The organism is Micromonospora sp. NPDC005161 (assembly GCF_053599855.1).
Genome location: NZ_JBSFYQ010000019.1, coordinates 1 through 57,671, shown reverse-complemented (window position 1 = coordinate 57,671; position 57,671 = coordinate 1). Strand labels below are relative to the sequence as shown.

Genomic DNA, 57,671 nt, shown 5'->3' with positions numbered 1-57,671 from the left:
AGAAGATGTCAGCATGAGCGATCCCACACTTCCCAGGCGCGTCGTCGTCACCGGGGCCACCGGCAAACTCGGTCGCGCCGTGGTCGCGCACCTGCGCGCCATAGGCGTCGACGTGCTCGCCGTCGACCGCGCGGGCGGACGCGACCCCCGCGACGTCAACGGCGAGTTCCTCCTCGTCGACCTCACCGACTACGGGCAGGTGGTGGAGGCGTTCACCGGCGGCGCCGACGAGCACGCCGGCGGCGTCGACGCGATCGTGCACCTGGCAGCGGTCCCGGCCCCCGGCCTGATGTCGAACGCGACCACCTTCGCGAACAACTCGGCGGCGACGTACAACGTGTTCGCCGCAGCCAGGGCTGCAGGGATCAAGCGGGTGGTGTGGGCGTCGAGCGAGACGGTGCTGGGGCTGCCGTTCGACACCCCGCCGCCGTACGCGCCGGTCGACGAGGAGTACGCGCCGCGACCGGAGTCCACGTACTCGCTGAACAAGGCGCTCGAGGAGGAGATGGCCCGGCACTTCTGCCGGTGGGACCCCGAGCTGGTTATGGTGGGCCTGCGGTTCTCCAACGTCATGGACGTCGAGGACTACGCGCCGTTCCCCTCGTTCGACGCGGACCCGGCGCTGCGCCGGTGGAACCTGTGGGGCTACATCGACGCCCGCGACGGCGCCCAGGCGGTCGAGCGGGCCCTCGCCCACGACCAGCCGGGCGCCGAGGTCTTCATCATCGCCAACGCCGACACGGTCATGAGCAGGTCCAGCGCCAGCCTGATGGCCGAGGTCTACCCGGGTGTCGAGATCCGCAAGGAGCTCGGCGAGCACGAGACGCTGCTCAGCATCGACAAGGCGCGACGGGTGCTGGGCTACGAGCCGCGGCACTCATGGCGAGACCACGTGGACACCGCGGGCCGCTGACGCCTCTACCTCGGCGTAGGCCTGGGTCATCCGGGAGAAGTCGTCGGCGCCGTGCCCGGCGCTGATCGCCCGCAGGGCCGCCGCGCGGGCCGCCCGTAGCACGTCCGCGTCGATTCGGTGCTCCTCGGCGGCGTCGATGATGTGGGCCATGCTGGCGGCGGTGGAGGCGATGGCGGAGACGTCGGCGGCATGGTCGTCGGCGCCCAGCCGGCGGGCCATGTCGTCGATGAGGTCCGGCAGCAGGCCCCCGATGCCCTTGGCGTACGGGGCGAGCGCGGTCGGGCTGATCTGTTCGGCCCGGGCCAGTGCGAAGGCGTGGGCGACGCCGCTCATCAGGATCGCGGCGTGGAAACCCGGCCGTTTAGGGCCGGGAGGTAACGCCGCTCCCTCCCCTCGATGCTCGTCTTGCATGATGGGTGGATAGAATGTGAGGCGTGGGTGAGGTGGTGAAGCGGGCATACAAGTACCGCTTCTATCCGACCCCCGAGCAGGCCGATCAGCTCAACCGCACCTTCGGGTGCGTGCGCAAGGTTTACAACCTCGCCTTGGAGGCGCGCACCCGTGCGTGGGCCGTTGACCGGCAGCGCAGCACCTATGTGCAGTCCTCGGCGTGGCTGACCGAGTGGAAGCGCACCGAGGAGCTGGCGTTCCTTAACGAGGTCAGCTCGGTGCCGTTGCAGCAGACGCTGCGGCACCTGCAAGCCGCGTTCGCCGCGTTTTGGGGCAAGCGGTCGCGCTACCCGCGTTTCAAGGCCAAGCGCAAGTCCCGGGCGTCGGCGGAATACACCCGCTCGGCGTTTCGCTGGCGTCACGGGCAACTCACCCTGGCCAAGATGGACGCCCCGCTGGGCATCGTGTGGTCGCGGCCCCTGCCCGAAGGGGCCGAACCGTCGACGGTCACGGTGTCCCGCGACGCGGCCGGTCGGTGGTTCGTCTCTCTGCTGGTCGATGACCCCACCGTCAAGGCACTGCCGCCGCTGTCCACGGCGGTCGGGGTGGACGCGGGCATCACCAGTCTGCTCACCTTGTCCACCGGGGAGAAGATCACCAACCCGCGCCACGAGCGCGCCGACCGGCGCAAGCTGGCCAAGGCGCAACGCAACCTGTCCCGTAAGGGCAAGGACACCAAGAACCGGGCGAAAGCCCGGCTTGCGGTGGCCCGCATCCATGCCCGCATCGCCGACCGGCGGCGGGATCACCTGCACAAGCTGTCGACTCGACTCGTCCGTGAGAACCAAACGGTCGTGATCGAAGACCTCAGCGTGCGCAACATGCTGCGCAACCACTCGCTGGCCCGCGCCATCTCCGACGCGGCGTGGACACAACTGCGCAGCATGATCGAGTACAAGGCCGCCTGGTACGGGCGGCAGGTTATCGCCGTCGACCGCTGGCATCCGAGCACGAAGACCTGCTCGGCGTGCGGTCGGATCAACACCGCCATGACCCTCGGCGTTCGCGTCTGGACGTGCCCCGGCTGCGATGCCGTGCACGACCGGGACGTCAACGCCGCCAGGAACCTTCTCGCCGCCGGGCTGGCGGAGAGGTGAAACGCCTGTGGAGGGCCGGTGAGACCCGACCCGCGAAAGCGGTGAAGGCGCGGCCCGGTGAAACAGGAACCCCCTCGGGTGACCGAGGGAATCCCCGCCCTTCAGGGCGGTGGAGGATGTCAACGCGGTCCAGAACATGTCGAGCAGTGCGATGTCGTGGGCGGCGGCGCGGCCGGGCTCCGGTCCGAGCCAGTCGGCGGCTCCGCCGATGCTGGCCAGGGTCGCCCGGTGGGTCTGCCAGATGTCCTCCGGGCCGCTGTACAGCACGAGCGCGGCAGGTCCGCCGATGGTGAGGGCCGGGGTCATGATCGCGCCGTCGAGGTAGTCCACGCCGCGCGAGCCCGCCCACTCGCTCATGTCGCGAGTGCTACGTGGCGTGTCGGCGGTGAGGTTCACCAGGGTGTGGCCCTTCAACGCGGCAGCGGCCGGTTCGACGATCGCGCGAACCGCCGCATTGTCGATGACGCAGGCGAGCGTCAGTGGGCTGGCGCGTACCGCCTCGTCCACGGTGGTCGCTCGTCGCGCGCCTCGGGCGACGAGTGGGTCGGCCCGGGCGGCGGTCCGGTTCCAGACGGTGGTGGGGTGCCCGGCGGCCAGCATGGCGCCGGCCAGCGCCTGACCCATCGGCCCGAGTCCGAGATCGTGACGGGGGGACGGACGTGCTCGGACATGGAGGTGCTCCTCAAAGAGACGGGATGGCGCCGCAACGTGTGTGGACCGTTCGGCAGGGCCGGTCCCATCCTGCGTCCGTCAGGTTCGGGGCATCAAGTACGCACTATTTCCTCAGGTACTTACCTTTTGGTGGGTGGCACACCCTGGAAGGTTTCAGCGTGCGGCCTGGTAGGCGCGGCCGACGGCGGTCGCCGTGCTGCCGGTACGGAAGAGCCCGGTCTGGTCCTTGTCGGTAGCGGGCAGGCCGAACCAGGCGTACCGGTGCAGCCAGCTCAGCCAGCTGAGCATCCGGGTCGCCGCGGTGAGGAACGCGGCCTGCTGGGCCTGGCTGGGGAAGCGGACGCCGTTGGAGAAGTCGATCAGGGCGAACTCGGTGAGCCAGATCGGCAGCTTGTAGCGGTCGTGGACCGCCTGGAGGTACGACTTGAGCTGGTTGACCGCGTTGGCGGTGGTGAAGTCGCCGCCGTACCAGTGCAGGGCGATGAAGTCGACCCGGTAGCCGCGCTCCTTCGCGCCGGTCATGAAGCGGTCGAGCCATTCGCCCGGTCGGTCCCCGCCCCAGGCTACGGCAGGGCTGCCCAGTGGGAGGCCGGTTGACTCCAGTTGCGGCCACAGGTCCAGCGCCTGTTCCACGCTCATGTTCGCCTGACCGCCCATGTCCGGCTCGTTGAAGCCGAGCAGCTGTCGCCCGTTCTTCTTGGCCTGTTGCAGGCTATTGGCGGTGACGCTTTTCGCGCCCCAGATCATGGGGACGAACTCGCTGCCCTTCGGGCTGGTGACGCCCGGGTGGCCCACGTTCCAGGTGTAGTACCAACGAGCCGTGGAGTTGGCCAGCGCCTCGCTGACGCCGTTGAAGGTCCAGACGCCGACGCCCTTCTTCTTCGAGGTCACCGCGGGCGCCGGCGCGGCCGGGCGGGCCGTCGTCGGCTTCGGCTTCGGGGTCGCCGCTGAGGGCGTGGTGGTGGCTGGCGTGGTCGCGGCGGGCGCGCTGGCCGGTGGGGTGGTGGCCGGCAGCGCCTCGACCGCCGGGGCCGCCGCGGGGGCGGGGGTTGATCCGGTCGGTTGTGCCACGACGATCGCCCCGATCACCAGTGCGGCGACCGCGGCGGCTGCGGAGATCGGCCCCAGTACGCCCTTCGACCCGAACGAGAAGCGGTTGCGCAGCCCGCCGGTGCCCCGGAGCGCACCGCCGGCAAGGGGCTCGGCGGGCGTGGGCAGGGCGGTCGCCGCCGGGATGCCGGCCGCGAGGTTCTCGGCCATTCCGGGTGGGATCGGCAGTAGCGGAAGCTCGGCGAGCAGGCGTTCGACCGGGAGCAGGTCGCGGGCCCAGGAGCCGCAGGCACCGCATTCCCGTACGTGGCGGGCAAGGCGCTTGCGCCACAGCGGGCTCGGTCGGCCGTCCCACGTCTGGGTCACGTCGCGCAGGGCGGGGCAGGCGGCGGTGGCGCGCAGCGCGCGGACCACGCTCCGGGACACCTCCAGCTGTTCTTTCATTCGCTGGATCCGTACCGCCGCGTGGCCCTCGGTCAGGCCGAGTGCCGAGGCGAGGTCGGCTCGGTCGAGGTTGCCGGTGGCCTCCAGCCACCAGAGGGCGAGCAGCGTCTGGTCGTCGTCGTCGAGCCAGCGGGTCGCCTCGGCCACCTCGCGGCGCTGGTCGGTCAGGCCGAGCCGGAGGATCGTGATCCCGGCGAAGTCCGCGGCCGGGTCGGGCACCCCGTACGCGGTGTCGAGGTCGGCGGTGTGGGTCAGCGCGTCGCGGCGCTGCTGCTCGCGGTCGCGCACCTGCCGCACGGTGATGGCGATCAGCCAGGACCGGTACGCGGTCGGATCTCGCAGGTCGGGCAGGTGCCGGACGACGCGTAGCAGGGTCTCCTGGACCACGTCGTCGACGTCGGCGTGCCCCCGCAGCGCCCGGCCGACCACGTTGTAGACGAGGGGGAGCGACGCTGCCACCAGGGCGTCGAGCGCCTGCGGATCGCCGTTGCGGGCGGCCACCACCAGGTCGGTGTCGGCTTCACCTCGACCGGTTCCGCGCATCGTTTCCACTCCTTCGTGTGGTCGCATCGCTACCCAGTGGAAGACCGTGGTGGTTCACCACCAATGCCTCCCCTCAGGAGACCGGCGGGCCGCAGCGGGATAACAGTTTCCACGGCCGGGCCGGACGGAACCAGGCGCGGCGGTCGCTCTCCCGCCCGTCCGTCGATTTCGGATCCATCACAGTGAACGTCTTCACTTGGCCACAACGAGCGCGTAGCCTGCCTGAAACGATTCATAGAGCGGAGGCCCGCGTGACTCGTCGTACTCTCGGATTCTGGCCGGCTGCCCGGCGGCGCCGGACAGCGGTGCTCCTGGCGGCGACGACCGTCGTCGCGGTGGTCCTCGGCGGGGCGCCGCCGGCGCTCGCCGCACGGGGGCACGCGCCGGGCGCACCGGCCTCGCTGACGGTCGGCGACCGGAGTCGCCCGCTCAACGTCGAGGGCGTCCCGCGGTTCGGTTGGCTGCCCCGCGACGCCGACCCCGGTGAGGCGCAGACCGCCTACCGGATCACCGTCACCGCGACCGGCGGCGACCGGGTCTGGGACTCCGGCAAGGTCGCCTCCGGCCAGCAGTCCTACGTGCCGTACGTCGGACCGGCCCTGCGTGCGGGCACGGCGTACGAGTGGACGGTCCGCACCTGGGACCGCACCGGCCGGCAGTCCCCGCCCGCCGCTGGCGCGTTCGAGACCGGCATCGACGACAGCCAGTGGGAGGGCGCCAGCTGGATCCGGCGCGCCACCACCGAGGCCGACGACTACACCCTGGCCCGCACCGAGGTACGCCCCAACGCCAGCCGCGTGGTCCGGGCCCGCGCCTACACCGCCGCCGACCACACCTACGAGCTCTACCTCAACGGCACCCGCGCCGACCGGGGCACCTCCTTCGGCTACCCGGGGGAGGACTACTACCAGGCTGCCGACGTCACCAGGCTGGTGAAAGCCGGTGCGCCGCTGGTCATCGGAGTGCGTTACCACTGGTACGGCAGCGGTCAGGGCCGCCCCGCCGGTGCCCGGGGCCTGCTGGTGAAGCTGGTCGTCGAGCACGCCGACGGCTCCCGGGAGGTGTACGGCACGGACGGCTCCTGGCGGGTCGCCCGGGACACCCAGTTCGTCGCGAACGCCGAGCGCCGCAACGGCGAGGGCGACCGGGTCGAGCGGCAGGACGCCCGCGCCGAGGTCGCCGGCTGGATGCGGCCCGGCTACGACGACAGCGCCGCCGGGTTCGCCGCCGCCGAGGTGCTCGGCGCGCATCCGACCGCGTCGTCTCCGCATCTGATCGGGCAGGAGACCCGGCTGGTCGAGACCTCCGTCGAGCCGGTCGCGCTGCGTACCGCCGCCGACGGCACGGTCGTCGCCGACTTCGGCGTGGTCATCCCCGCGCGCCCGGTCGTCCGGTTCGACGCCGGCGTCGCCGGGCGCACGGTCGATCTGCGGGCCGGATACACCCTCACCGACACCGGCCGGGTCGACACGTCCACCCTCCAGTCGCAGGGCACCACCATGAGCTTCCCGTACCTGCAGAAGGACGGGCCGCAGGAGTTCCACGCCTTCACCCACCTCGGCTTCCGCTACCTGGAGATCCCCGGCGCCGGCGAGCAGATCTCGGCGCACGACGTCTCCGCCGTCGTGGTGCACACCGACGTCCCGTCCGGCCGGGAGGCGAGCTTCACCAGCTCGAACGCCACCCTCGACGCGGTGTGGACGATGATGAAACGGTCCGCGATCTACTCCGTCCAGGAGGCGTTCGTCGACACTCCCACCCGGGAGAAGGGCCAGTTCCTCGGCGACGCCGCGAACATCTCGTACGCCACGATGGCCGCCTTCGGCGAGCGCGACGCCACTCAGCAGGCCATCCGCGAGTTCCTCCGCTCGGCCGCCCGCTACTGGACCGCCGAGGGCGACCGTGGTCGCTACAACGCCGTCTATCCCAACGGCGACGGCAAGCGGGACATCCCCGACTACTCGCTGATGTTCGTCGACTGGGTGTGGCGGTACTGGACCGAGACCGGCGACCGGGAGCTGCTGGCGGAGGCGTACCCGGCGATCCGGGACACCGCCGAGTACGTGTTGCGCCACATTCCGGCCACCGGCCCCACCGCCGGCCTGGTCACCGATCTGTCCGGCGGCAGCGGCGCCTACCGCTTCGGCATCATCGACTGGCCCGAGCCGGGCCGCTTCGGCTACGACATGACCGCCGCCGCGCGGACCACCATCAACGCCCAGAGCGTCGACGTGCTGCGGACCACCGCCCGGATGGCCGAGGCAGTCGGTCGGCCCGCCGCCGAGGTGACCGCGTACGACGGGCGGGCCGCCGACCTCACCGACGCGGTCAACGCCACGCTGCGCGCCGCCGATGGCAGCTACGTCGACGGGCTGTCGGCCACCGGTGCGCGCAGTGCCCACGCCGGGCAGCACGCCACGTCGTACGCCATCGCGCACGGGCTGGCCCCGCGGGCCGACCTGCCCGCGCTGGCCGACCACGTCGCGTCCATGGGGATGAAGCAGGGGCCGATGACCGCCCACTGGCTGCTGCGGGCGCTCGCCGACGCCGACCGGCCCGAGGCGGTGCTGCGGCTGCTGACCAACCCGGATGACCTGGGCTGGGCGAACATCCTCGCCCAGGGCGGCACCTTCACCTGGGAGGCCTGGACACTCGATCCCGGCAGCAACTTCAGCCAGTCGCACGGCTGGGGAGCGCAGGCGGTGGTCGACGTGCAGGAGACCCTGCTCGGCGTCCGCACCGCCAGCCCTGGGGCCGCCGTGGTCGACGTCGTGCCGCCCGCCGCCGGGCTCGACCGGGCGAGCGGCACGGTGTCCACCCAGCGCGGACCGGTCCGCCTGGACTGGCGGCGTACCGAGGGCGGCCTGCGCGTCGACCTCGACGTGCCGGTCAACGTCACCGCCCGGGTTGCCCTGCCGGTCATCCCCGGAAAGTCCTACCGGGCGGCCGGTCCGAGCAAGGCGACCTTCGTCGGGATCGAGGACGGCCGGGCCGTCTTCCAGGTCGGCTCCGGTCGGTCCAGCTTCCACCCGGTCGCCGGTCCGGCGGCCCAGCCCCGCTGACGTCCCGTTCGGGGCCGGTCACCGGCCCGCCACCACCGGAAGGATGAGGACCAGGAATGATGCGCATGACGCGGCGCCGCGCCGCACCCTCCGCGCTTCTCGTGCTGCTGCTCGGCCTGACGCCGACGGTGGTGCCGGGCCCGGCCGCGGCCGCCGCGCCGGCGGCCCCCGCGCCGACGGTGACCGGCCTGACCACCGAACGGGCCATCGAGCCGATCGGGCTGGACGTGGAGAAGCCCCGCCTCGGCTGGCGCATCGAGGCCACCACCCGGGGCGTGCTCCAGGAGTCGTACCAGGTGCGCGTCGCCACCAGTCCGGACCGGCTGGGCGACGCGGACGTCTGGGACAGCGGCCGGGTCCGGTCGCGACAGAGCACCCTCGTCCCGTACGCGGGCCCGCAACTGCAGCCGCGCACCCGGTACGCCTGGCAGGTCCGCGTCTGGGACACCGCGGGCCGCGACTCGGGGTGGAGCGCGCCGGCGTCCTGGGAGACCGGCGTACGGGGTGGTGACGGCTGGCAGGCCGACTGGGTCGGCATGCCGTCGCCCACCGAGTCCTGGGCCGACTACACGGTGCAGACGACGGTCCGGCTCGAACGCGACGCGGCGGGGATCTTCCTGCGGGCCCGTGGCGCGGGCAACGCGTACATGTGGCAGTTCTCCAGCACCGGCGGCAGCGCGAAACTGCGCCCGCACGTACGGGTCGACGGCGCCTGGACCCTGCTCAAGGAGGTGCCGCTCGGTGCGGTCGTACCGGCCGACAAGCTGACCGCGCCGCACATCCTGCGCATCACCGCGGCCGGCGACACCATCACCACCTGGGTCGACGGCACCCAGGTCGACGTCACCCGCAGCACCGCCCACCGGGCCGGGTCGGTGGGCCTGCGCACCAACGGGGTGGAGAGCGGGGTTTTCTCCGACTTCTCGGTGACCAGCGGCAGCGACACCCTTTACGCGGCCCCGCTCACCGACGGCGCGAACCCGTTCGGGGCGGGCACGGCCACCCCGGGCGGCCTGCGGGTCAGCGGCGACGCCGAGGCCATGCTCACCGCGCTGGACGCGAACCCGCTGCTGCGCCGGGGCTTCCGGGTCGACGGTACGGTCTCCCGGGCCCGGGTCTACGCCACCGCACTCGGGGTCTACCAGCTGTCACTCAACGGCCAGCGGGTCGGCGACCACGAGTTGGCACCCGGCTGGACGGACTACGACAAGCGGGTGCAGTACCAGACGTACGACGTCACCCGCCAGCTCCGCGCGGGCGACAACGCGCTCGGCGCGCTGCTCGGCGACGGCTGGTACGCCGGCAGCATCGCCTGGTTCGGCACCGACAACTACGGCTCCCGGCCGCACCTCAGCGCGCAGCTGGTCATCGACTACACCGACGGGCGCAGCGAGACGATCGGCACCGACGGCTCGTGGCGCGCCACCGCCGGGCCCTTCCTGCAGAGCGACCTCATCCATGGTGAGACCTACGACGCGCGGCGACTACCGGCCGGCTGGGACCGGCCCGGGTTCGACGACTCCGCCTGGTCGCCCGCCACCGTCGACGACGTCGACGCCACCGACCGGATCGTCGCCCAGGTCGACCCGCCGGTGCGGGTCACGCAGGAGCTGCCGGCCAAGGCGCTGACCCAGCCCACCCCCGGCACCTGGATCGTCGACCTCGGCCAGAACATGGTGGGCAAGGTCCGGCTGAAGGTCGACGGCCCGGCCGGCGCGACGGTCCGCATCCGGCACGCCGAGGTGCTCAACCCGGACGGCACCGCCTACACCGCCAACCTGCGCACGGCCAGGGCCACCGACCATTACACGCTGCGCGGCGGCGGGGCCGAGGTCTACCAGCCCACGTTCACCTTCCACGGCTTCCGCTACGTCGAGCTGACCGGCTATCCGGGCACGCCCGATCTGTCCACCGTCACCGGCCTGGTCATGCACACCGACGGGGAGCTCACCAGCGAGTTCGAGACCTCCAACGCGATGGTGAACAAGCTGCACAGCAACATCACCTGGGGGCAGCGCGGCAACTTCCTGTCCATCCCGACCGACACCCCGGCCCGGGACGAGCGGCTCGGCTGGACCGGCGACATCAACGTCTTCGCCAACACCGCCACGTTCAACATGGACAGCCTGACGTTCCTCACCAAGTGGTTGCAGGACCTGCGGGACGCGCAGTCGGCCAACGGCGCTTACCCCGACGTCGCGCCCCGGGCCTGCTGCGGGGACGGCGCGACCGGATGGGCCGACGCCGGGATCACCGTGCCGTACGCCCTCTGGCAGCGCTACGGCGACACCCGGGTCGTCGAGGAGCACTACGCGTCGATGGTGCGGTACGCGTCCTGGCTGGAGAGCACCAGCTCGGGTCACCTGCGTACCAACGCCGGCCCGTACCTCGACTGGCTCAACCTCGACGATCCGACGCCCGCCGGCGTCGTCGGAACGGCCTACTACGCCTACAGCATCCGGCTGTTGGGCCAGCTGGCCGGCGCCATCGGCAAGGACGCCGACGCGGCCCGCTACGCGGCGCTGTCCAAGGACATCGCGCAGGCGTTCGTCGACGCGTACGTCTCCGCCGACGGCACGGTGCAGGGCGACAGCCAGACCGGGTACGTGCTGGCCATCGGCATGGGCCTGCTGCCCGACACGCTGCGGGCCAAGGCCGCCGACCGGCTGGTCGCCAACGTGCAACGGCACGACTGGCACCTCTCCACCGGCTTCCTCGGCACCCCGGACCTGCTGCCGGCGCTCAGTGAGACCGGGCATCTGGACGTCGCGTACCGGCTGCTGCTCAACGACACGTATCCGTCGTGGGGTTACGAGATCGCCAAGGGCGCGACCACGATCTGGGAGCGCTGGGACTCGATCAAACCCGACGGCAGCTTCGGCGACGTGGGAATGAACTCCTTCAACCACTACGCGTACGGCGCGGTGGGCGACTGGATGTACCGGACCGTGGCCGGCATCCAACCCGACGCCGGCAATCCCGGGTACGCGCACCTCACGTTCGCCCCGCAGCCGGGTGGAGACCTCACCTCGGCCAGGGCGTCGTACCGCTCGGCGTACGGGACGATCGGCAGCGACTGGGATCTCGACGCGCGCGGGGACATGCGGCTGCGGCTCACCGTGCCGGCGAACACCACCGCGACCGTACGCCTGCCGGCACCGGGGCGGAACGCGGTCACCGAGGGCGGCCGGCCGGCGGATCAGGCCGACGGCGTGCGGTTCGTCCGGATGGACGGCACGGTCGCCGTCTACGAGATCGGCTCCGGTTCGTACTCCTTCGCGATCGACCGGGTGCTCGGCGACCTGGGCGACGCCGGCGACACGGTGCGGGAGCTGGTGACGCTCACCGACCAGCTCGCCGCTGAGCTGGGCCGACCGGTGGCCGAGTACCTGCGCGGCCGGTTCAGCCGACTCGCCGCGGAGACGACGGCGGCGCGCACGGCGTACCTGGCGGGCAATTCCCGTTCCGCCGCCGGTGACGTGCACCGAGCCCTGGCGAGCGCCGCCGACACGGCCCGGTGGCTGCGCACCCAGGTCGCCGCGGGTCGCCTCGACCAGGCCCACGCGGACCGGTTCACCGTGCTGCTCACCCGGGTCGATCAGCGGCTCTCCGCGGCGTCGTCGACCCTGGTCGGCGCCGTGGTCAGACTCGACCTGCCGGTGGGGGAGCGGCTGCCCGGCGCGGTCGTACGCGCCACCGTCACGGTGACCAACGGCGGGCGGGACCCGCTGACCGGCGTGACCTCCGATCTGCGGGCACCCGACGGCTGGACGGTCACGCCGGTCGGCAGGCGGGCCACCACGGTCGCACCGGGCGGCACCGTCAGCCACGGCTACGACCTGCGGATCCCCGCCGGTCAGGCGCCGGTGAGCGGGGCCATCGACGGCTCCGCCAGCTACCGCCACCGGGGTGGCGCCGCCACACTGCCCGTCGCGGGAACGGTCACCGTCGCGCCGGCGGTGCAGGTCGTGTCGGCGGTCCCGGTCCCGGCCGACGTCGCGCCGGGCGTCGCGACGACGGTCGGCACGGTGCTGCGCAACCGGGCCGCCGTGCGGGTGACGGGGCAGCTGACCGTCATCGCGCCGGACGGCTGGCGGGTGGCGCCGGCCACCGCCGGGTACGACCTCGCCCCCGGCGCGCAGACCACCGTGTCGACCGTCCTCACCGCGCCGGTGTCCGTGACGCAGGGGCCGGTGGAAATCACGGTGGCCACCGGCGACACGGCGGCCGAACGGCGTACGCTCGCGATCCCGGTCCGGTTCGACAATCCGCCGCCGGGCGCGTACGACCACGTCGACCTCGGCGATCCGGCCTCCGAGCAGGCCCACGGCCTCACCGCCTCGACCTACTCGGCCACCAGCACCGAGGCCGGCCTGACCCGCCGGTACACCGACACGACCCGCCCCGGTGGCTGGTTCGAGTTCGACCTCGCCGTCGAGCCCGGCGAGCCGTTCGTGTTGCGCTCGATCGAGACCTACGACGGGCCGCAGCTGAAGGACTACGAGGTGGTCGTGGACGGGGTGGTGGCGTACAGCCGCTCGTGGCGACGGACGGTGGGTGGAGCCGGCACGGTCAGCTACCAGTTCGTGGTCGACCTGCCGGACGCGACCCGCGACGGGGCGGTGCGGGTGCGCTTCCGGGACACGGGTGACGGCTACGACCCGTCGGTCGCCGACGTCTGGGCTACGCCGGTCCCGGCGGCCTGACGCACCCGCGCCGCTGTCGTCCTCCCGACGCCAGACCCGTTGCCTCTCGCCGTCCCCATGCCCGGGTTGGCCCAGCCGCCCTTTGCTCTGCTTCAATCGGCGCAACACCGGCGGTGCCTTTTCGTTGCGCCCGTTGAAGCAGAGCAAAGGGCGGTCAGCTCGGCCACCCCGGTCAGCTCGGCCACCCCGGTCAGCTCGGCCACCCCGGTCAGCTCGGCCACCCCGGCCACCCGGTCAGCTCGGTCAGCCCGGCCACCGGAGGCCGCCGCTCCAGCCACTGGTGCGGTTCGGGCGGTCAGCGCCGGGTGCGCCGGGGGTGGTCGCTGGAGCGGCGGACGACCAGCTCCGGCTGGAAGACCACGTGCCGGTGCCGGTGCGTGTCGCCGGGCTCGGCCTCCTCCAGCAGCAGCTGAGCCGCGGTGCGGCCGAGCTGGTCGCGGGGCTGGCGTACCGATGACAGCGGCACCGCCGCCGCGTCGGCGAACTCGATGTCGTCGTAGCCGACGATGGCCACGTCGGCCGGCACCCGCAGGCCGCGCGCGGTCAGCTCCTGGAGTACGCCGAGTGCGATCAGATCGTTGGCGCAGAAGACGGCGGTGGGGCGCTGCCGGGCCGGCAGCGTCAGCAACTCCTCGGCGGCGCGCCGGCCGGCGGCGACGGTCAGGCTGGTGGTCACCGCCACCCGGAGTTCGGCGCCGTTGCCGCGTTCCTCCAGGGCCGCTGCGGCACCGGCGTGCCGGTCGGCGACCTGGGCGAGGGAGAGCGGGCCGCCGAGGTAGGCGATGCGGTGGTGGCCCTGGTCCAGCAGGTGGTCCATGGCGAGCCGGCCGCCGAGGACGTCGTCGACCGCCACCGAGCAACGGTTCGCCCGGCCCGTGCCCCGGTCCACCAGCACCACCGGGATGCCCCGGTCGATGAGCTTGTCCAGGTTGGGCTGGGGGCCGTGGCCGACCGGGGTGATGAGGACGCCGCGGACCCGCTGTTCCTCCAGCAGCTCCAGGTGGCGGCGCTCGCGGGCGCTGTCCTCGCCGCTGTTGCAGACGACGAGCATGGCGTCGGCCTCCTCGACCACCTGTTCGGCGCCGCGCACGACGTCGGTGAAGAACGGGTTGGCCACGTCCAGGACGACGATGGCGACGGTGCGGCTGTGCCCGGCGCGTAGTTGGCGCGCGGAGTCGTTGCGGACGTAGCCGAGCGTGCTGATGGCGTCGAGCACCCGCTGTCGGGTGGCGGGGGCGACCGTGTCGGGCCGGTTGAGCACGTTGCTCACCGTGCCGAGGGAGACGCCGGCGTGCCGGGCGACCTCCTTGATGTTCGCCGTTGCCATGACTCCCTCGACGTTCCGTGCGGTGGTCGCGGCCCCGAGCCCGGCGCGGGTCGCGGTCGCGGTGATCCCCGGAAAGCCCGTCGCGGGGACGGCTGGACCGGGTAGTTCCGGCAGTGTATAGCGGCTAAAACGTTTCATCCAGCCGCCCGGCGGCCCCGCGCGTCGCGTCGCCGAACGACGGCACGGGTCGGATGGGGCCTGGAGCCCGCATCAGCAACAGGGAGGAAATCATGGCGAAACCCTTGACGCTCGCGAATGCCTCCCCCTACGGTCCATGCACGACTCATGAAACGATTCAGGAGGGATCGGATGACCGCCGACGCACCGGGCACGGACGGCGTTCCGCTGCTGGTACTCGACGGCGTGACGAAGTCCTTCGGGGCCGTCGCCGCGCTGCGTGGGGTGCACCTGGCGCTGCACGCCGGCGAGGCCCACGCCCTGGTCGGCGAGAACGGGGCGGGCAAGTCCACCCTGGTGAAGATCCTGGCCGGTGCGCACCCGCCGGACGCCGGCGAGATGACCCTGGACGGGCAACCACTGCGGCTGCGCGGTCCCGCCGACGCCCGGGCCGCCGGCATCGCCGTCATCTACCAGGAGCCGACGCTCTTTCCGGATCTGTCCGTGGCGGAGAACATCTTCATGGGCCGGCAACCGCTTCGCGGCCTGCGCCGCATCGACAGCGCGGCGATGCACCGCGACGCCGAGCGGCTGTTCCAGCGGCTCGGGGTCCGGATCGACCCGACCCGCCCCGCCCGCGGGCTCTCCATCGCCGACCAGCAGCTCGTCGAGATCGCCAAGGCGATCTCCTTCGACGCCCGCGTCCTGGTCATGGACGAACCCACCGCCGCGCTCTCCGGTGTGGAGGTCGAGCGGCTCTTCGCGGTCGCCCGGTCGCTCTGCGAACGCGGCGCGGCGGTGCTGTTCATCTCGCACCGCTTCGACGAGGTGTTCGACCTCTGCCACCGCGTCACCGTGCTGCGCGACGGCGCCTGGGTCTCCAGCGACCGGGCCGCCGACCTCACCGTCGACGAGGTGGTGCGGCGCATGGTCGGCCGGGACGTCTCCTCGCTCTACCCCAAGCAGGTCGCGGAGCTGCGGGACACGCTTCTCGAGGTCCGTGGGCTGACCCGGGCCGGCGTCTTCACCGACGTGTCGTTCTCCGTCCGGGGTGGGGAGATCGTCGCGCTCGCCGGCCTGGTCGGCGCCGGCCGCAGCGAGGTCGCCCGCGCCGTCTTCGGCGTCGACCGCTACGACGCGGGCGAGGTGCTGGTGGCCGGGCGAGGTGTCCCGGCGGGCAGGCCGGGCCGGGCGATCGCCGCCGGCATGGCGCTGGTCCCCGAGGACCGGCGGCAGCAGGGCCTGGTCATGGAGCTGTCGGTGGAGCGCAACGCGACGCTGGCCCGCCGCCGGGCGCTGAGCCGCCTCGGCCTCCTGCTCGGCGGCGCGGAGCGCGCCGAGGCCCGCAGCTGGACGCGGCGGCTGCAGGTGAAGGCCGCCCGGCTCGGCGCCCCGGTGGCGACCCTCTCCGGCGGCAACCAGCAGAAGGTCGTGCTCGCCAAGTGGCTGGCCACCGAACCACGGATCCTGATCGTCGACGAGCCCACCCGTGGCATCGACGTCGGCACCAAGGCCGAGGTGCACCGGCTGCTCTCGGAGCTGGCCGGCGAGGGCCTGGCCATCCTCATGATCAGCAGCGAACTGCCCGAGGTGCTCGGCATGGCCGACCGGGTCCTGGTCATGCACGAGGGGCGACTGGTCCGTGAGCTGTCCCGGGCCGAGGCGGACGAGACCTCCATCATGTTCGCCGCCACCGGTCAAGGAGTGCCCGCATGAGCCGCACCGACGCCGCCGCGCCCGAGCAGGTCGCCGGGAACGCCCCGACCGACCGCGGTCGGCAGCGCCGCGGCCTCGCCGAGCGGCTGCTCGCCGTACGCGAGCTGAGTCTCCTGATCGCGCTCGGGTTGCTGATCCTGGTGACCACCGTGCGCAACGACCGGTTCCTGAGCGGCCAGAGCGTCAAGGACCTGCTGCTGGGCTGCGCGATCCTGGTGATCCTGGCGGTCGGGCAGACCCTGGTCATCGTCACCCGCAACGTCGACCTCTCCGTCAGCTCGATCCTCGGTCTGGTCGCCTTCGCCACCGGCTCGCTGTTCCTCTCCGCGCCCGGCACCCCGTGGCCGGTGGCGCTCGTCCTGGGTGTCGCGCTGGGCGCGTTCTGCGGCGTGGTCAACGGCGGCCTGATCGCGGTGGCCCGGGTGCCCGCCCTGGTCATCACCCTGGGCACCCTCTACGCCTTCCGCGGCGTCGACTACTACTGGGCGTCCGGGCGGCAGATCAACGCCGCCGACATGCCCTCGTCGTTCCTGCAGCTGGGCAACCAGACCGTGCTCGGCGTACCCGTGCTGTTCCTCATCGCGTTGGTCGTCGTCGCCGTCGTCGGGTTCTACCTGCGCTCCTACCGCAGCGGCCGCGAGCTCTACGCGATCGGCTCGGAACCGGCCGCCGCGCGGCTCTCCGGCATCCCGGTGGGCCGCCGGGTGTTCGCCGTCTTCGTCGCCAACGGCGCGCTCGCCGGCCTCGCCGGCGTGCTGTACGCGGCCCGGTTCGGCACCCTCGACGCGGCCGCCGGCACCGGCCTGGAACTCCAGGTCGTCGCCGCCGCCGTGGTCGGCGGGGTGGCGATCTTCGGCGGCAGCGGCAGCGCCTACGGCGCGGCGCTCGGCGCCGTGCTGCTGACCACGATCGGCAGCTCGCTCGCCGTCCTGCGCATCGACCCGTTCTGGCAGCAGGCCGTGGTCGGCGCGCTCATCCTCGCCGCCATCGGGCTGGACCGGCTCCTGGCCCTGCGGGTGGCGGCCCGCCTCCGAGGGAGAAGTGCCCATGGCGCATGACAGCCTGTACGCCGCACCACCCACCGTCGAGGCCGAGCCCGGCGCGGGCCGACTCGCCACCCTGCGCGGGCTGTTCGGCTCCTGGGACGCGGTGATCGTCGGCGCCCTCGTGGTGGCAGTGCTGGTCGCCGGGTTGACCGTGGAGAACTTCGCCACCGGCCGCAACGCCCAGTTCCTGCTGCTCGACCTGGTGCCGCTGGCGTTCATCGCGCTGCCGATGACGCTGATCGTGATCACCGGCGAGATCGACCTGTCCGTGGCCAGCATGGTGGGCCTGTGCAGCACGTTGATGGGACAGCTCTGGCTCTCCAGTGGACTGTCGCTGGAGCTGATCTGCGTCCTCGTGGTGCTGCTCGGGGCGGCGCTCGGCGCGGTGAACGGTCTCTTCGTCACCGGTTTCGGCCTGCCGTCCCTGGCGGTCACCATCGGCACGCTCGCCCTCTACCGGGGGCTGTCCTTCGTCGTGCTCGGCGACCAGGCGGTCGCGGACTTCCCGGCCGACTGGACGGCCGCCGTGGTGCGGAACATCCCCGGCACGTCGATCCCGGTCGTGCTGGTGCCGCTGCTGCTGCTCGCCCTGGTCTTCGGGGTGGTGCTGCACGCCACCCCAGCCGGCCGGGCGCTCTACGCCATGGGCAACAACGACCAGGCCGCCACGTTCACCGGCGTCTCGGTGGCCCGGACGAAGTTCTGGCTCTTCGTGGTCTCCGGCGCCGTGTGCGGGCTGGTCGGCATCTTCTGGACCCTGCGGTACGCCAGCGCCCGCGGCGACAACGCCACCGGCCTGGAGCTGACCGTCGTCACCGCTGTGCTGCTCGGCGGGGTCTCGATCTTCGGCGGCCGGGGCGCCCTGCTCGGTGTGCTGGCCGGCGTCCTGCTCCTCGGCGTCCTGCGCAACGCGTTGCAGCTCGCCGACGTCGACGCCAACGCCCTGACGATCGTCACCGGCACCCTGCTCATCGCATCCGTGGTGCTGCCCAACGCCGTCGCGGACATCCGCGCCCGGCTGCACCGTCGACGACAGCGGCACTCCGTCGCTTCGTGAGGTCCCCCGCTCACCAACCACCCCCGGAAGGATGACGATGTCCGCATACCGCAGAGGCCTCCGTGTCGGGGCCACCAGCCTCGCCCTGGCCGCACTGCTGCTCAGCGCCGCAGCGTGCGGCGGCACCACCCGTGACAACTCCGGTAACGACGCCGGCGCCGGCAACCAGGCGAGCGGCGCCGCCAACCCCGACGCCGCCATCAAGGAAGGTCTCAAGATCGCCTTCCTGCCGAAGCAGCTGAACAACCCCTACTTCACCGTCTCGGACAACGGCGGCAAGGACGCGGTCACCGAGTTCAAGGGTGAGTTCAAGGAGGTCGGCCCGTCCGAGGCGAGCGCCTCGTCGCAGGTCAGCTACATCAACACCCTGTCCCAGCAGGGCATGGACGTGATCGTCACCTCGGCCAACGACCCGAACGCCATCTGCGGCGCGCTCAACCAGGCGAAGGCGGCCGGCGCGAAGATCGTCACCTTCGACTCCGACACCAAGCCGGAGTGCCGGCAGATCTTCGTCAACCAGGTCACCGCCGAAGGCATCGCGGAGAACCAGGTCAAGCTGATCTCGCAGCAGATCGGCGGCGAGGGCGAGATCGCGATCCTCTCCGCGACCGCCAACGCGACCAACCAGAACGCCTGGATCGCGCTGATGAAGGAGGAGCTGAAGAAGCCCGAGTACAGCAAGATCAAGCTGGTCACCGTGGCGTACGGCAACGACGACGACCAGAAGTCCTTCCAGGAGACCCAGGGTCTGCTCCAGTCGTACCCGAACCTCAAGGGCATCATCTCCCCGACCACCGTCGGCGTCGCGGCTGCCGGGCGCTACCTCAGCGGATCGCAGTACAAGGGCAAGGTCAAGCTGACCGGTCTGGGCACCCCCAACCAGATGCGCCAGTACGTCAAGGACGGCACCGTCGACGCGTTCGCCCTGTGGAGCCCGGCCGACCTCGGCTACCTCGCGGCGTACGCCGGCGCGGCGCTGGCCTCCGGCCAGATCACCGGCGCCGAGGGCGACAAGTTCAAGGCCGGCAAGCTCGGCGAGTTCACCGTCGGCAAGGAGGGGGTGGTCATCCTCGGCCCGCCCACCGTCTTCGACAAGAGCAACATCGACCAGTTCCAGTTCTGATCGCCCTCCCGGTCGGTGCGGCGTACACCGCGCCGCACCGACCGGGGGAGCCGACGGGAGAACCATGCCCCGCGTCTGCTTCACCCTCCAGGTAGACCCCGACCGACTGGACGAGTACCGCGCCCGCCATGCACGGGTCTGGCCGGAGATGCTCGCCGCCCTGGCCGAGAGCGGTTGGCACGACTACTCGCTCTTCCTCCGCGACGACGGCCTGCTCGTGGGCTACCTGGTCACCGACGACTTCGCGGCGGCCCAGGCCGCCATGCAGACCAGCGACGTCAACACCCGCTGGCAGGCGGAGATGGCGCCCTACTTCGTCGGCCTCGACCACGGCGCCGCCGACCGGGCCATCCGGCCGCTGGACGAGGTCTTCAACCTTGAGGCGCAGCTCAGCGCAGAGCGTGAGACGCGGCTCGCCGCACAGACGGGAGAAACCCCATGACGCAGTTCGACGCGCAGACCCTTGAGCGGGTCCGGTCAGCCCTGCGCGCGCAGCGCATCGAGACCCCGTCCTGGGCGTACGCCAACTCCGGCACCCGGTTCAAGGTGTTCCCCCAGGAGGGCGTGCCGCGCGACCCGTACGAGAAGATCGCCGACGCGGCGGTGGTGCACCGGCTCACCGGCGTCGCGCCGACGGTCGCCCTGCACATTCCGTGGGACCGCGTCGACGACTACGCCGACCTGGCCGCGTACGCGACCGACCAGGGAGTCAGCCTGGGCGCGATCAACGCCAACGTCTTCCAGGACAACGACTACAAGCTGGGCAGCGTCACCAACCCGGATCCGGGTGTGCGCCGCAAGGCGATCGACCACCTGCTCGAGTGCGTGGACATCATGGACCGCACCGGCTCCCGGGACCTGAAGCTCTGGTTCTCCGACGGGACGAACTATCCCGGCCAGGACGACCTTCGCGCCCGGCAGGACCGGCTGGCGACGGCGCTGCGGGAGACCTACGACCGGCTCGGTGACGGCCAACGGCTGCTGCTGGAGTACAAGCTGTTCGAGCCGGCCTTCTACGCCACCGACGTGCCGGACTGGGGCACCGCGTACGCGCACTGCCTGGAGTTGGGCCCGAAGGCGCAGGTGGTCATCGACACCGGGCACCACGCGCCGGGCACGAACATCGAGTTCATCGTGGCGTTCCTGCTGCGCGCCGGGAAGCTCGGCGCCTTCGACTTCAACTCCCGCTTCTACGCCGACGACGACCTGATGGTCGGCTCCGCGGACCCGTTCCAGCTGTTCCGGATCATGCATGAGATCGTCCGGGGCGACGCGTTGGCGCCGGAGGCCGGCATCGCCTTCATGCTCGACCAGTGCCACAACATCGAGCCGAAGATCCCGGCCATCATCCGTTCGGTGCTCAACGTGCAGGAGGCGACGGCGAAGGCGCTGCTCGTCGACCCGGACGCGCTGGCCGCCGCGCAGCGGACCGGCGACGTGCTCGCCGCCAACGCGGTGCTGATGGACGCGTACAACACCGACGTCCGGCCGCTGCTCGCCGAGCTGCGTACGGACCTGGGCCTGGACCCGGACCCGATGGCCGCGTACGCCCGCTCCGGCTACTTCGACAAGATCCGCGCCGAACGTGCCGACGGCCAGCAGGCCGGCTGGGGCGCCTGACCACCACCGAAGAACGCAGACTGGGGACGTGAGGACGATGCAACCCGAGGTTCAGGCGCTGATCGCGCGCAGCAACCGGCTCGGCGCCGACCCGACCACCACGAACTACGCCGGGGGCAACACCTCCGCCAAGGGCGCGGACACCGATCCGGTCACCGGTGGGCCCGTCGAACTGCTGTGGGTCAAGGGTTCGGGCGGCGATCTCGGCACCCTGACCCGGTCCGGTCTGGCCGCGCTGCGGCTGGACCGGCTCCGCGCTCTCGTCGACGTGTACCCCGGGATCGAGCGCGAGGACGAGATGGTCGGCGCGTTCGACTACTGCCTGCACGGCCGCGGCGGCGCCGCACCGTCCATCGACACGGCGATGCACGGCCTGGTCGACGCGGCGCACGTCGACCACCTGCACCCCGACGCGGGCATCGCGATCGCCGCCGCCGCCGACGGGCCCGAACTGACCAAGGAGATCTTCGGCGAGCGGGTGCTGTGGGTCCCCTGGCGGCGGCCCGGCTTCCAGCTCGGTCTGGACATCGCCGCCGTGGCGCGGGCCAACCCGCAGGCGATCGGCGTGATCCTCGGTGGGCACGGCATCACCGCGTGGGGCGCGACGAGCGACGAGTGCGAGCGCAACTCGTTGGAGATCATCCGCAGTGCGCAGGCCTTCCTCGACGAGCGGGGTCGGGCCGAGCCGCTCGGCCCGGTCATCGACGGCTACGAGCCGCTGCCGGCCGACGACCGTCGACGTCGGGCGGCGGCGCTGTTCCCGGTGCTGCGGGGCCTCGCGTCCACCGACCGGCCGCAGGTCGGCCACTTCACCGACAGCGACGTGGTGCTCGACTTCGTCGCCCGGGAGAAGCACCCCGCGCTCGCGGCCCTCGGCACCTCGTGCCCGGACCACTTCCTGCGTACCAAGGTCCGCCCAATGGTGCTCGACCTGCCACCCACCGCCCCGATCGAGGCCGTGATCGCCCGCCTCAAGGAACTGCACGCCTCCTACCGCGACGACTACCGCGCCTACTACGAGCGGCACGCCGGCCCGGACAGCCCTCCGATGCGCGGCGCCGACCCGGCCGTCGTCCTGGTGCCGGGTGTGGGCATGTTCAGCTTCGGGGCCAACAAGCAGACCGCCCGTGTCGCCGGGGAGTTCTACGTCAACGCCATCAACGTGATGCGCGGCGCGGAGTCCGTCTCGCGGTACGCGCCGATCAACGAGGCCGAGAAGTTCCGGATCGAGTACTGGGCCCTGGAGGAGGCGAAGCTCCAGCGCATGCCGAAGCCGAAGGCTCTCGCCACTCGGATCGCGTTCGTCACCGGCGGTGGCTCCGGCATCGGCCGGGCGATCGCCCACCGGCTCGCCGTGGAGGGCGCCTGCGTCGTCGTCGCCGACCGTGACGCGGAGGCGGCCGCCGCCGTCGCCGCGGAGATCGGCACCACCGACGTGGCGGTCGCCGTCGCCGCCGACGTCAGTGACGGCGACGCGGTCGCCGGCGCCCTGCGCGACGCGGTGCTCGCCTTCGGCGGGGTGGACCTGGTGGTGAACAACGCCGGGCTGTCGCTGTCCAAGTCGCTGCTGGAGACGACCGAGGCGGACTGGGACATCCAGCACGACGTGATGGCCAAGGGCTCCTTCCTCGTCTCCCGCGAGGCCGCGCGGGTGCTGCTGGCACAGGGGATGGGCGGGGACATCGTCTACATCTCCAGCAAGAACTCCCTGTTCGCCGGCCCGAACAACGTGGCCTACGGCGCGGCCAAGGCCGACCAGGCGCACCAGGTCCGGCTGCTCGCCGCGGAGCTGGGCGGCCACGGCATCCGGGTCAACGGCGTCAACCCGGACGGCGTGGTCCGCGGTTCCGGCATCTTCGCCGGCGGCTGGGGCGCCAAGCGGGCCGCCGTCTACGGCGTGCCGGAGGAGAAGCTCGGCGAGTTCTACGCCCAGCGCACGCTGCTCAAGCGTGAGGTGCTGCCCGAGCACGTCGCCAACGCCGTCTTCGTGCTCACCGGCGGAGACCTGTCCCACACGACGGGTCTGCACGTGCCCGTGGACGCCGGCGTCGCCGCGGCCTTTCTCCGGTGATCCGCGGCGGTGCCGGGTGAGGACGACGATTCCCGTGGAGAATCCCGTGCTCGACGAGGCGGACCTGCGGCTGCTGCGGCTGCTCGCCACGGGCCTGCCGCTCGAGACGGTGGCCCGCCGGTCGACCCTGTCCGAGCGGACCGTGCGGCGGCGGATCTGCGCCATCTGCGACCGCCTCGGCGTGACCGCCCCGATCCAGGCGGTCGTGTGGGCAGTCCGGCGGGGGATGCTGTGAGCCGCGTCCAGCTCGCCGCCGTGGACCTGGGCGCGTCCAGCGGCCGGGTCATGCTCGGACAGGTCGGACCGGGCCGCCTGGACCTGACCGAGGTGCACCGGTTCGCCAACGAACCCGTGCGCGTCGGGAACACCCTGCACTGGGACATCCTCGCCCTCTGGCGGGGCGTCCTCGACGGCCTGCGGGCCGCCGGGCCGGTGACCAGCATCGGCGTCGACTCATGGGCGGTCGACTACGGGCTGGTCGACGCCTCCGGGACGCTGCTCGGCAACCCGGTGCACTACCGGGACGGCCGCACCGACGGGGTCGCCGAGCGGGTCGCCAAACAGCTGGGCGAGGAGCGGCTCTACACGACCACGGGCCTGCAGCAGCTGCCGTTCAACACGCTCTACCAGCTCGCCGCGGCCGCCGGCACGCCGCAGCTGGACGTCGCCCACCGGCTGCTGCTGATCCCGGACCTCATCGCGTACTGGCTCACCGGCCAGCTCGGCGCCGAGCTCACCAACGCCTCCACGACCCAGCTGTACGACCTACGGCGGCGGGCCTGGGCCACCGGCCTGATGGCCGACGCGGGCATCCGCAGCGAGCTGTTCCCGCCGCTGCGCGAGCCGGGCACCCGGATCGGCCCGGTCCGGCCCGACCTGGCCCTGCCGGGCTCACCGCAGGTGGTGGCCGTCGGCTCGCACGACACGGCATCGGCGGTGGTGGGCGTGCCGGCGGCGGGGCACCACTTCGCCTACATCTCGTGCGGAACCTGGTCTCTCGTGGGCGTCGAACTCGACGCCCCGGTACTCAGCGAGGCGAGCCGCCGGGCCAACTTCACCAACGAGTCTGGCGTCGACGGCACGTTCCGATACCTGCGCAACGTGATGGGCCTGTGGCTGCTGCAGGAAGCGCTGCGCGCCTGGGGCGGCGGTGACCTGACCGACCTGCTGCGCCGGGCGGCCCGTGAACCGGCCTTCCGCTCCGTCGTGGACCCGGACGACCCGGCGTTCCTGCCGCCCGGCGACATGCCCACGCGTATCGCCGACGCCTGCCGGCGCGCCGGCGAGCCGGTGCCCGCAGGCCCAGCGGCTACCGTCCGCTGCATCATGGACAGCCTCGCGCTGGCGCACCGGCGGGCCGTCCGACAGGCCCAGCAGCTCTCCGGCCGGCACGTCGACGCCGTGCACATCGTCGGCGGCGGCGCCCGCAACGAACTGCTGTGCCAGCTCACCGCCGACGCCTGCGGACTGCCGGTGCTCGCCGGTCCCGTCGAGGCCACCGCGCTGGGCAACATCCTGGTACAGGCCCGCGCCGCCGGTGTGATCAACGGTGACCTGGCTGCCCTGCGGACCGTTCTGCGCGAAACTGAGCAGATCGTGAGGTACGAGCCGTGCGGTGACGAGGTGGCCTGGCGGGCCGCCGAGGACCGGATGGGTGGTTGAAGATGCGCGTCGCGCTGTTCGTCACCTGCCTTGCCGACACGCTCTTTCCCGAGGCGGCGAAGGCGACCGTACGGCTGTTGGAGCGCCTCGGCCACGAGGTGGTGTTCCCCGCCGACCAGACCTGCTGCGGGCAGATGCACGTGAACACCGGCTACCCGGACGAGGCGGTGCGGCTGGTACGCCGGCACGTGCGCGTCTTCGCCCCGTACGACGTGGTGGCCCCGTCCGGCTCATGCGTCGGGTCGGTGCGGCACCAGCGTGGTGCAGGATCTTCCATACGGTGCTGGCCGCGATCTGGTAGCCCAGACGAGCCAGCTCGCCCTGCACGCGGCGGTGGCCCAAGGTCGGATTCTCAGCTGCCGGGCGCAGCACCAACTCACGAAGACCCTTACCGACCGGTGGCCGGCCGGGTCGCGTGTTCGGATAGGTCCAATGTCGGGCGATCAACTGCCGGTGCCAGCGCAGCAGGGTCGCGGGGGTGACGAAGAACGCCGTCCAGCGTTGCCGGGGCAGCAGCCGCGACAGCGCCGCCAACACCACCTGGTCAGCGGGCTGCAGGTCGGGGCGGTGCACCTGCCGGCGCAGCACGGCCACCTGATGCCGTAGCACCAGCAGCTCGACGTCCTTTGCGCCACCGTCCCGGCGAGCTGTGTCAACATCGGCAGAATCTGACGCAGGAGCAGGTACACCAGCGACGCACTCATGGTCCGGACTTTCGTCGACGTCGTTTGGTGGACCTCGTACAAAACCGCACGTCACAGCCTACGGACCAGATTTACGAGCCCCACACGTCGAGGTTGAACACAGGCTCGTCCTCGAACGGGGCACTGGATCATGAAGTTGGAAAAGGCTCAATGCTTAACCGAGTATTCGAGCCCTTCACGCCTGGCGACTCGGCGCGTGTGACCGGATCCGGCCACTCGCCACGTCTTCACCGGCATGATCCCCGCACGTAACATGCATGAAACGATTCAGGCCGATGCAAGAGGTCACCGGAGGAGGCGCCGCGCCACGGGGTAGCCATCCGTACCACCTGCCCACAGCGATCGCGGTTGTCACGGCCGCCCATCGGGTGAACGGCGGGCTCGCCGACTGGGCCGCCGTCGACTTGCGTACCAGCGGACTTCTCACGGAATGGCCGGCTACTACACCATGGCCGACAAGCTGGCCGGGCTCGCGGAGGCGTTGGGCAAGCATGAGGATGCGGCCGAGTTGCGAGAGTTCGCTGATGCCAGCAGGGATGCGTTGAACGCACGGTTCTTCAACCCGACCCTGCACCGCTACACCAACGGTGGGGGCAGCCGAGCAACGCCCACCCACTGACCGGCTCCTAACAGGACCCAAGAATGAATCCATTCAACTCAGTTCAACCACAATCCGAGCCGGTGGGAGATCGACCCTGCAGCTCCGTGCGGCGAACTTCCAGCCGTCTCAAGGGAGAGAAAACATGCGATCGAACAGCAAGTCGACTCGACCAACGGTCGAGCGGCCACCCTCGACAGGTATTCGCTTCGGGCGTCTGTGCACCGCGGGAACCGTTGCCGCGGCCATGGCGTTCACGACGCTCGCCGCTCTGCCGGCACACGCAGCCGACGCTCTGCCGGCACACGCAGCCGAGGAGCCAGAATGGCAAGGCGAGGTCCTCGGTACCGGGGAGACCGATCTCCGACCCGAAGTCGTCGCCGGCGCGTTCGGAGATGTGGCCAACGCTGAGGCGCTCACCGCCGGAGGAAGCGGCTCCGCGACCCTGACCTGGGATGGCACCGGCGTCGCCCCGTACGTCATCCTCGACTACGGGCCGGTCGTCGGCGGGTTGCCGTACTTCACGGTCGAATCGACGTCGGGCGACGTCGGCGTTCGCACCGCGTACAGCGAGAGCCTCAAATACGTGATTCGCAAGAACGAATCACAGTTGGTGAAGGCCGCCTCCGCAGGAGCGGAGACGGTCTACGTGACCAACACCACCCAGATGACCGTCGGCCAGTCGCTCCTGATCGGCACTGGCGAGAACCAAGAGTCTGCGACGGTTCTCGCCGTCGGACAGGCCGCCGTCACGACGACGGCATTCGCGCCGATCGCTGCAGGTGCGACCAACGTCGAGGTGACCACAACGGCCAACCTCCCGGTGGGGGCCGAGCTGCTCATCGGCACCGGCGCTGCCCAGCAGTCGGTCACCATCACGGCAGTGGGCCGGACTTCGAGCCAGACCACGCTGGTCGCGGATGCCTCGGCTGGCGCGACCAACATCAAGGTTGCATCGGTTGTCGGCCGTCAGGTCGGCGACGTCCTGGATGTGGGCGGAGAGAACGTGACGGTCACCAGTGTGGGGACCGCCGGTGCCGCAGGCACCGGGCTCGGGGTGACCGCGCTGACCGCGAACCACGTCGCCACGTCACCGGTCATCTTCCACGGCTCGGGCCTCTCGTTCACCCCTGCCGTCACTGCGGCGTTCGACGCCGGCACCACGCTCCGGAACCCGCGGACCGGCGTCACGGTCAGCCCGCTCACCAAAGACCACGCCACGGAAAGCGCGGTGACCAGTTCGCCCGGGAACGTCGTCGGCGACAACGCCGGCTATCTCGGCGCCGGAGTGGGGTCGCCGCGCAACCGCGTCACGCAGGTGTCGGGTGCAGGGACCTACACGACACCGGCGAACGCGCTTCAGGGCGGCATCCGCTTCCACGCCGTGACGCTGACGACGCCCGGCACGGTGTCGATCTCTGACGTCGGCGTGGTCTCGAAGTTCCCGAATTACGGACCGGACGACTACAAGGGATGGTTCCTCTCCAGCGACGAGGTCCTGAACGACATCTGGTACACGGGCGCGTACACGGTCGACACCAACATGGTGCCGGCGGGCGCGCAGAACAACAGCACCCTCCCCGTGATCCTTGATGGCGCGAAGCGGGACCGGCGCATCTGGGCCGGCGACCTTTTCAACGCAGGGCGGTCGACCTACACGGCATTCGGGTACGGTCCTCAGGGATCGGAGTACATCAGCAACTCGATCGGGGTCCTCGGATCGCGCCAGGCGGCGAACGGATCGGTGCCGGGTGAGTCGGCCAACTGGACCTCGGTCCCGGCGGTCGCACAGTTCTACTCGACGGCCTACTCGATCTACTTCCCGGTCGGACTCGTCGACAACTACCGCTACACGGGAGATCTCGACTTCGCGATCTCCCAGTACGGCAGGCTCAGGGCGCAGATGGATTACAACCTGAGCCTGACGAACGCGGATGGTCTCATCGTCACAACCTCGGGCAGCGACGGTCGCGATTGGGACTTCTACGACGGCGGTCGTGCGGGAACGGTGACCGCGACGAACGTGCTGTACTACCGCGCGCTCTCGGAGGCGGCATGGCTTGCCGGTCACATGATCGAGGACGTTCCGACGAACGCCGAAGCAGCCACTTGGGCAGCTGACAAGGCCGCCTGGGAAGCGCGTGCGAATCAGGTGAAGGCCTCGATCAATGCGACCCTCTTCGATGCCGAACGCGGCGTTTACAGGATGTCCAACGTCAATACGGGTAACAGGTCGGGGAACGCAGTGCCGCAGGACGCGAACTCTATGGCCGTGCTCTGGGGCGTCGCGCCCGAGGAGAAGGTCTCGGGCATCCTCGACTACCTCAAGAACAACCTGTGGGGTGAGCAGGGTCCGCAACCGTTCTCACCGGATGCGAACAACTCGACCTTAATCAGCACCCACATCTCCGGGTTCGAGCTCGCCGCGCGCTACGAGGCCGGGAACACTGAGGACGCCCTGGCGCTGACCAAGACGCTCTGGGCGCGGATGGCGAATCCGAGCGACCCGTTCTACACCGGCGCCTTCTGGGAGAACCACCAGCAGAACGGCGACCTGACCGATGCGAACAAGAGCCTCGCGCACAGCTGGGCGAGCGGCCCGACCTGGAACATGTCGGCGTACCTTCTCGGCGTGAAGCCGGTCGAGCCCGGGTTCGCGACTTGGACGGTCAAGCCGCATCTCTCGGACCTCGAGTGGAGCGAAGGCCAGGTGCCCACGCCGAGTGGCGACATCAAGGTCAAGTGGTCTCAGGACGACGACGAAGTAGTCGAGCTCGACGTCACCGTTCCCGACGGGACGAGCGGAGAGATCTGGGTGCCGTTGGCGGCCGAGAACAGCGTCAGCGTGGGTTCCGAAGGCGCGACCTTCAAGGGCCGTGAGGGCGGATATGACGTCTACGAGGTCGCGCACGGCGGAGACTACTCGTTCACGTCGGCGGTCACGATCAAGGCCGACACGCCCGTGATCGAGGGTGACCTCAAGGTCGGAGGCACCTTGACCGTGACAGGTGACTGGTCGCCGAACAGCACCCAGCTCACCTACGACTGGTACCGGATCGGCGCGCCGACTCCGATCCAGTCGGGTACGTCGGACAGCTACGTGCTCACCGACCGGGACAAGAACCGCCGGATCTACGTCGAAGTCACCGGTTCCTTCGGGACCCGTCCGCCGCTGACGGTCCAGACCGACACGACGGGCAAGGTGGCCAAGGAGTAGGAACATCCTCGTCCATGTAAGAGGTGGGCCCGTCCTCGGGGAGGGACCCACCTCTTGCATCTCCTCAGCCACCGAGGTCATCACATGCTTGATTGCCGCGGCCGACGCGACATGCCCGCGCACATCGCCGACGCCTGCCGCCGCACCGCAGAGCCGGTGCCGGCCACCCCGGAGGCCACCGTGCGGTGCATCCTCGACAGCCTCGCGCTGGCGCACCGGCGCGCCGTCAACCAGGCGCAACTGCTCGCCGGTCGGCACGTCGACGCCGTGCACGTCGTCGGCGGCGGCGCGCGCAACGACCTGCTGTGCCAGCTCACCGCCGATGCCTGCGGACTGCCCGTGCTCGCGGGGCCCGTCGAGGCCACCGCGCTGGGTAACGTTCTGGTGCAGGCCCGCGCCCTCGGCGTGGTCGGCGGCGACCTGGCGGCGTTGCGGGCCGTGCTTCGCGACACCCAACAGATCGTCCGGTACGAGCCACGCGCCACCCAGGCGGCCTGGCGGGCCGCTGCCCGGCGCCTCGGATGGGAGGACTGAGTATGCGAATAGCCCTGTTCGTCACCTGTCTGGCCGACACCCTGTTCCCCGAGGCGGCCAAGGCGACGGTGCGGCTGCTGGAACGGCTCGGTCACGAGGTCGTCTTTCCGCAGGATCAGACCTGCTGCGGGCAGATGCACATCAACACCGGCTATCCGGATGACGCGCTGCGCCTGGTTCGCCGGCACGTACGGACCTTCGCGCCGTACGACGTGGTGGTGGCCCCGTCCGGCTCGTGCGTAGGTTCCGTGCGGCACCAGCACGCCATGGTGGCCCGGGGGGCCGGCGACGAGCGCCTGGCCAGCCGCGCCGAGGAGGTCGCCCGACGCACGTACGAGCTGTCGGAGCTGCTCGTCGACGTGCTCGGGGTGACCGACGTGGGCGCCTTCTATCCGCACCGCGTGACGTACCACCCGACCTGCCACTCACTGCGGATGATCCGGGTGGGGGACAGGCCGCTGCGGCTGCTGCGCCAGGTGCGCGGCCTGGACCTGGTGGAGCTGCCGCAGGCCGAGCAGTGCTGCGGCTTCGGCGGCACGTTCGCCGTGAAGAACGCGGACACGTCGACGGCGATGCTGGCCGACAAGATGCGCCACGTGCTGTCCACCCGGGCCGACGTCTGCACCGCCGGGGACGCCTCCTGCCTGATGCACATCGGCGGTGGACTGTCCCGGCTCCGGGCCGGCGTACGGACCGTGCACCTCGCGGAGATCCTGGCCAGCACCGAGCCCGCCGGCAACGCGGCCGAGCAGGCGCAGCGGGACGGGGTGACGGCGTGAGCGAGATCTTCCTCGGCATGCCGGCCACCGCGCCGCGCGGCGTCGGGCATCTGCGCGGAGACGAGCCCTTCCCCGTCGCGGCCCGGCGCAGCCTCGCCGACGCCCAACTGCGCCGCAACCTCGGCCACGCCACCGCCACGATCCGCGCGAAGTCGGCGGCGGTGATCGACGAGGTCCCCGACTGGCAGGAGCTGCGCGAGGCCGGCCGGGCCATCAAGACCGACGTGATGGCCCGCCTGCCCGAGCTGCTCGAACAACTGGAGGCGGCGGTCACCGCCGCCGGTGGCACCGTGCACTGGGCCGCCGACGCCGTCGAGGCCAACCGGATCGTCACCGACCTGGTCCGGGCCACCGGCAGCGACCGGGTCATGAAGGTCAAGTCGATGGCCACCCAGGAGATCGGCCTCAACGAGGCGCTGGAGGCCGCCGGCATCGAACCGGTGGAGACCGACCTCGCCGAGCTGATCGTCCAGCTCGGGCGGGACAAGCCCAGCCACATTCTGGTACCGGCGATCCACCGCAACCGGGCGGAGATCCGGGAGATCTTCCTGCGCGAGATGCCCGGCGTCGACCCGGCGCTGACCGACGAGCCGGCGATCCTGGCGGCGGCCGCCCGGCGTCACCTGCGCCGCACGTTCCTCAGCACCCGGGTCGCCGTCTCCGGTGCGAACTTCGCGGTAGCCGAGACCGGCACCCTCGCGGTGGTCGAATCGGAGGGCAACGGCCGGATGTGCCTCACCCTGCCGGACACCCTGATCACGGTGATGGGCATCGAGAAGGTCATCCCCACCTGGGCGGACCTTGAAGTGTTCCTGCAACTGCTGCCCCGGGCCTCCACCGGGGAGCGGATGAACCCGTACACCTCCATGTGGACCGGTGTCACGCCCGGCGACGGGCCGCAGGCGTTCCACCTCGTGCTGCTGGACAACGGCCGCAGCGCGGTCCTCGCCGACGAGGTCGGCCGTCAGGCGCTGCACTGCATCCGCTGCTCCGCCTGCCTGAACGTCTGTCCCGTCTACGAGCGCACCGGCGGGCACGCGTACGGTTCGGTCTATCCCGGGCCGATCGGCGCCGTGCTCTCACCGCAGCTGACCGGCGTGGAGGACAACGCCTCCCTGCCCTTCGCCTCCTCGCTCTGCGGCGCGTGCTTCGACGCCTGCCCCGTGATGATCGACATCCCGTCGATCCTGGTGCACCTTCGTGCCCAGCACACGGCGGCCTACCGGAGCGAGCACCGCCTGCCGAGCGCCGAGGCGGTCACCATGGCCGCGGCCGCATACACCATGGACCACCTGCCGTTGTACGAGGCTGCCCAGCGCGCCGCGCGGGTCAGCCGCTTCGCCGGCCGGCGAGGTGGCGGCCTTCCCCCGCCGCTGTCCGGCTGGACCATCGGCCGGGACCTACCGCAGCCGCCGCCGCAGACCTTCCGGGAATGGTGGGCCCAACGATGACCTCCCGCGAGTTGATCCTCGGCCGCCTCCGCGCCACTCTCGGCCCTTCCCCGACCACCCCTGCCGAGGTGGCGCGGGACTACCGGCCGGCCGGCGGCGCGGTCGACCTCGACGTCCTGGTGCACCGGCTCACCGACTACCGGGCCACCGTGCACCGGTGTTCCGACGACGAGGTGGCTCAGGTCGTCGACGCGGTCCTCGGCGGCCGACGTGTCGTGGTTCCGCCGGGGCTGCCCCGGCACTGGCTGCCCGACACCGTCGAGGTGCTGACCGACGACGATCTTCCGAGGGACCAGGTCGACGCGGCCGACGGGGTGGTCACCGCGGCGGCGGTGGCCGTCGCCGAGACCGGGACCGTCATCCTCGACGCAGGTCCGGCCCAGGGGAGGCGGGTCATCACGCTCCTGCCCGACGTGCACATCTGCGTGCTCCGTACCGATCAGGTCGTCGCCGGGGTGCCGGACGCCCTCGCGCGTCTGGACCCGGACCGCCCGCTCACCTGGGTCAGCGGCCCGTCCGCCACCAGCGACATCGAACTCAACCGGGTCGAGGGCGTCCACGGCCCCCGGCGCCTGCACGTGGTCATCGTTCCCGGCTGACCAGTCACCGTGGGTGGCGGATCCGGCACCGCCGTCCCGTTACGGACCGACTGTCGGGTGTACTGACCGTGACGGGTGCCGCACTGCTCACAACGGCTCGACGTGATCTAGGTACGGCTTGGCCGATCAGGTAGCGTCGCCTGTCACACCGTCTTCGCACCAACCCTGGCTGCCCGCCCGCACGGGGAGCCGAACCGGAGGGACACAGCCGTGAGGTTTCACAGCGCAGCCCGCAAGGCCGGCCTCGTCGCGGCGATCGCCGCCCTGTCGCTGAGCGCTGGATGCGCCAAGAAGGACGAGGGCCAGGTCCAGGCGAACGGGGTCAAGCTCGTCCAGGCCGGCAAGCTGACCGTCTGCACCCACCTGCCGTACCCGCCGTTCCAGTCGAAGGACGCCAGCAGCAAGGTCGTCGGGTTCGACGTCGACCTGATGGACCTGGTCGCCAAGGAACTGGGCGTCGAGCAGACGATCGTCGACACCCCGTTCGAGGGAATCAAGTCCGGCCAGGACCTCAACACGGGCAAGTGCGACGCTGCCGCCGCCGGCATGACGATCACCGAGGAACGGCAGAAGGTCATGAACTTCTCCGATCCCTACTTCGACGCCACGCAGGCGATGCTGGTCAAGACCGGCAAGCCCTACAAGTCGCTCGACGACCTCAGGGGTAAGAAGCTCGGCGTCCAGGCGGCGACCACCGGCCGTGACTACGCCCGCAAGTTCGAGAAGGAGAAGGGCCTCCAACTCGTCGAGTTCGAGGACCTCGCCGCCCTGCAGCAGGCCGTCTCCAACGGTCAGGTCGAGGCCGCCATCAACGACCTGCCGGTCTGGACCGAGTACCTCAAGGAGAACCCGGGCGGCTTCGCGGTCGCGGCCGAGTTCGACACCGGCGAGCAGTACGGGTTCTCGGTGAAGAAGGACGAGAACCCGGAACTGCTCAAGAAGATCAACGAGGCGCTGAGCAAGGCCAAGCAGGACGGCACGTACGACACGATCTACGAGAAGTGGATCGGCAAGCGGCCGAGCGCGTGATCGAAGCTGATGGCAGGAGGGCGCGCGACTCGCGCGCCCTCCGTGTAGGCACCCCCCGGGAACGCAAGGAGCGAACGTGAAGCTGCGACGCCGCCAGCGAGAGCGGCTGTCCCTCTGGCTCCAGTACCTGGCCTTCATCGCCGTCATCGCCGTGGCGATCTACGCCGCGGACTGGGGCAGGCTCAGAGCGGCGTTCTTCCGCGTCGACATCATCGAGTCGATGTTCCCGACGATCATCACCGTCGCGCTGCGCAACACGATCCTCTACACGCTGGGCGCCTTCGCCTTCGGCCTCGTGTTCGGCACGATCCTCGCGTTGATGCGGCTGTCCCGGGTGGCTCCGTACCGGTGGGTGGCGACGGCGTACATCGAGCTGTTCCGGGGTCTGCCCGCCCTGCTGGTGCTCTTCCTCGTCGGGTACGGCATCCCCATCGCCTTCCCCGAGCGGGAGATTCCCGGTGGCGTGTTCGGTTCGATCGCGATCGGTCTCGGGTTGACCGCCGCGGCGTACATGGCCGAGACCATCCGGGCGGGCATCCAGGCGGTGCCGAAGGGACAGATGGAGGCGGCGCGCACCCTCGGCATGTCGCACTTCACCGCGATGCGCACCATCGTCATTCCGCAGGCGTTCCGGATCGTGATCCCGCCGCTGACGAACGAGCTCATCCTGCTCACCAAGGACTCGTCGCTCGCCTACGTGCTCGGCGTGACGGCGCAGACCATCGAGGTCACCAAGTTCGGCCGGGACATGCTGAACGACCGGGTCAACGCCACCCCGCTGCTGGTGGCCGGCCTCGCCTACCTGGCCATCACCCTGCCCCTGTCCCAGGTGGTACGACGCCTCGAACTCCGCTACGCCAAGGCCCGGTGACCCGCATGACGACCACTCAACCCCGGCCCGCCGTCGAGATCCGCGACCTGCACAAGTCGTTCGGGCCGCTCGAAGTGCTCAAGGGCATCGACTTCGAGGTCGGCCACGGCGAGGTGGTCTGCGTCATCGGGCCGTCCGGGTCCGGCAAGTCGACGCTGCTGCGCTGCGTCAACCTGCTGGAGGAGCCGACCGCCGGCAAGATCTGGGTGAACGGTGTCGAGATGACCGACCCGGATGTCGAGATCGACACCGTACGCCGCGGCATCGGCATGGTCTTCCAGTCGTTCAACCTCTTCCCGCACCTGACCGTGCTGGACAACCTCACCATCGCCCAACGCCGGGTCCTGCGCCGCGGCCGTGGCGAGGCCGAGCGGATCGCGCGGGACAACCTCGAGCGGGTCGGCCTGACCGACAAGGCCGCCGCGTTCCCCGCCCAGCTCTCCGGCGGGCAGCAGCAGCGCGCGGCGATCGCCCGGTCGCTGTCGATGGAGCCCAAGCTGATGCTCTTCGACGAGCCGACCTCCGCCCTCGACCCGGAACTGGTCGGCGACGTGCTCACCGTCATGCGCAAGCTGGCCGAGGACGGCATGACGATGTTGGTGGTCACCCACGAGATGGCGTTCGCCCGGGACGTCGCCGACCGGGTCGTGTTCATGGACGGCGGCGTGGTGGTCGAGCAGGGGCCGCCGCGGGAGGTGCTCGGCGCGCCGCAGCACGAACGCACCCGCTCGTTCCTCTCCCGGGTCCTCGATCCGACCCACGTCGCGCAGCTTGGTCAGCCCGACCAGGCCCCGGAGCCCCCGGAGCCGCCACACCTGCCGGCTGACGACCGTCACAACGTGTGACCGCCGTTTGGTCGACGGTCGGCGGTGCCCGCTCCCTACCGTCGGCCGGCTTCCTGCCGCACACCCCTGCGCCGCCACGGGGCCGCCAGGAACAGGACGGCCAGCACGACGGCAGCGCCGACACCGAGCCCGGTGTGCAGCGGGATTGAGGATCCGCCGGTCGAGGCGGGGCGCTCGCCCTTGACGGGAACGACGGGGCTGTCGTGCTTCTTCTCCTCGGGCGTGACCAGGCGGCCGACGGAGGCGTCACGAGGCAGGGCGAAGCCCCAGTTGAGCAGCGCCGCGGCCTCTCCCAAGCTCCCCAGCGGCGCGGTCTCCGCGCCGAGCAGGGTCACTGCGAGCCGTCGACCGTCGCGTTCGGCCACACCGACGTACGTCTGGCGGGCCAGGTCGGTGAAGCCCGTCTTCCCCCCGAGCGTCCCGGGATAGTGGCCCAGCAGCGTGTTGTCGTGAGTGATGGCGAATGCCGGGTTTCCCGGCTGCGCCGGTATCTGGGCCACCGTGGTGGCGATGTACCGCCGGAAGTCCTCCCTGGCGAAGGTGGCCCGTGCGATCAGCGCGAGGTCGTACGCGCTGGTGTACTGACCGGGGCCGTCCAGGCCCGAGGGCGTCGCGGCGTGGGTCTGGTTGGCGCGCATCCGGCGTGCCTCGTCGTTCATCGCCTCGACTCCGCCCGGCCTGCCCGCACTGCCGCCGCCGACCCGAGCCAGCACGTTGGCCGCGTCGTTTCCGGACTTGAGCAGCAGCCCCAGCCACAGGCTCTCGACGGAGTAACGGCCACCCGCGACCGCGCCCATCAGCGAACTGGCCGGGTCGAGATCGCGCAGATCGGCCCTGGTCACCTCAACCATCTGGGTCGGGTCCAGGCGGGGCATCAGGGACGCCGCCAGCAGCAGCTTCTGGACGCTCGCCGGCGTTCGGCGCTCGTGGGGGCCGCACCCGCCCAGGACCTCGCCACTGTTGAGGTCCGCCACGAGCCAGGAGGTGGCGGTCACTGCCGGCGCCGTCGGCGCGCGCGCCGGAATGGCCAGACCTGTCGTCGCCAGCGCCGCCCCGCCGATCGCCCGGTCAGCGGGGTCGACCGGTGGCGGGGACGGCATGGCGGGCGGTGGAGTCGGCGGCTTCACGGCCGGGCACGGCACGTACGGCGCGGCTGAGGCCCGCACTGGTAGTGGTATCGCCACAGCGGGCATGACCAGCATGGCGCTGAGCGTCACGGCGGCAAACCGAAAGTCGGTCACGTCAACGAACGTAATCGTCAGCAGGGCTGGCGCCGGTCAGATTGGCGAAAGCACGTCGGGTCCTCGCGTTCGGGCAGGCTGTCTGCGCCGTTAGCGTCCTCGGTGACTCGTCTACGTGTCTTTTCGCGAGACGGTATCGGTTGTTCACAAAAGTGCCATCGCTGCTTGGAATGGGAGAGAGTGCCGCCGTTGGTCGACGGCGCCAACAACTGGGGGCAACGGCGGGTGGCCAAGGTCGTCGCGACGCTGCTCGACCTGGATGCCCAGCGCGGCGGCTAGCTGGACGAGCAGCAGGGCTGACCGGACTCGTGGTTCGGTCAACCGAGCAGATCGCCGGTCGGCAGTGGCAGCGGCAGTGGCAGTGCGGGTAGCGACGGCAACACCGACGGGAGCGGCACCGACGGCAGCGGAAGTCGGGGCAGCGACGGGTTGGCGGTGGAGGTCGGCGGGTGCGCTGGCGCCGGACGCTGTGGCGCTGGCGTCGTCCTGCCCGGCCCCGGGGCGGAGGGCTCGGGAGCGGCGGCGGTCGACACCGCTGGCGACGGCGTCGGGACCACGGGGGCGGTGGCGCAGCGGGGCCAGCCGGGGCACAGGTGCGCGGCCAGCTCCCGCAGGACGGCATCGATGTCGGCGCGCAGGCGGGTGGCGTCGGCTGGATCGGTGACTCGGCCCAGGTCCCGCTGGGCCTGGTCGATCAGCTCCCGGGCCTCGTCGTACCGTCCCGCCGCGACGGCCGCGCGGGCACGGGCGGTGCTGTGTTCGACGCCGAGCACCTCGGCCCGCTCAGGATGGAGCACCTTGGTCAGCGACCACAGAGGACTGGTCGGCCCGGCGTCGTGGCTGGCCACCCCCAGCCCCGTCGCCAGCATGAGCACGGCGAGCACGGCGGCGGCCAACCCGAGGGCTCGCCGCCCGGACATTTCCCACCGGGGTGGGCCGGGAACGGGGGCGGTGGGGGCGCCGGTCCGGAGCGGGCGGGCCCAACCTTCGGGACGTGGCGGGACGACGTGGAGTTCGCCGTCGACCACGGTGTCCGGCTGGTCCGGGGTGACGTCGGCACGCCAGGCGGCCAGCATCGCCGTGAGGCCGTCGGCGTCGGCCTCCTGCTCGCCGCGGCCGAGCGCGTCGAGGAGCAGGTCGTCGCGGTCGAGCGCGGCGAGGTCCAGGTCCTCGCCACCGTCCGGTCGGGGCTCGCTCATGCCGCCACCTCGTCAAGTCCGCCGCCGGCAAGGGTACGGAGCCGGGCCAGGGCGCGGGACTGGGCCACCCGTACGGCCGGCGCCGACATTCCGAGGATCGAGCCGACCTCCTCGGCGGTGAGACCAACCGCCACGCGGAGGGTGATTATCTCCCGCTGGACGTCGGGGAGGCGGTGCAGCAGCACCGAGAGACGTCGGGCCAGATCGGTGGCGACGGCCTGCTGCTCCGGCCCGGGTGTGGTGTCCACCTGCTCCAGGTCGGCGTCGGTGACGGCCGCGCCGCGGACCGCCGCGCGCTGGGCGTCGGCCACCTTGTTCGCCGCAATTGCGTAGACGAACGCGGAGAACGGCCGGCCCTGGTCGCGATAGCGGGGAAGCGCCTTCAACACCGCCAGGCAAACCTCCTGGGCTACGTCGTCGGCGGTGGTGTACGCCCCACCGACGCGGCCCAGCCGCGCCCGGCAGTACCGGACCAGCCCCGGCCGCACACTGGTGAGCAGGGCAGCGACCGCCGCCCGGTCGCCGTTGGCGGCCAGGTGGACGAGCTCTGGCTCGATCGCTGTGGTCATGGGGGATGCAGGCACCTTCGTTACCGGCCGGTTAACCGCACGCTATCGAGACGTACGCCACTTTGCCTAGTTCACCTTGTGTGCCGAAGAGGTAGCCCAAAGAAGTTGTTACGCCCGGCCGGATCGCCGCGATGTCACAGGTAGCGAGGCGAGAGGGGGGTGGATGGGCGTCGAGGTGGCGGTGCAGGGTCTGACCAAGTCCTTCGGTGGCCAGCCGGTCTGGTCGGACGTCAACCTGACCCTGCCGGCCGGCGAGATATCCGTGCTGCTGGGTCCGTCCGGCACCGGCAAGTCGGTGTTCCTCAAGACACTGGTGGGCCTGCTCCGCCCGGATGCCGGGTCGATCTGGATCGAGGACAAGGATCTGCCCCGGCTCTCCGAGCGGGAGTTGTACGAGGTGCGCAAGCTGTTCGGGGTGCTGTTCCAGGACGGCGCGCTGTTCGGCTCGATGACGATCTACGACAACGTCGCCTTCCCGCTGCGGGAGCACACCCGCAAGTCCGAGTCCCAGATTCGCGAGGTCGTCACCGAGAAGCTCGACATGGTCGGCATGGTCGGCGCCGAGCGGAAACTGCCGGGGGAGATCTCCGGTGGGATGCGCAAACGAGCCGGCCTGGCCCGCGCGCTCGTGCTCGACCCCCGCATCGTGCTCTTCGACGAGCCCGATTCCGGGCTGGACCCGGTGCGCACCGCGTACCTGAATCAGCTGATCATCGACCTCAACCAGCGGACCGGGGCGACCTTCCTGATCGTCACGCACGACATCAACACCGCGCGCACGGTGCCGGACAACATCGGCCTGATCTACCACGGGCACCTGGCCATGTTCGGGTCGCGGGAGTTGCTGCTGTCCAGCACGGAGCCGGTGGTGCGGCAGTTCCTCAACGCCCAGCGCTTCGGACCGATCGGCATGGCCGAGGAGAAGGACGCCGAGGAATTGCAGGCCGAGGCGGACGCCGGCGTGGAGCTGCCACCGCTGCCGCCCATCCCGCTGCAACTGCCGCCGTCGGACGGGTTGCCCCGCGCCGCCGAGCGGCCCCCGGGGCAGTGGTGCCGGGAGCACGGCGTCACGCCGCCCCCCGGCTCGTTCGCTCGGCTGGCCGACACCGGGGCGCCCACCGTCACGCCGGCCGGAAACGGGCGGCGGTGACCCCGATGAGCGGACCCGTCACCGCCGTACGCCACACCGGCGAGTTCTTCGCGTTCTGCCTGGACACCCTGCGCGGGCTCGGCCGGCGACCGGTGCAGGTCCGCGAGTTCGTCCAGCAGGCCTGGTTCATCAGCTCGGTGTCGATCCTGCCCGCCGCGCTCGTCTCCATCCCCTTCGGCGCGGTCATCGCGTTGCAGCTCGGCTCGCTGGTGCGCCAGCTCGGCGCGCAGTCGTTCACCGGCGCGGCGTCGGTGCTCGCGGTGGTCCGCGAGGCGGGGCCGATCGTCACCGCGCTGATCATCGCCGGCGCGGGTGGCTCGGCGATCTGCGCCGATCTCGGCGCCCGGAAGATCCGCGAGGAGCTCGACGCCATGCAGGTGCTGGGCATCGACCCCATCCACCGCCTCGTGGTGCCCCGCGTACTCGCCTCGATGCTGGTCGCCGTGCTGCTCAACGGCCTGGTCAGTGTGGTCGGGGTGACCGGTGGCTACCTGTTCAACGTGGTCCTGCAGGGCGGCACACCCGGCGCGTACCTGGCCAGCTTTCAGGCCCTGGGACAACTGCCCGACCTGCTGGTCGGCGAGGTCAAGGCGCTGCTCTTCGGCGCCGCCGCCGCGCTGGTCGCGTCGTACAAGGGGATGACCGCCAAGGGCGGGCCGAAGGGGGTCGGCGACGCGGTCAACCAGAGCGTGGTGATCACCTTCATGCTGCTGTTCGCGCTGAACTTCATCGTCACGGCCGTGTACTTCCAGGTCGTACCGCAGAAGGGAAGCTGACGTGCCGGCGCTGCGCCACCTCGACAACCTGGGCGGACAGCTCGCCTTCTACCTGCGGGCGTTCGCCTGGGCGCCGCGCACCGTAAGCCGCTACAAGCGCGAGGTGATCCGCCTCCTGGCGGAGGTGAGCTTCGGCTCCGGCGCGCTCGCCGTGCTCGGCGGCACCGTCGGTGTCATCTGCTTCCTGACCTTCTTCACCGGCACCGAGGTCGGCCTCCAGGGCTACCAGGCGCTCAACCAGCTCGGCAGCAGCGCGTTCACCGGTTTCGTCTCGGCGTACTTCAACACCCGGGAGATCTCTCCGCTGGTCGCGGCTCTGGCCCTGTCGGCCACCGTCGGCTGCGGGTTCACCGCCCAGCTCGGGGCGATGCGGATCTCCGAGGAGGTGGACGCCCTTGAGGTGATGGGGATCCCCTCGCTGCCGTTCCTGGTCACCACCCGCATGATCGCCGGGTTCGTCGCGGTCATCCCGCTGTACGTGGTGGGGCTGCTCGCCAGCTACCTGGCCACCCGCACTATCGCGGTCTTCTACTTCGGACAGTCTGCCGGCACGTACGACTACTACTTTCACCTGTTCCTGCCGCCGGAGGACGTGCTGTGGTCCTTCGGCAAGGTGCTGGTGTTCAGCGTGATCGTGGTGCTGGTGCACTGCTACTACGGCTACACCGCCAGTGGTGGGCCCGCCGGCGTCGGCGTCGCGGTCGGACGGGCCGTGCGGCTCGCCATCGTCGCGGTCAACATCGTCGACTTCTTCCTGTCGCTGGCCATCTGGGGCGCCACCACCACCGTCCGGATCGCGGGGTGACCATGAGACATCGCATTCTCGGCATCGTCTTCATCGCCGTGCTGACCGCGGCGTTGACCGCCTCCGTGCTGCAGTACCGCAAGGCGTTCACGCCGGTCACCTGGGTCACCCTGCAGGCCGGCCGGTCCGGCCTGCAGCTCAGCCCGGGCGCCGACGTCAAGGTCCGCGGGGTCGTCGTCGGCGAGGTGCGCTCGGTCGGCAGCGAGGGCGCGGGCGCGAGCATCCGGCTGGCCCTGGACCCGGCCACCACGCCGCGGATCCCCGCCGACGTCAGTGCGCGGCTGCTGCCCAAGACGCTCTTCGGCGAGCGGTACGTCGAACTCGTGCCGCCGGCCGGCGGCAACGGCGTACCGATCCGTGACGGCGCGGTCATCACCCAGGACCGCAGCCGCACCGCCGTCGAGCTGGAACGCGTCCTCGACGAGGCGCTGCCGCTGCTCCAGGCGGTGCGGCCCGAACAGCTCGCCGCGACGCTGGGCGCGATCGCCACCGCCCTCGACGGACGCGGCGAGCAGCTCGGCGCGAACATCGAGCGGCTCGGTGCGTACCTGCGGCAGCTGAACTCGGCGATGCCGGCCATCGCCGAGGACGTCCGCAAGCTCGCCGTCGTGCTGGACAGCTACGACGCCGCCCTGCCCGACCTGCTCGCCCTGCTGCGGGACGTCACCGTCACCGCCCGCACCGTCACCGACCAACGTGCACAGCTGGCGGCGTTCCTCGCCGACACCACCGACACCGCCGACGCCACCCGCGGCTTCCTCGACCGACACGGCGATCAGATCATCGAGCTCGGCCAGGTGAGCCGCCCGGTGCTGGAACTGCTCGCCACGTACGCCCCCGAGTACCCGTGCCTGATGAGCGGGCTGGTCGCCCTGCAACCCCAGGTCGAGGAGGTCTTCGCCGGCGGGCGGATGCACGTCACCCTGGAGGTCACCCGCGACGGCGGCAGGTACGAGAAGGGCCGCGACGAGCCCGTCTACGGCGCGCACGACGGGCCGCAGTGCCGTGGCCTGCCCCAACCGGGGCGGCCGGCGCCCAGCGTGCCGGTCGCCGACGGTTACGACCACGGCGGCGCCCGCCCGCATGACCCCTTGCCGGTCGGCCTGGCGGCGGCCGTGCCCGCCGCCGGTTCCCCGGCGATGGGCCGGGCCGCCACCGGCGAGGAGCGCGCGCTGGTCAAGCCGCTGGTCGGTGCCGTCACCGGCATCCTGCCCGCGGAGGTCCCCGACATCGCGGTCCTGCTCTGGGGGCCGTTGCTGAGAGGAGGGGTGGTGAACGCGCGATGAGTAACAAGGCCATGGCACCCCTGCTGAAGCTGGTGGTCTTCGCCGCGGTGACCCTGCTGCTGACGGCGCTGCTCGCGCAGACCCTCGGTGCCTTCCCACCGGGCGGGGTCACCTACCGGGCCCGGTTCACCGACGTCACCGGCCTGCTCCCCGGCGACGACGTCCGCGTCGCCGGTGTGCAGGTCGGTCGGGTCCGCGGCATCACGGTGGTCGACGACACGCTCGCCGAGGTGGCCTTCACGGTCACCTCCGACGTTCCGGTGGCCACCAGCGTCCGCGCCAAGATCCGCTACCGCAACCTGGTGGGCCAGCGGTACGTGGCGCTGAGCGAGGGGCCGGGGGAGGGGCGTCCACTGCGGCCTGACGGCCTCATCCCCCTCGGCCAGACGACACCGGCCCTGGACCTCACGGTGCTGTTCAACGGGTTCCGGCCCCTGTTCACGGCGCTCAGTCCCGAGGACGTCAACAAACTCGCCTACGAGATCATCCAGGTGCTGCAGGGCGAGGGCGGCACGGTCAGCAGCCTGCTGCAACGCACCGCGTCGCTGACCAACACCCTCGCCGACCGGGACGCCGTCATCGGGCGGGTCATCACCAACCTCAACGGCGTCCTGGGCACGCTGGCCGACCGGGACCAGAACCTGGACCAGAGCATCAGCCAGCTCCAGCAGTTCGTCTCCGGGCTGTCCGCCGACCGCACGGCCATCGGCGAGTCCCTGGTCAGCATCGGTGAGCTCACCACCGCGACGTCGTCGCTGCTGCGCGACGTACGACCACCGCTCGCCGCGGACGTGCGCGCCCTGGACGAGCTCTCCGGCACCCTCAACCGCAACGCGGCCGTCATCGACGGCACCCTCGGGCGGCTGCCGGAGCGGTACGAGTCCCTGACCCGCGTCGCGTCCTCCGGCTCGTGGTTCAACTTCTACCTCTGCGACTTCGACGGCAACGTGGCGGTGTCGGGCCGGGCACCGCTCGACCTGCCCACCTTCAGCGCCCCGGCCGCCCGATGCGCCGGAGGCAGCCAGTGACACCGTTTCGGGAACGCAACCCGGTGATCGTCGGCACGCTCGGGCTGGCGCTGATCGTCGCCGTGCTGCTGGGCGCCTTCCAGCTCGACCGGCTGGCCGACCTCACCGGACGCGGCTACCAGGCGGCCTTCCACGACGCCAGCGGCCTCGTCACCGGCAACGAGGTGCGGGTCGCCGGGGTGCGGGTCGGCAAGGTGACCGCCGTGGAACTCGCCCGCGACAGCGCGGCGTACGTACGGGTCGGGTTCCGGGTGGACGACGACAGCGTGCGGCTCGGCACCGACACCGGCGCCACGATCAGGATCAAGACGGTGCTCGGCCAGAAGTATCTGGCCCTCTCGCCCGCCGGACCGGGTCGGCTGCGCGAGGGCGGGCAGATCCCCCTCGCCCGCACCGCGGCGCCGTTCGACGTGGTGCAGGCGGTCACCGGGCTGGCCGACACGCTCGACCGGGTCGACACCGACCAGCTCGCCGCCGCCTTCACCACCCTGTCCGAGACCTTCGCCGACACCCCCGGGAGCGTCAACGCCTCCCTGGTCGGCCTTTCCCGGCTCTCCCGGACCGTCGCCGGGCGCGACGCCGAACTGCGGGCGCTGCTCGACCGTGCCCGCCAGGTGACCGCCGTGCTCGCCACCCGGGACGAGGAGTTCCGCGAACTGGTCACCGACGGCGAGGCGCTGCTGAGCGAGGTGAGTCGGCGTCGGGACGCCATCCACAAGCTGCTCGTCGGCACCGACGAACTCGCCACCCAACTGTCCGGCCTGGTCAGCGACAACCGCGCCCAGCTCGCCCCCGCGCTGCACAAGCTGCGGGAGGTCGTCGCCATCCTGCAACGCAACCGGGACGACCTGGAGAAGACCATCCAGCGGATGGGGCCGTTCGTCACCGCGTTCGCCAACGTGGTGGGCAACGGCCGCTGGTTCGACTCGTACGTCTCCGGTCTGCTCCAGCCGTACCAGCCCACGGGAGGCCGCTGATGCCCGGTCCCATCCAGCGGCGGCGACGGCCGATCGCCGTCACCACCGCCCTGCTGGTAGCCGTCGCCGGCGGCGTGGTCGTTCTCCGCGACGGCACACCCACACGGCGGGTCGTCGCCCACTTCACCCGCGCCGTCGGCGTGTACCCCGGATCGGACGTCCGGGTGCTGGGCGTCCGCGTCGGGGAAGTGGTCGCGGTGACCCCGCAGGGCCGCACCGTCCAGGTGACCATGTCCTACGACCCGGGGATCACGGTTCCCGCCGACGCGCAGGCGCTCATCGTGCCGCCCAGCGTGGTCAGCGACCGCTACGTCCAGCTCACTCCCGCCTACGCTGGCGGCGCAGCCCTGGCCGACAGGGCCGAGATCCCGCTGGAGCGGACCGCCGCTCCGATGGAGATCGACGACATCTACCAGGCGCTCGACGACTTCAACCGCACCCTCGGCCCGGAGGGCGCCAACCGCGACGGCGCTCTGTCCGACCTGGTCGCCACCGGCCGCGCCAACCTTGAGGGCAACGGCCAGAACCTGCACGACACCCTCGACGGCCTGTCCCGGGCACTGGCCACCCTCTCTGACGGGCGGCAGGACCTCTTCGGTTCGGTCGCCAACCTGCAGCGCTTCACCACCGCGCTGGCCCGCAGCGACCGGGAGGTGCGCACCTTCAACCAGCAGTTGGCCGACGTCGCCCAACAACTGGCCGGGGAGCGTGACGAACTGGCCGCCGCGCTGCGCAACCTCTCCACCGCGCTGGCCGACGTGACCACGTTCGTGCGGCAGAACCGCGACGCGTTGACGTCCAACGTCGCCGCGCTGGCGGACATCACCGGCATCCTGGTCCGCCAGCAACAGGCCGTCATCGACATCCTCGACGTCGCCCCGCTGGCCCTGAACAACCTCAACCTGGCCTACAACCCGCGTTCCGGCACCCTGGACACCCGCGACAACGTGATGGGTCCCTACGACCCCGCCGGTTTCGCCTGCTCGCTGATAGTGGACCAGCTCCCCGGGGCGCAGGTGCCCGCCAAGTGCCGGGCACTCGCGCAGACCCTGCACTCCCGCGGGCTGCCCATGACCGACCAACTCCGCAAGCTCCTCAAGCTGCCGCCCGGCGCCCCGGCGACCGGCGGGTCCTCACCGGGGAAACCTCCCCTCAGTTCCCCCGGTGCGCCGATCCCCGACCAGGCGCCGGGCGGCCCCGGCATCACCAGCGACCCCACCCTCGGCGGCATCCTGCGGGGTGTGTCATGAGCGCACGCATCCGGCGGACCCTGGCGTGCGCGATCGTGGTGGTGATCCTGCCGGCCGGGTGCGGCCTGCCCGACCTCGCCGACCTGCCGCTGCCCGGCGGCGCCCCCAGGGGCGACGGGTACGCCGTCACCGCCGAGTTCAGCGACGTGCTCGACCTGGTGCCGCAGGCCGCCGTGAAGGTCGACGACGTGACGGTCGGCAGCGTGGAGAAGATCTCCCTGGCCGGCTGGACCGCCCGGGTCACCCTGCGCATCGGCGCAGACGTCCATCTGCCGTCCAACGCGACAGCCGCCGTCCGGCAGAGCAGTCTGCTGGGCGAGAAGTACGTGACGGTCGCGCCGCCGCCCACCGGCGCCGCCGCCGGTCGACTCGCCGACGGTGACCTCATCCCGCTGTCGCGGACCGCTCGCGGTGCCGAGGTGGAGGAGGTCCTCGCCGCCCTCGGGCTGCTGCTCAACGGAGGTGGTCTGGCGCAGCTGAGAACCATCAACCAGGAGCTCGGCGCCGCACTCGACGGACGGGAGCCCGCCGTCCGGGACGCGCTGGACGAGCTGGACACGTTCATTGGCGGGCTGGACAAGCAGAAGGCCGACCTGGTCCGCGCCCTCGACGCCCTGGACCGGCTCAGCGGCCGGCTCGATCGTCAGAAGCAGGTGCTCGGCGATGCCGTGGACTCCCTCGCCCCGGGCCTGACCGTGCTGGCCGGGCAGCGCGCCCAACTGACCCGGGCGCTGACCGCACTGGACCGGTTGGGCGACGTCGGCACCCGGGTGGTCAACCGGAGCCGCGACGACACGCTGGCCGACGTACGGGCGCTGCAACCGATCCTGGAGCAGCTGACACGTGCCGGGAACGACCTGCCGAAGTCGCTGGACTTCATGCTGTCGTTCCCGTTCCCACCCAATGTCACCGGCGCGATCGTCGGCGACTTCGTCAATCTCTCCATGACCGCCGACCTCGACTCGGCGTCGATCCTGGCGAACCTGGTCGCCGCCGCCCCCACCGCGCCGGCCCGTTCGCGCACACCGGCAAAGGGGGCCACCCACGGCGGGGCACCGGCTGCCGGTGGCGCCGCACCGACCGTGCCGCGGCCCGGCGGCGGGTCCCGCCCGCTGCCCGACCTGCCGATCCTCAAGTGCCTGCCCGACCCGCTCAACTTCCCCGCGACCTGGACGCCGCCGAAGGACTGTCTGCTGCCGGAGGGCTGCGTCCTGCTCAAGCCCGGCTCGAAGGTGCCCATCGGCGGGCTGATCCTGCCGAAGGGCCTCGTGCCACCGGGCACGGTCTTTCCCGTCGGGACCGAACTGCCCGCCGGCACGGTCCTGGCGGCACAGTGCATCCTGCCGCTGACCGGCGCGGTGATCGGACAGATCGGTACCCTGCCGGACCTGCTGTCCGAAGGGTTGAAGCCATGATCGGACGTACCGCGAAGGTGCAGGTGCTGGCGTTCCTGCTGGTGAGCGTGCTCGGCGTCAGCTACGTCGGCGTCGGCTACGTCGGGCTGGGCGACCGACTGCTCGGCGGAAGCTACGTCGTCCACCTGGACCTCGCCCGGGCGGGCGGCATCTTCCCCAACGCCCCGGTCACCTACCGTGGCGTGCCCGTCGGCCGGGTCGCCGCGGTCGCCCTGCGCGGTGACGGGGTCCGGGCCGACCTACGGTTGCAGCGCGACGTCCGGGTACCGGACGACCTGCGGGCCGTGGTGGCGCACCGCTCCGCCGTCGGCGAGCAGTACGTGGACCTGCGTCCGGAGCGCGACAGCGGGCCGTACCTCACCGACGGCGCGGTGATCCCGGTCGAGCGGACCGGTGTCCCGCTCGCGCCGGAGGTCCTGCTGAGCAACCTCGACGCCCTGGTGCGCTCCGTCGGGCCGGAGGATCTCACCGTCCTGATCACCGAACTCGGCGCCGCGTTCGAGGGCAACGAGCTGGCCCTGGCCCGGATCCTGAACGACGGGGACGCGCTGCTGACCGATGCGACCACCCGCCTGCCAGAGACCCTCGCGCTGATCAACGACGGGCGAACCGTGCTCACCACCCAGGCCGAGTCGGCGCAGGCGCTGCGCCGGTGGGCGGCGGGCCTTGCCCAGTTGGCGGCCACCGTCCGCGCCGCCGACCCCGACCTGCGGCGGCTGCTCGCCGCCGGGCCTCCCGCCGGTCGGGAACTGGTCGCGTTGCTGCGGGGGCTGGAACCGACGGTCGGCGCCCTGCTCGGCAACCTGGTGACCGTCAACGGCATCGCCGCCCGGCGGCTGCCCGGCATCGAGCAACTGCTGGTGGTGTACCCGATCGCCGTCGCCGGCGGTTTCACCGTCACCCCGGGCGACGGCACCGCCCACCTCGGCCTGGTCCTCAACGTCGACGATCCGCCGTCCTGCGTTTACGGGGGGCGAACCACCTGCGACGCGGGGGAGCGGGCGGCCGGCGCCAGCGTGCGCGGCGCGGCCAACGCCCCCCGACCGGGCGGCCGGGAGCCAGCTCCCGACCCGGGGCGGTCCGGCGGCGCCCCGACCGCCGGGGCCGCGACCGCCGGGTACGACCCGACGACCGGCCTGGTGCTCGGCTCGGACGGCCGGCCGTTGCAGTTCGGCGGCACCGGGGGCCAGTCCCGGACGGCCGGGGACCAGTCGTGGAAGCAGTTGCTGCTGGCCGGGGTGACGCCGTGAGCGACGCGAAGAAGGAGGCGCAGATGCGGGCCCGGAGGGACCACACGCTGAAAGTCATCAAGGGGGCGAAGCCCGGGGTGCCCGGCCGCGCGTCGCAGCGCCGGATCGTGCCCCGCCAGTTCCCCCGACCGGTCGAGCCGATCGAGGACCTGCTGAAGCGGCTCGACCAGGAGCCGGTCGAGGACCCGGCGGATGCCGCGGACCCGGCGAGAGGAGACGACCCCGCGAGCGCGGACAGCTCGCCGGAGGACAGCTCGGGCGACCGTCGCACGGGCGAGCGGGCTCCGTCGGCGCCCCGGCGACGGTCGCTGATCACCCTGCTCGTGGCCGTGCTCGCCGCCACGGTCGTGGCCGGCGGCGTGACCGGGCACCGCTGGTACGTCGACCGGGCGACGGACCAGGCCCGGCAGCAGGCCCTCGCCGCCGCCAAACAGGCCAGCGTCAACTTTGTCTCGGTCAGCGCGGCCAGCGTCGACCGGGACATCCAGCGGATCACCGCCGGAGCCACCGGCGACTTCAAGGACGAGTTCACCCGAGGTCAGTCGCAGGTCCGCGCCGCGGTCGTGGAGAACAAGGTCGACTCGCGCGGAACGGTGCTGCGGGCCGGGCTGGTCTCTGGAGATCGCCGTCGAGCGGTCGTACTGGTCGCCGTCGACGCCACCGTCAAGAACATCAAGGCACCCGAGGGACGGCCGTCGCACTACCGGATCCAGCTGGACATCGTCCACGACAAGGCCTCCGGGCGGTGGCTCGTGTCGCGGCTGCAGTTCGTCGGATGAGAGAGGGAGAACACGTGCGTACCCTGGTCCGATTCCCGCGACGGCCGCGCGTTCCTCGGCTGCGCCCCACCCGGATCCGGCTCGTCCCGGCCCTGGTCGTCGCGATCGTGCTCGCGGCCGCCGTCGCCGGCGCCGGCTGGTGGGGCGACCACCGCGCCGAGCGGCGGGACAGCGCCGTACGCCAGGCGCTGGCCACGGCGCCCGCCGCCGCCAAAGCGATCTTCTCCTACGACTACCGCACGTTCGACGACAGCGTCGCCAACGGCCGCGCCTTCGCCACCGGACAGTTCGGCACGGAGTACGAGCAGACCACGACGGCGTTGAAGCAGACCGCGGCCACCCAGCAGGCGATCGTGGCGGCGGAGGTGTCCGCGACGGGCGTGGTGACCGCGACCGCCGAACGGGTCGAGTTGCTCGTCTACCTCAACCAGTACCGGCGCAACGTGAACACGGCCGGGGAGAAGGTCGACCAGAACCGGGTGGTGCTCACCCTGGTCCCGGTGGACGGGGAGTGGAAGGTGGCCAAGGCAGCGGCCATCTGACGTGCGCCGGTGCGGCTGACGTGGGCCGGGGCGGCTCTCGGCGTACCAGGCATCGGTCAAAAACGGTGAAAAGCATCAAATGGTCGTGATGATCGACCCGGTGGGTCAGTTCCGTCTCCCAGGGTGACTGATGGGCTCTCGACGGGCCGGACCGATACGGGACGTCCTCATGACCTGCTCCTGGCCGGGCAAGGGTTAGGCTTCCTGCCGTGATTGACGTGCAGGGGAGCGGGAGCGACGAGCGGCTGCGTCGCATCGAGGCGGTTACCGACGCCGCGCTGTCCCAGCTCGACGTCAACGACCTTCTGGAAGAGCTGGTTGATCGTATCCGCGAGGTGCTGGGCGTTGACACCGCGGCCATCCTGCTGCTGGACCTGCACGCCCAGCAGTTGGTGACCACCGCGACGAAGGGCCTCGGGGACGACGTCCGCGAAGGTGCGCGGATCCCCGTCGGCAGCGGCTTCGCCGGCCGGATCGCCCAGGAGAAGCAGCCCGTCCTGGTGGAGAACGTCACCGCCGCGGACGACCCGGCTCTGTTCGGTCGCGGAGTCCGCTCGTTGTTGGGTGTGCCGATGTTCGCCGGCGGCGAGCTGATCGGCGTCCTGCATGTCGGCTGCCTGCGGCGGCACCAATTCACCGGTGACGACGTGCAGTTGCTGCAACTCACCGCCGACCGGGCGAGCCTCGCCAGCCGGACCCGGGCCAGTGGCCTCGACCGCAGCGCCGCCCTCGCACTGCAACGAAGCCTGCTACCCACCCACCTGCCCGACGCGCCAGGTGTGGACATGGCAGCCCGCTACGTGCCCGGCCACGACGCCGGCGTCGGCGGCGACTGGTACGACGTGTTCACCCTGCCCTCCGGTTGGCTGGGTGTCGTCATCGGCGACGTGTCCGGGCACGGCCTGCGCTCGGCGGTCGTCATGGGGCGTCTCCGCAGCGCACTGCGCGCCTACGCGCTGGTCTGCGACGACCCGGCCACTGCGTTGACCCTGCTCGACCGCAAGATCCAGCATTTCGAGACCGGCAACCTCGCCACGGTCCTCTACGCCATGATCTCCCCGGACCGCACCGTCATCCGGGTTTCCCTCGCCGGCCACCTGCAACCCGTCCTGGCCGGGCCAGGACACCCCGCCGAGACGCTGCAGATTCCCGTCGATCTTCCCCTGGGTGTCGGCTCACGTCAGCCGGCCCGCCGGTGCACCGACGTCGCGTTCCCCTCCGACGCCCTGCTGATCTGCTACACCGATGGGCTCGTCGAACGCCGCGGCGAGGTCATCGACGTCGGCATCGACCGGCTCTGTGCAGCCGTTGAACCAGGTCTCGCCGAGGAAGTCTGCGCCCGTGTCATGACCACACTCGCCGGCGAGCAGGCCACCGACGACATCGCCCTGCTCGCCATCCACTCGGCCAACAGACGTGTCCCGTGAACGACTCTGACCGGCTGTTCCAGAGCTGTCGCCCATACAGTGCACCTGACCGGTGCCACGCAGGTCCCCGGACTGATCCTGCCGGAGCCGACGCGGCGGCCGGATCACGCACCTCGGAGGCCGCAGCTTGAGTATCTCCGTCGCCACCAGGACCGACAGCTTCGCGCACCCCGCTCTCTTCTACGCGGACCGCGATGACTACCTGGCCGGCACGCTGCCGTTCATCCAGGCCGGCCTCGCCGCCGACGAGCCGGTCATGGTCGCCGTCCCGGGGGACAACCTCGACCACATCCGCGCCGCGCTCGGCACCGACGCGGGCAGGGTGCAGCTGCACGACATGAGCGTGGCCGGGCGCAACCCGGGCCGGATCATTCCGGGTGTTCTGCTCGCCTTCGCCGCCGCCCACGCCGGGAAGCGGGTCCGCATCATCGGCGAACCGATCTGGGCCGGCCGTACCGCGACCGAGTACCCCGCCTGCGCCCAGCACGAGGCACTGATCAACGCCGCGTTCGCCGGCCGACCGGCCACCATCCTCTGCCCCTACGCCACCCGTCACCTGGACCGGCGCTGGCTCGACGACGCCCACCGCACCCATCCCGTCGTCCAGCTGGGCAGCGTGGTGCGGGAGAGCCCGCACTACGCCGACCCGGTCGCGGTGGCCGCGGGGTTCAATCTGCCGCTGCAGGACCCGCCCGCCCAGGCGACCACCATCACCATCGACCTGCACGCCCTCTCGGCCATCCGCCGGGTGGTGACCGCCGAGGCCGCCGCGGCCGGCCTGCCCCCCGACCGGGTCTCCGACCTCACCCTGGCGGTCAGCGAACTGGCCGCGAACACGATCAAGCACACCGCCGGCGGCGGCACCCTCGCGGTCTGGACCGACGACACCCGGCTGGTCTGCCAGCTCACCGACACCGGGCACATCACGAATCCACTCGCCGGCCGGATCCCGGTGCCGCCGCAGCAGCCCGGCAGCCGCGGGCTCCTCCTGGTCAACCAGCTCTGCGATCTCGTGCGCGTCCACACCGTGCCGGGTGCCACCACGATCCGCCTGCACATGCACCGCTGACGGCCGAGCGACCCGGCAGCCGGAGACCTCAGCCGCGCAGGGTCGTGGACGGCGACTCGCCGAAGCGCACCCGGTAGTCGCCGGCACAGCGGCCAAGATGGACGAACCCGTGGTGCAGGGCAACGGTCGTCACGGACGCGCCGGGGCCGGCCGCGCGCAGCGCACGGTGGACCGCATCGAGCCGGCATGCGCGCAGGTACGCCGTCGGCGTCGTCTGCAACTCGCGGCGGAAGCAGTCCTGCAGCGTTCGTACGCTCACCCGGAGCGCCTCCGCGACATCCCGGACCGTCAGCGCCTCGCCGTGGTGGTCCGCGATCAGGGCGCAGGCCCGGCGCACGAGGCGCCCGGGAGCCGTGTGGTGTGCCGGCTCGGCGAGCTGGTCGGAATAGGTGTGCCGGTGGGCCAGCAACAACTTGCCGATGAGTCCCTGCTGGAACCGAGCGGCGACCTGAGGGTGGTCGAGCAGGGAGGCGTCCATCGGCTGCGACAGCTCGTCGGCGAGGAAATCCACACCGCGTGCCCACGCCATCGCGGCGGCCGTGGTCATGGTCATGCCGATGTCGAAGCGGACCGGGCCGTCCACCGGCCGGCCCAGCAGGCGGGCGAGTTCCCGGTCGACGGTGCGCCGGTCGGCGTAGAAGATCCGGTGCGGCGAACCCGCGGACCAGTGCATGTCGGACGCGTCGTAGGGGGAGAGGACGGAGGCGACGTCGGGCGTCGAGGTCACGCTATGGCCGGCGTGCCGCACCATCGTGCTGCCGCTGCGGGGAATCTGCACGAGATAGAAGGTCTCCAGCGGGCCGGGTTGGATCCGTACCGCCTGGCCGTAGTCGAGGTCGATGACGCCCACGCCTCCCACGCGACGGGCCGCCATCCGCAGTCGAACGTCGCGGACACCCGCCTGTGGTGTGAGCCGGTGCGGGCAGAAGACGCGACCCACCTCGGCACGAGCGTGCTCGACGTCGTCGGTCCTGACCGTCACGGCATCCATCCGACACCTCCCGGGCGTCCCGCTGCGCTGACCCTAGGACGCGACCCGGGCGGGCAGCACCGGAAAGCCGCCGACCCGACAAGGAACGGCTCGTCCGCCGGCTGCGCGCGGCGGACACACCCCGCGCACGGCGGATAGCGGCCCGTCCGCCGTGCCCGTTAGCGTGCTGACACCGCCAGCGCCTCTGCTGCCGCGGTACCTCGCCAGCGGGTCACACACTCTCCGGAGGCTGCCATGAGGATCGCCGTCGTCGGCGCTGGATTCGCCGGCCTGAGCGCAGCGAAGGTGCTGCGGCAGAGTGGCTTCGACGTCACCGTGTTCGAGAAGGCGCCCGACGTCGGCGGAGTGTGGAGCCGTACCCGTCGGTATCCCGGCCTTCGTACCCAGAACGACAAGGGCACCTACCACCTCTCCGACCTCCCCATGCCCGCGCACTACCCGCAGTGGCCGACGGGCGAGCAGGTCCAGCAGTACCTGGAAAGCTACGTGGAGATGTTCGGGCTCGACGCTGTCCTGCGTCTCTCCACGGAGGTCGTCTCCGCGGCACTCCTGGACGACGAGACCGGGTGGCTGCTCGCGTCGCGCCCGACGGGTCAGGACCCGGTGACCGTGGAGCGGTACGACCACCTCATCGTCGCCAACGGCATCTTCTCCGATCCTCTCGTCCCGTCCTTCGACGGACGCGAGGACTTCACCGCCGCCGGAGGACGGGTCCTGGCCGCGGGCGATTTCCACGACCTCGCGGCGGCCCGGGGAAAGAACGTCCTCGTCGTCGGCTACGGCAAGTCCTCCTGCGACGTGGCGGTCCCGCTGAGCGACGTCGCCGCCCAGACCCACCTCGTCGCCCGCGAGCTGCTCTGGAAGATGCCCAGGAAGCTCGGCAACGCACTCAACTACAAGTACCTCCTGCTCACCAGGATGGGTGAGGCGCTGTTCCGCTACCTCAGCCTGAAGGGCGTCGAGCGGTTCCTGCACGGCCCGGGAGACGGTCTGCGCCGTACCATGCTCGACAGCGTCGGGTCGGTCGCGACCAGGCAGCTCAAGCTGCGCGAGCTGGGCCTCGTGCCGAACGGCACCTTCCAGGACATCGCCCGCAGCACCGTCAGCCTCGCGACGGAGGGCTTCTTCGAGCGCGTCGCGGACGGCCACATCACCGTCCATCGGGACCGGACGATCAGAGAACTCCTGGTCGACGACGGTCGACCGGCCGCCCGCCTCGACGACGGCACGGTGCTCGCCGCGGACCTGGTGATCTGTGGCACCGGTTTCCGGCAGCACGTTCCGTTCTTCGATGACGCGCTGCACGCCCGGCTCCAGGACGCCGCCGGCAACTTCATGCTCTACCGGCAGATCCTGCCGATCGACGTCCCACGCCTGACCTTCGCCGGCTACAACTCCTCGTTCTTCAGTCCGCTGAGCGCGGAGATGGCCGCGGTCTGGACCGCCGCCCACCTGCGGGGCGGGATCGCACTGCCGCCCCGGGAGCGGATGCGCGAGGAGGTTCGCACGCGGGTGGCCTGGATGGCGGCGCGGACCAGCGGGCGGCACGCCCGGGGCACGAACGTCATCCCGTTCTCGATGCACAACATCGACGAGGTGCTCGATGAGTTGGGGCTCAACCTCGGCCGGTTGGCACGGGCCCGACAGTGGCTGTTGCCCGTCGACCCGCGCTCCTACCGGACTGTGATGACCCGCATGATCCGACGTACCGCCGAGGGCCGCGCGACGGACCGGGTCGAACCGACCCCGGCCCCTCGCGCGGCGTGGTGAGGGGGCTGGACCGTCACCGAAGGCGTATTCGCGATAACCGTCAAGGCGGGGTAAATACCGGGATAAAATGCCTCATCACAGATGAGGCTGGACCGGTCGGCGAGGAGGCGCGGGGGCGATGGCGGCGGGGCAGAGCACCGAGCATCGCCACCAGGCTTGGAAGCTGGACGTCCCGGTGCCCGTGCCGGCGGCCCTGGCCGGTAGCTGAACCCCTCCGTGCTGACGGGCGCGGCGTTCCGAGGGCTCGGGGACAGCAGAAGCCCGCAACGGGCAACCGTCCTGGAGTTGCTCTTCGACATCGTCTACGTCTTCGCGCTCGCCCGTCTCGCCGGACGGGTCGCCGACGACCTGACCATCGTCCGGCACTCGCTGCTGTCGGAGGCGGGTCAGACGCTGCTGTTCTTCGCGGCGATGTGGATGATCTGGTCGCTGAACGCCCTGATGGCGAGCACCTACGACCCGCGCCGAACCGACATCCAGACCCTCCTGCTCGCGACGATGTTCGGCACGCTGGTGTTGTCGGTCACCCTGCCCCAGGCGTTCGGGCAGCGCGGTGTGATCTTCGCGTGCGCGTACGTCCTCATTCAGGTCGGCCGCCCGCTCTACCTGACGTGGGCCCTGCGAGGCCATCCGATGCGGGAGGTCTCGGCCCGGGTGCTGAGCTGGCACGCGGTGTCCGGCGTGCTGTGGATCGGCGGCGGCATCAGCGGAGGGCTCGGCCGCGGCGTCTTCTGGACCGTCGCCCTCTCCATCGAGGTCGTCGGGGCGGCCACCAACTGGCCCGCCCTCGGGATTGCCGGGGCACGCCGCGCCGCCCTGTCCGGGGTCTCCTACATGCACCTCGCCGAGCGGTACAACCAGTTCTTCATGATCGCGCTCGCCGAGGTGGTGCTCGAAGCCGGCCTCACCATCAGTTTCCCGGGCTTCTCGACCCTGCGGACCGTCACCCTTGTCGCCGCGTTCGTGGCGGTGGTGGCGTTCTGGCGGATCTACTTCTACCACGCGGGCCCGGGTCGGGACACGACCGCCAGCTCGGCCGGCGAGGGGATGCAACTGTCCCGGTGGGCGAGCTTCAGCCTGCTGCTCATCGTCGGCGGCATCATCTGCCTCGCGGTCGGCTTCGGACAGATCATGGAGGACCCGGATCCGCCGATCGACTGGGCCCTGGTGGTCGTCATCTTCGGCGGCCCGGCGCTGTTCCTGATCGGGCGGACCTACTTGGAGCAACTGTCCCGCACCGGGGCGCGCTGCCGGGTGCTGTTGCTCGGGGCGCTGGCGCTGGTCGTGGCCGCGCCGCCGATGGTGTTCCTTCCGCCGATCGCGGCGGTTGTCACCGCCGGGTCGATCCTGGCCGGGATCGCCATCTCCGACGGGTTCGCCCATCGGCGCGGACCGGAAACCAATCCGCAGCTGTAGCCGGCCTCGGGGTACCGTTCCTAGGGACTGAGCACGAGTTGCGTGTTTTCAGCCGCGTGTCCCGAACGGTGTTGGGCACGCTGGTCTCCCGCGTTCGCTCCGTATCCGGCGCGCACGGATCGTGTCCGCGGTCCGAAGTTACGGGGGCGGGTTCCCTCGCGCTCAGGGTCACCCGGTCCGGCCTGGACGGTCCGATGCCCCTGCCCATCACTCTGGTGAGCTGGGGGCGGTGCCGTCCGACGCCGGATCGGGTGACCCTGGGCGCGTCGTCCGATCGCCACGGCGGCGGCGTCGTGGCGAGTTGCGGTGCGGGTTCTGCTGGTTAGGGGCTTCTGCCAGTGCTGGGCGCCCCACTTGGAGGTGTATGCGGGGTCGACCGCGACGATCGCAATGCCGGGCGCCTCGGCCATCGACGTGAGCCGGGCGCGCAGCTTACTGACAGGCATCCCGGATATGAGACTGCGGAACCGTTTGCGGCGGCCGTGCTTCTCCCGGGTCTTCTCCGCTTCGAAGTTCAGGTCCTCGATGGCGACAGCTTTCACGCCGCAGACCTTCACCCAGTTCAGCAGCCGAGTCAGGGCGTGACGCAGCTGGGCGTCACGGTGCTCGGCGGTGCCGGACAGGTCGTAGTGGAACCGGCGTGGGTTGCCGACTGGATTGCCGTGAACGTCGAGCCGCCAGGCGGCGATGTGATCGGCATTGGTATCCACCCCGATCGCGCCGTCGGCGAGGGCGGCCTGCAGCGGGACCGTCTTGGTGGGCGCGTACTGCCAGGACGCGGTGATGTACCAGCGTCCGCGCCGCGCGTCGTGGTGGATACGGTAGGCGACCGCCCGGTTGGTCTCGATACGGTCGACCCACTCCTGGCCCCGATGTGGGAACCGCGCCTTCGCCGCGAGGACATACCGGCTGTGGGGGGCGTTCGCCAGTCCGGCCAGCGGTGCGGGCAGTCTGATCGACGCTTCGCCGCCGGGGGTGACGCGGATCGTCTCGTTGCCGTACCGCTTACCCGACTCCCCGTCGGCCTGAAGGAACCAGCGCTGCGCTTCCCAGCGGTCGCGCCACTGCGCCCCGGTCAGTCCAGCCTGGGCCAGGTTGTGGCGGTTGCGGGCGAGCCGCTTCCCGCCGCGCATCACATGCACGACCCCGGCCTCACGGTCGGCCCGCTCCCGCTCCAGCCGCTCCATCAGCACGTGCAGACGGCGACTCTTGGCGAACCACTCCTGCCGACTGCGGTAGCCGCCCGGTACGCCCTTGGTGCCGCGCTGGCCGACCGGCAGGGACAGCCGATGTCGAATCATCGCGACCCCAGCTTCGAGGTTACCGATGTGTACTAGGCCGTGTTTCATAGCGGGGGCTGGCGGTCGACCTTGATCAGGGTTGTGGCGTGTCGGTGATCGATACGCAGTGAGGTCTCCGGTAGATGGT

General features: G+C 71.2%; 46 protein-coding genes and 2 pseudogenes. 38 read left to right on the top strand and 10 right to left on the bottom strand.

All coding sequences use genetic code 11. The features are described from left to right. The first annotated feature begins 13 nt into the window (after window positions 1–13). Entirely contained in the window at window positions 14–913 is a 900-nt protein-coding gene (locus ACWD5O_RS19405) for an NAD-dependent epimerase/dehydratase family protein (protein ID WP_354967418.1), read from the top strand. On the opposite strand, the gene ACWD5O_RS19400 is transcribed toward ACWD5O_RS19405, so the two are convergent. Then, window positions 878–1,324, bottom strand: coding sequence for an imine reductase family protein (locus tag ACWD5O_RS19400; RefSeq protein WP_450086105.1), 447 nt, complete (start codon window positions 1,322–1,324; stop codon window positions 878–880). The genes ACWD5O_RS19405 and ACWD5O_RS19400 overlap by 36 nt on opposite strands. A gap of 23 nt (window positions 1,325–1,347) precedes the next feature. On the opposite strand from ACWD5O_RS19400, the gene ACWD5O_RS19395 reads away from it, so the two are divergent. Then, window positions 1,348–2,460: an RNA-guided endonuclease InsQ/TnpB family protein gene (locus tag ACWD5O_RS19395; RefSeq protein ID WP_450086104.1), complete on the top strand. Its 1,113-nt coding sequence runs from the start codon at window positions 1,348–1,350 to the stop codon at window positions 2,458–2,460. A gap of 207 nt (window positions 2,461–2,667) precedes the next feature. Here ACWD5O_RS19395 and ACWD5O_RS19390 read toward each other — a convergent pair. Both ACWD5O_RS19390 and ACWD5O_RS19385 read right to left on the bottom strand, forming a co-directional pair. Beyond that, a pseudogene (locus tag ACWD5O_RS19390) lies at window positions 2,668–3,087 on the bottom strand (NAD(P)-binding domain-containing protein); the annotation flags it as partial. A 198-nt stretch (window positions 3,088–3,285) separates the two neighbouring features. Continuing rightward, window positions 3,286–5,169, bottom strand: a complete 1,884-nt coding sequence (locus tag ACWD5O_RS19385; RefSeq protein WP_450086103.1) for a sigma-70 family RNA polymerase sigma factor — start codon at window positions 5,167–5,169, stop codon at window positions 3,286–3,288. 251 nt (window positions 5,170–5,420) lie between these two features. Between ACWD5O_RS19385 and ACWD5O_RS19380 the strand changes: the two genes are divergently transcribed. Together ACWD5O_RS19380 and ACWD5O_RS19375 are read left to right on the top strand one after the other, a co-directional pair. Beyond that, window positions 5,421–8,231, top strand: a complete 2,811-nt coding sequence (locus ACWD5O_RS19380) for a family 78 glycoside hydrolase catalytic domain (protein ID WP_450086102.1) — start codon at window positions 5,421–5,423, stop codon at window positions 8,229–8,231. A gap of 59 nt (window positions 8,232–8,290) precedes the next feature. Further along, complete coding sequence (locus ACWD5O_RS19375; RefSeq protein ID WP_450086101.1) at window positions 8,291–12,937, top strand: family 78 glycoside hydrolase catalytic domain; 4,647 nt, start codon at window positions 8,291–8,293, stop codon at window positions 12,935–12,937. A gap of 92 nt (window positions 12,938–13,029) precedes the next feature. On the opposite strand, the gene ACWD5O_RS19370 is transcribed toward ACWD5O_RS19375, so the two are convergent. Further along, window positions 13,030–13,167, bottom strand: coding sequence for a hypothetical protein (locus tag ACWD5O_RS19370; protein ID WP_450086100.1), 138 nt, complete (start codon window positions 13,165–13,167; stop codon window positions 13,030–13,032). Window positions 13,168–13,232: 65 nt separating this feature from the next. Further along, window positions 13,233–14,264 carry a LacI family DNA-binding transcriptional regulator gene (locus tag ACWD5O_RS19365; RefSeq protein WP_450086099.1) on the bottom strand — a complete coding sequence of 344 codons (1,032 nt, stop codon included), beginning with the start codon at window positions 14,262–14,264 and terminating at the stop codon, window positions 13,233–13,235. 309 nt (window positions 14,265–14,573) lie between these two features. Between ACWD5O_RS19365 and ACWD5O_RS19360 the strand changes: the two genes are divergently transcribed. The 19 genes and pseudogenes from ACWD5O_RS19360 to ACWD5O_RS19270 all read left to right on the top strand — a co-directional run bounded on the left by ACWD5O_RS19360 (window position 14,574) and on the right by ACWD5O_RS19270 (window position 35,303). Then, window positions 14,574–16,097, top strand: coding sequence for a sugar ABC transporter ATP-binding protein (locus ACWD5O_RS19360; protein ID WP_450086098.1), 1,524 nt, complete (start codon window positions 14,574–14,576; stop codon window positions 16,095–16,097). Next, window positions 16,094–17,155: an ABC transporter permease gene (locus ACWD5O_RS19355; protein ID WP_450086097.1), complete on the top strand. Its 1,062-nt coding sequence runs from the start codon at window positions 16,094–16,096 to the stop codon at window positions 17,153–17,155. Before ACWD5O_RS19360 ends, ACWD5O_RS19355 begins: the two co-directional genes overlap by 4 nt. Continuing rightward, window positions 17,145–18,200, top strand: a complete 1,056-nt coding sequence (locus ACWD5O_RS19350; RefSeq protein ID WP_354967427.1) for an ABC transporter permease — start codon at window positions 17,145–17,147, stop codon at window positions 18,198–18,200. Before ACWD5O_RS19355 ends, ACWD5O_RS19350 begins: the two co-directional genes overlap by 11 nt. Before the next feature lie 37 nt (window positions 18,201–18,237). Then, on the top strand, window positions 18,238–19,323 hold the full coding sequence (rhaS, locus tag ACWD5O_RS19345; RefSeq protein ID WP_354967428.1) for a rhamnose ABC transporter substrate-binding protein: 1,086 nt from the start codon (window positions 18,238–18,240) through the stop codon (window positions 19,321–19,323). A gap of 64 nt (window positions 19,324–19,387) precedes the next feature. Next, complete coding sequence (locus ACWD5O_RS19340; RefSeq protein WP_354967429.1) at window positions 19,388–19,765, top strand: L-rhamnose mutarotase; 378 nt, start codon at window positions 19,388–19,390, stop codon at window positions 19,763–19,765. Further along, on the top strand, window positions 19,762–20,943 hold the full coding sequence (gene rhaI / locus ACWD5O_RS19335) for an L-rhamnose isomerase (RefSeq protein WP_450086096.1): 1,182 nt from the start codon (window positions 19,762–19,764) through the stop codon (window positions 20,941–20,943). The genes ACWD5O_RS19340 and rhaI overlap by 4 nt, the downstream gene beginning before the upstream one ends. A 37-nt stretch (window positions 20,944–20,980) precedes the next feature. Continuing rightward, the gene (locus tag ACWD5O_RS19330) at window positions 20,981–23,014 is read left to right on the top strand and encodes a bifunctional aldolase/short-chain dehydrogenase (RefSeq protein WP_450086147.1); all 2,034 of its coding nucleotides are present in this window, start codon (window positions 20,981–20,983) and stop codon (window positions 23,012–23,014) included. Between the two features lie 34 nt (window positions 23,015–23,048). After that, window positions 23,049–23,249 carry a LuxR C-terminal-related transcriptional regulator gene (locus ACWD5O_RS19325; RefSeq protein ID WP_450086095.1) on the top strand — a complete coding sequence of 67 codons (201 nt, stop codon included), beginning with the start codon at window positions 23,049–23,051 and terminating at the stop codon, window positions 23,247–23,249. Further along, a complete protein-coding gene (locus ACWD5O_RS19320) occupies window positions 23,246–24,676 on the top strand; it encodes a rhamnulokinase (RefSeq protein ID WP_354967432.1) in 1,431 nt (476 codons plus the stop codon). The genes ACWD5O_RS19325 and ACWD5O_RS19320 overlap by 4 nt, the downstream gene beginning before the upstream one ends. 2 nt (window positions 24,677–24,678) lie before the next feature. After that, a pseudogene (locus tag ACWD5O_RS19315) lies at window positions 24,679–24,933 on the top strand (heterodisulfide reductase-related iron-sulfur binding cluster); the annotation flags it as partial. Window positions 24,934–25,810: 877 nt separating this feature from the next. Continuing rightward, a complete protein-coding gene (locus ACWD5O_RS19310; RefSeq protein ID WP_354967433.1) occupies window positions 25,811–25,999 on the top strand; it encodes a hypothetical protein in 189 nt (62 codons plus the stop codon). A 124-nt stretch (window positions 26,000–26,123) separates the two neighbouring features. Beyond that, complete coding sequence (locus ACWD5O_RS19305; RefSeq protein WP_450086094.1) at window positions 26,124–29,195, top strand: alpha-L-rhamnosidase C-terminal domain-containing protein; 3,072 nt, start codon at window positions 26,124–26,126, stop codon at window positions 29,193–29,195. 84 nt (window positions 29,196–29,279) lie between these two features. Continuing rightward, on the top strand, window positions 29,280–29,729 hold the full coding sequence (locus ACWD5O_RS19300; protein ID WP_354967435.1) for an FGGY-family carbohydrate kinase: 450 nt from the start codon (window positions 29,280–29,282) through the stop codon (window positions 29,727–29,729). A 2-nt stretch (window positions 29,730–29,731) separates the two neighbouring features. Then, window positions 29,732–30,508 (top strand): (Fe-S)-binding protein, encoded by a 777-nt coding sequence (locus tag ACWD5O_RS19295; RefSeq protein ID WP_354967436.1) that lies wholly within the window; start codon window positions 29,732–29,734, stop codon window positions 30,506–30,508. A gap of 17 nt (window positions 30,509–30,525) precedes the next feature. Then, window positions 30,526–31,959 (top strand): lactate utilization protein B, encoded by a 1,434-nt coding sequence (locus ACWD5O_RS19290; protein WP_354967479.1) that lies wholly within the window; start codon window positions 30,526–30,528, stop codon window positions 31,957–31,959. Further along, window positions 31,956–32,558 (top strand): LutC/YkgG family protein, encoded by a 603-nt coding sequence (locus ACWD5O_RS19285; protein ID WP_354967437.1) that lies wholly within the window; start codon window positions 31,956–31,958, stop codon window positions 32,556–32,558. Before ACWD5O_RS19290 ends, ACWD5O_RS19285 begins: the two co-directional genes overlap by 4 nt. A 210-nt stretch (window positions 32,559–32,768) precedes the next feature. Then, window positions 32,769–33,587 (top strand): basic amino acid ABC transporter substrate-binding protein, encoded by an 819-nt coding sequence (locus tag ACWD5O_RS19280; RefSeq protein WP_354967438.1) that lies wholly within the window; start codon window positions 32,769–32,771, stop codon window positions 33,585–33,587. A gap of 76 nt (window positions 33,588–33,663) precedes the next feature. Then, window positions 33,664–34,458, top strand: coding sequence for an amino acid ABC transporter permease (locus ACWD5O_RS19275; protein ID WP_074311141.1), 795 nt, complete (start codon window positions 33,664–33,666; stop codon window positions 34,456–34,458). Between the two features lie 5 nt (window positions 34,459–34,463). Next, entirely contained in the window at window positions 34,464–35,303 is an 840-nt protein-coding gene (locus ACWD5O_RS19270) for an amino acid ABC transporter ATP-binding protein (RefSeq protein ID WP_354967439.1), read from the top strand. Between the two features lie 35 nt (window positions 35,304–35,338). On the opposite strand, the gene ACWD5O_RS19265 is transcribed toward ACWD5O_RS19270, so the two are convergent. From ACWD5O_RS19265 to shbA, 3 genes are all read right to left on the bottom strand, one after another. Continuing rightward, the gene (locus ACWD5O_RS19265; protein ID WP_387322794.1) at window positions 35,339–36,505 is read right to left on the bottom strand and encodes a D-alanyl-D-alanine carboxypeptidase family protein; all 1,167 of its coding nucleotides are present in this window, start codon (window positions 36,503–36,505) and stop codon (window positions 35,339–35,341) included. Between the two features lie 356 nt (window positions 36,506–36,861). Next, complete coding sequence (locus ACWD5O_RS19260) at window positions 36,862–37,743, bottom strand: anti-sigma-D factor RsdA (RefSeq protein ID WP_450086093.1); 882 nt, start codon at window positions 37,741–37,743, stop codon at window positions 36,862–36,864. Then, entirely contained in the window at window positions 37,740–38,312 is a 573-nt protein-coding gene (gene shbA / locus ACWD5O_RS19255) for an RNA polymerase sigma factor ShbA (protein ID WP_450086092.1), read from the bottom strand. Before shbA ends, ACWD5O_RS19260 begins: the two co-directional genes overlap by 4 nt. Window positions 38,313–38,475: 163 nt before the next feature. On the opposite strand from shbA, the gene ACWD5O_RS19250 reads away from it, so the two are divergent. The 13 genes from ACWD5O_RS19250 to ACWD5O_RS19190 all read left to right on the top strand — a co-directional run bounded on the left by ACWD5O_RS19250 (window position 38,476) and on the right by ACWD5O_RS19190 (window position 52,066). After that, window positions 38,476–39,462 carry an ABC transporter ATP-binding protein gene (locus ACWD5O_RS19250; RefSeq protein ID WP_354967442.1) on the top strand — a complete coding sequence of 329 codons (987 nt, stop codon included), beginning with the start codon at window positions 38,476–38,478 and terminating at the stop codon, window positions 39,460–39,462. 5 nt (window positions 39,463–39,467) lie between these two features. Next, a complete protein-coding gene (locus ACWD5O_RS19245) occupies window positions 39,468–40,238 on the top strand; it encodes an MlaE family ABC transporter permease (RefSeq protein ID WP_354967443.1) in 771 nt (256 codons plus the stop codon). A gap of 1 nt (window position 40,239) precedes the next feature. Then, a complete protein-coding gene (locus tag ACWD5O_RS19240; protein ID WP_354967444.1) occupies window positions 40,240–41,043 on the top strand; it encodes an MlaE family ABC transporter permease in 804 nt (267 codons plus the stop codon). A 2-nt stretch (window positions 41,044–41,045) separates the two neighbouring features. Continuing rightward, window positions 41,046–42,329 (top strand): MCE family protein, encoded by a 1,284-nt coding sequence (locus ACWD5O_RS19235; protein WP_387322051.1) that lies wholly within the window; start codon window positions 41,046–41,048, stop codon window positions 42,327–42,329. After that, window positions 42,326–43,357 (top strand): MCE family protein, encoded by a 1,032-nt coding sequence (locus tag ACWD5O_RS19230; RefSeq protein ID WP_354967446.1) that lies wholly within the window; start codon window positions 42,326–42,328, stop codon window positions 43,355–43,357. The genes ACWD5O_RS19235 and ACWD5O_RS19230 overlap by 4 nt, the downstream gene beginning before the upstream one ends. After that, entirely contained in the window at window positions 43,354–44,334 is a 981-nt protein-coding gene (locus tag ACWD5O_RS19225) for an MCE family protein (RefSeq protein ID WP_387322053.1), read from the top strand. Before ACWD5O_RS19230 ends, ACWD5O_RS19225 begins: the two co-directional genes overlap by 4 nt. Then, entirely contained in the window at window positions 44,334–45,584 is a 1,251-nt protein-coding gene (locus ACWD5O_RS19220; RefSeq protein WP_354967448.1) for an MCE family protein, read from the top strand. The genes ACWD5O_RS19225 and ACWD5O_RS19220 overlap by 1 nt, the downstream gene beginning before the upstream one ends. Further along, window positions 45,581–46,999: an MCE family protein gene (locus ACWD5O_RS19215; RefSeq protein WP_450086091.1), complete on the top strand. Its 1,419-nt coding sequence runs from the start codon at window positions 45,581–45,583 to the stop codon at window positions 46,997–46,999. Before ACWD5O_RS19220 ends, ACWD5O_RS19215 begins: the two co-directional genes overlap by 4 nt. Further along, window positions 46,996–48,249, top strand: a complete 1,254-nt coding sequence (locus ACWD5O_RS19210; protein ID WP_354967450.1) for an MlaD family protein — start codon at window positions 46,996–46,998, stop codon at window positions 48,247–48,249. Before ACWD5O_RS19215 ends, ACWD5O_RS19210 begins: the two co-directional genes overlap by 4 nt. Beyond that, a complete protein-coding gene (locus ACWD5O_RS19205) occupies window positions 48,246–49,028 on the top strand; it encodes a hypothetical protein (RefSeq protein ID WP_450086090.1) in 783 nt (260 codons plus the stop codon). The genes ACWD5O_RS19210 and ACWD5O_RS19205 overlap by 4 nt, the downstream gene beginning before the upstream one ends. 14 nt (window positions 49,029–49,042) lie before the next feature. Next, window positions 49,043–49,570 (top strand): hypothetical protein, encoded by a 528-nt coding sequence (locus tag ACWD5O_RS19200; protein ID WP_354967452.1) that lies wholly within the window; start codon window positions 49,043–49,045, stop codon window positions 49,568–49,570. Window positions 49,571–49,779: 209 nt separating this feature from the next. Beyond that, entirely contained in the window at window positions 49,780–50,997 is a 1,218-nt protein-coding gene (locus tag ACWD5O_RS19195) for a PP2C family protein-serine/threonine phosphatase (protein WP_354967453.1), read from the top strand. 127 nt (window positions 50,998–51,124) lie between these two features. Next, the gene (locus ACWD5O_RS19190; RefSeq protein WP_450086089.1) at window positions 51,125–52,066 is read left to right on the top strand and encodes an anti-sigma factor RsbA family regulatory protein; all 942 of its coding nucleotides are present in this window, start codon (window positions 51,125–51,127) and stop codon (window positions 52,064–52,066) included. A gap of 28 nt (window positions 52,067–52,094) precedes the next feature. On the opposite strand, the gene ACWD5O_RS19185 is transcribed toward ACWD5O_RS19190, so the two are convergent. After that, a complete protein-coding gene (locus tag ACWD5O_RS19185) occupies window positions 52,095–53,048 on the bottom strand; it encodes an AraC family transcriptional regulator (protein WP_450086088.1) in 954 nt (317 codons plus the stop codon). A gap of 243 nt (window positions 53,049–53,291) precedes the next feature. On the opposite strand from ACWD5O_RS19185, the gene ACWD5O_RS19180 reads away from it, so the two are divergent. Continuing rightward, complete coding sequence (locus ACWD5O_RS19180) at window positions 53,292–54,827, top strand: flavin-containing monooxygenase (protein WP_450086087.1); 1,536 nt, start codon at window positions 53,292–53,294, stop codon at window positions 54,825–54,827. Between the two features lie 216 nt (window positions 54,828–55,043). Continuing rightward, window positions 55,044–56,243, top strand: a complete 1,200-nt coding sequence (locus ACWD5O_RS19175) for a low temperature requirement protein A (protein WP_450086086.1) — start codon at window positions 55,044–55,046, stop codon at window positions 56,241–56,243. 20 nt (window positions 56,244–56,263) lie between these two features. On the opposite strand, the gene ACWD5O_RS19170 is transcribed toward ACWD5O_RS19175, so the two are convergent. Further along, the gene (locus tag ACWD5O_RS19170; protein WP_450086085.1) at window positions 56,264–57,436 is read right to left on the bottom strand and encodes a hypothetical protein; all 1,173 of its coding nucleotides are present in this window, start codon (window positions 57,434–57,436) and stop codon (window positions 56,264–56,266) included. Between the last annotated feature and the right edge of the window lie 235 nt (window positions 57,437–57,671).

Coding starts and splice junctions, on each gene's coding strand:
- ACWD5O_RS19405 (WP_354967418.1), top strand. CDS start 14: ATGAGCGATCCCACACTTCCCAGGCGCGTCGTCGTCACCGGGGCCACC.
- ACWD5O_RS19400 (WP_450086105.1), bottom strand. CDS start 1,324: ATGCAAGACGAGCATCGAGGGGAGGGAGCGGCGTTACCTCCCGGCCCT.
- ACWD5O_RS19385 (WP_450086103.1), bottom strand. CDS start 5,169: ATGCGCGGAACCGGTCGAGGTGAAGCCGACACCGACCTGGTGGTGGCC.
- ACWD5O_RS19375 (WP_450086101.1), top strand. CDS start 8,291: ATGCGCATGACGCGGCGCCGCGCCGCACCCTCCGCGCTTCTCGTGCTG.
- ACWD5O_RS19365 (WP_450086099.1), bottom strand. CDS start 14,264: ATGGCAACGGCGAACATCAAGGAGGTCGCCCGGCACGCCGGCGTCTCC.
- ACWD5O_RS19360 (WP_450086098.1), top strand. CDS start 14,574: ATGACCGCCGACGCACCGGGCACGGACGGCGTTCCGCTGCTGGTACTC.
- ACWD5O_RS19355 (WP_450086097.1), top strand. CDS start 16,094: ATGAGCCGCACCGACGCCGCCGCGCCCGAGCAGGTCGCCGGGAACGCC.
- ACWD5O_RS19350 (WP_354967427.1), top strand. CDS start 17,145: ATGGCGCATGACAGCCTGTACGCCGCACCACCCACCGTCGAGGCCGAG.
- rhaS (WP_354967428.1), top strand. CDS start 18,238: ATGTCCGCATACCGCAGAGGCCTCCGTGTCGGGGCCACCAGCCTCGCC.
- ACWD5O_RS19340 (WP_354967429.1), top strand. CDS start 19,388: ATGCCCCGCGTCTGCTTCACCCTCCAGGTAGACCCCGACCGACTGGAC.
- rhaI (WP_450086096.1), top strand. CDS start 19,762: ATGACGCAGTTCGACGCGCAGACCCTTGAGCGGGTCCGGTCAGCCCTG.
- ACWD5O_RS19330 (WP_450086147.1), top strand. CDS start 20,981: ATGCAACCCGAGGTTCAGGCGCTGATCGCGCGCAGCAACCGGCTCGGC.
- ACWD5O_RS19310 (WP_354967433.1), top strand. CDS start 25,811: ATGGCCGGCTACTACACCATGGCCGACAAGCTGGCCGGGCTCGCGGAG.
- ACWD5O_RS19305 (WP_450086094.1), top strand. CDS start 26,124: ATGCGATCGAACAGCAAGTCGACTCGACCAACGGTCGAGCGGCCACCC.
- ACWD5O_RS19300 (WP_354967435.1), top strand. CDS start 29,280: ATGCTTGATTGCCGCGGCCGACGCGACATGCCCGCGCACATCGCCGAC.
- ACWD5O_RS19295 (WP_354967436.1), top strand. CDS start 29,732: ATGCGAATAGCCCTGTTCGTCACCTGTCTGGCCGACACCCTGTTCCCC.
- ACWD5O_RS19290 (WP_354967479.1), top strand. CDS start 30,526: ATGCCGGCCACCGCGCCGCGCGGCGTCGGGCATCTGCGCGGAGACGAG.
- ACWD5O_RS19285 (WP_354967437.1), top strand. CDS start 31,956: ATGACCTCCCGCGAGTTGATCCTCGGCCGCCTCCGCGCCACTCTCGGC.
- ACWD5O_RS19270 (WP_354967439.1), top strand. CDS start 34,464: ATGACGACCACTCAACCCCGGCCCGCCGTCGAGATCCGCGACCTGCAC.
- ACWD5O_RS19265 (WP_387322794.1), bottom strand. CDS start 36,505: ATGCTGGTCATGCCCGCTGTGGCGATACCACTACCAGTGCGGGCCTCA.
- ACWD5O_RS19260 (WP_450086093.1), bottom strand. CDS start 37,743: ATGAGCGAGCCCCGACCGGACGGTGGCGAGGACCTGGACCTCGCCGCG.
- shbA (WP_450086092.1), bottom strand. CDS start 38,312: ATGACCACAGCGATCGAGCCAGAGCTCGTCCACCTGGCCGCCAACGGC.
- ACWD5O_RS19250 (WP_354967442.1), top strand. CDS start 38,476: ATGGGCGTCGAGGTGGCGGTGCAGGGTCTGACCAAGTCCTTCGGTGGC.
- ACWD5O_RS19245 (WP_354967443.1), top strand. CDS start 39,468: ATGAGCGGACCCGTCACCGCCGTACGCCACACCGGCGAGTTCTTCGCG.
- ACWD5O_RS19235 (WP_387322051.1), top strand. CDS start 41,046: ATGAGACATCGCATTCTCGGCATCGTCTTCATCGCCGTGCTGACCGCG.
- ACWD5O_RS19230 (WP_354967446.1), top strand. CDS start 42,326: ATGAGTAACAAGGCCATGGCACCCCTGCTGAAGCTGGTGGTCTTCGCC.
- ACWD5O_RS19220 (WP_354967448.1), top strand. CDS start 44,334: ATGCCCGGTCCCATCCAGCGGCGGCGACGGCCGATCGCCGTCACCACC.
- ACWD5O_RS19215 (WP_450086091.1), top strand. CDS start 45,581: ATGAGCGCACGCATCCGGCGGACCCTGGCGTGCGCGATCGTGGTGGTG.
- ACWD5O_RS19210 (WP_354967450.1), top strand. CDS start 46,996: ATGATCGGACGTACCGCGAAGGTGCAGGTGCTGGCGTTCCTGCTGGTG.
- ACWD5O_RS19180 (WP_450086087.1), top strand. CDS start 53,292: ATGAGGATCGCCGTCGTCGGCGCTGGATTCGCCGGCCTGAGCGCAGCG.